We start from the raw sequence: 57,671 nt of genomic DNA on the forward strand, positions 1-57,671 counted from the left end.
TCCAGGCCGGCGAGCCGATCGACCCGCTGCCCCACTACGTCCCGCGCAGGGAGACCGCCGAAACCGACCCGCAAAGAGCGGCACGGTTCCCCCTCAGCATCCTGTCTCCGAAGAGCCACGCGTACCTCAACTCGATCTACGGCAACCGGCCCCGCCAGCAGAGGCTCTCCGGCGACCAGTTCGTGATGATCAACCCCGAAGACGCCGCCGCGCGCGACATCGGCGACGGCGAGGACGTGCGCGTGCACAACGACCGCGGCGAGTTCGACGCGCGGGCGCGCGTGACCGACGACGTCGCGCCCGGGGTCGTCGTCGCCCCGATGGGCTACTGGCGGACGTTCACCCGCACCGAAGCGACCGTCAACGCGGTCAACTCCGGCGAGTACGCCGACATGGGCCGGGCCCCTACCTTCTCGGACAACCTAGTCGAGGTTGCCCGCCGGCCCTGACGCGCGAGAGCTTCGAAGACGTCTGGAGGTCCGGTGAACGGCTAGCGTCGCCCGTGTCCCGGACCTCCAGGCGGCGGGATAGCACCCCCACGCTCGACGTATCACCCCGCCCATCCGGGCGTGGCCAGAAACCTCCAAGGCCTTCGAGCGTCGAATGATCTTACACACGGGCTCGGCCTTTCCGTCCAACATCGGCCCGAACCCGCCTACCTGAGCGGAAAACGCTCCCTCGTGTGTAAGATCAAGGTAACCCTCTTCTCTTCGCCTCGTGATGGCTCTCGCGGTGTCCCTCGGCGCACCGGAGTAGCGGTGCGCCGAGGGACACCGCAACAACCTCCACCGCCGCTACTTCAAGCCGCTCGCCGAGAAGGCCGGCCTGCCCGAGGAGGCGAGGCTCCACACGCTGGGGCGCAAACAGCACGGAATCGGTTCGGAAGAAGTTTGACACTCCACCTCTCGCGTTTGACAGATACAAACTATGTATATATTATGATGCACAGTTGTAGATATATGAGAACGTCGTGGTGGGGATGGCAGTGTATCGACAACGACTTCTGGAACAAGAAATAGTGTCTGCGCCAGACCGACAGCGGCGTGCTACTGGGTACGTGGTTTCGAATGGCTAGTTCGAGGCACGCAATTACGTGACTGCGCTTCGTACCCGACTGCGGTCCGAAACTGCAACGTGGGCATGCGAGTAAAACGCCCACGATCGTCAAGGAGACCTACATGTACAGGCAGACGCGGCTATTTATAGGTGGCGAATGGGTCAAGCCAGCCGGTACCGACGAGATCGTGGCGATCGATCCCGCAACCGAGGAGGAGTCGGGGCGCGCGCCGAGCGGTTCGCGCGCCGATATGGATCGCGCCGTCGCCGCCGCTCGTGCGGCGTTCGACGGCGGGCCCTGGCCCCGTATGTCTCCTGGGGAACGGGCAGATGTGCTTCGGGGCGCCGCCAAGAACCTACGCAAGCACGACGAGGAGATGGCCTACACCCTGACCTCGGAGATGGGCTCGCCCATCTCCCAGTCGCTCGGTGGGCAGATCCCGGTCGCCATCGACCTGTTCGAGTACTACGCGGGGCTCGCGGACGGCTTCGATTGGGAGGACCGCCGCCCGACGTACGACGCCATGAACGAGGGGCTGGAGATTCTCGTGCGGCGCGAGCCGGTGGGGGTGGTTGCCGCGATCATCCCCTGGAACGGTCCGCAGATCGTCGCGGCGATGAAGCTGGCGCCGGCGCTGCTCGCGGGCTGCACGGCGGTCTTGAAACCGCCCCCCGAGGCTTGTCTCAACTTTGTGCGCTTCGCCGAGGCCTTCGAGGAGGCGGGGCTGCCCGAGGGCGCGCTAAATATCGTTCCGGCGGGAGGGAGGTCGGGGAGTATCTGGTCACCCACGACGGGTGGACAAGGTCAGCTTCACCGGCAGCACCGACGCCGGACGCCGCATCGGCGGCTTGTGCGCCGAGCGGGTCCGGCCCTGCACGCTCGAGCTCGGCGGTAAGTCGGCGGCGGTTCTGCTCGAGGACGTGGATCTCGAAAAGGCGATGCCGGCGCTCGTTGCCCCGATGATGTTCATCTCCGGGCAGGCGTGCAACGCGCAGACCAGGATCCTCGCCCCCGCGGCCGCTACGACGAGGTGGTGGAGGCCGTGGTCGAGACCGTGGGGACGGTGCCCTTCGGGGACCCGCGCGACCCCGAGACCTTTGTCGGGCCGCTGGCGGCCGAGCGCCAGCGCGATCGGGTCGAGTCCTACCTCGAGGTGGGAAGAAGGAAGGCGCGCGGGTGGCGCTAGGCGGCGGCCGTCCGTCCGATTTCCCCAAGGGCTGGTACGTCGAAAAGACGGTCTTCAGCGACGTCGACAACTCGATGCGCATCGCGCAGGAGGAGATCTTCGGTCCGGTCTACGTCGTCATCCCGTACGACGGCGCGGACGACGCCGTGCGCATCGCCAACGATTCGAGGTATGGCCTGGCCGGCAGCGTCTGGACCGAGGACGTCGACGCGGGGCTCGGGGTGGCGGGACGGATCCGCACGGGAGGACTCGGCGTCAACTGCTACAACCTCGACTGCGCGGCCCCCTTCGGCGGCTACAAGGAGTCCGGCCTGGGGCGCGAGCGCGGGCCCGAGGGTCTGGTGCCGTACCTGGAGACCAAGTCTATCCTGGTCCCGGAAGCCGGTGGCGTCGCGGAAGAGGAACCGGATCTCGTCTGAGGCCTCCGGTGCGAGCGAAGGAGGGTGGAGGGGCTTCGATCGTGCTCGATGCAATGCATCTACGGCCATTCCCCATACCTGCGGATGGCCAGATGCAGTATCAACCACGCGAATGGGACCTGTCGTTGACGCTTCGATGCTTGTGCTCGTAGCGATCGAGGGGAAAAGGAGGAGAGGATGAAGAGTCGGGCGGCGGTGCTTTACGGGGAAGGTCAGGAGTTCAAGCTGGAAGAGGTAGAGGTGGACGCCCCCAAGGAGGGCGAGGTCCTGGTCCACCTCGCGGCCACGGGGCTTTGCCACTCGGACTACCATCTGGTTACCGGGGAGTTGGGGCCCCTATACTTCCCGATGGTCGGCGGGCACGAGGGAGCGGGCGTCGTCGAGAAGGTCGGGCCGGGAGTCACGAGGTTCAAGCCCGGGGACCACGTCCTCCTGACCTTCATCCCGTCCTGCGGCTACTGCCGCTGGTGTTCGATGGGCCTGGGGTTCCTCTGCGACCGCGGAGCGAACATCTTGCTCGGTCCCCAGCTCGACGGGACGTTCCGCATGCACACCGAGGGCGGCGAGGACGCCGGCCAGTTCTGCTGCATCTCGACGTTCAGCGAGTACACCGTCGTCCCCGAGGCCTCCATCATCCCCCTCGCCGGGGACATAGACCTGACGAAGGTCTGCATCGTCGGCTGCGGAGTACCGACCGGGTTCGGTTCGGCGATAAACAGTGCGGACGTGCAGCCCGGGGAGACGGTGGTCGTCTTCGGGATCGGCGGCGTCGGGATCAACGCGGTGCAGGGCGCGGCCGTCAAGGGGGCGGCCAAGGTCGTCGCCGTGGACCCGGTGGACTTCAAGCTGGAGACCGCGGAGGAGCTGGGCGCCACCCACACCGTCAACCCCAACGAGCGGGACCCGGTCGAAGCCGTGATCGAGCTGACCAACGGCGTCGGGGCGGACAAGGCCATCGTCACCATAGACAACGTCCTGCCCGCACACGTGGGGCAGGCCTTCAAGGCCATCCGCAAGGGCGGACGCGCCGTGGTCACGGGGGTCGCCAACGTCAAGCACCAGCACATAGACGTCTCGCCCTTCGAGCTGACCATGTTGCGCAAGCAGGTCGTGGGCGCGCTCTACGGCGACTCTCCCGTGCACGCCGACCTGCCACGCTACCTTGAGGAGTACAGGGCCGGCAAGCTCAAGGTGGACGAGCTCATCACCAGGACCTACTCTCACGACGAGATCAACCAGGCTTTCCAGGACATGCTCGACGGGAAGAACATCCGCGGCGTGATCGTCTACGACTGGGCGAAGTAGTTATCAACCTATCTTAGGCTCTGCGCCGACTCCACGAGCGGAGGCGGCGCAGGGCCGTCGGCGGGTGCGCTACCGTCAGCGGGCGTCCGAAAGTCTTGACACCGCAAACCTTTGCCTGGCGACGCAAAGCCGGCATGGGACGCGTCCCGGTTACGTAGCGTATGGTGAGAACGGGGGCACGAAGTGAAGGCCATCAGCATCGATCGGTTCGGCGGCCCGGAGGTGCTCGAGGAGCGCGAGGTCGGAGACCCGGAGCCTGGACCCGGGGAGCTCTTGTTGGATGTGAGCGCCTGCGGAGTCTGCTACCACGACGTGCTGAGCCGCCAGGGCGCGATGCGCGGGGGGGTGGCGCTGCCGCGCATACCCGGGCACGAGATAGCCGGGGTCGTGGCGGAGGTCGGGCCGTCGGTGGAAGGCTTCTCCGTGGGCGACCGGGTGGCGACGACGCAGCGACGGTACGTCTGCGGCATCTGCGAGCTCTGCCGCAGCGGGCGCGAGACCCTGTGCCCATCTCGACAGTTTCTCGGGCACGAGTGCGACGGTGGCTACGCGGAACGGGTGGTGGTCTCCGCCGGCACCTCGGCGCGAGTTCCCGAAGGAGTCCGCGACGCCGAGGCCGCGGTCGCCGCCTGCGCTATAGGTACCGCCCTCAACGCCCTGCGCGACACCGGGAAGGCCCAGATCGGCGAGACGGTGCTCGTCACGGGATCGGGCGGCGGGCTCGGCGTCCACGTCGTCCAGCTTGCCTCGCGGGCGGGCGTGAGGGTGATAGCTACCTCCACCTCGCCGGAGAAGGCCGACCGTATAAAGGAGCTCGGGGCTGACACGGTAGTCGTCGACCCGGACGGGGAGTTCGCCGAAGGGGTGATGGAGTACACCGGTGGCCGAGGGGTCGACCTCGTGATCGACAACGTCGGCGGCAAGGTATTTCATCAGACGCGCCGCAGCCTCGCCCCGGGCGGGCGCTGGGTAATGGTCGGGGAGTTGTCCAGCGACGTCGTGCAGCTCAACCTCGCCCAGCTCTTCCTGCGAGGCCTCTCCCTTCACAGCGCCGTGAGCACGAGCCGGGCCCAACTCGTCGATACCCTGGATCTCATCGCCTCGGGCAAGGTTCGCCCGATAGTCACCGAGGCCCCGATGTCGCGGGCGGCGGAGATCCACGCCGAGCTGGAAGGCGGCGCCGTCTTCGGGCGTATCGCCCTAACTACGGGTTAGGTGCATCAGGAGGACGCGTCCATGTGTGAGTAATACGTGCGCAGACGGGCCACGCGCAGAGCTCCTCTAACCCTGCACGTGGCCCCGCAGTTCTGGTCCGCAACGCGCGTCTTGTGACCCGGGATCAAGCTCGCGACCGGCTCGTCGGTTCCCTCTCCAGCTCCTCGCCTATGCTCCGGTAGCCTGTGTTGGACCGGACGTGGATCTCCTCGTATGGAACCTGCGTCCCGCGCTCGCGTTCCTCGCGAGCGCGGGTCCCGCTGAGGACGGTGCCCAGGTAGCACCCTAAGAAGCCGAGAGGCATGGAGACGAGCCCCGGACCCGCGAGGGGGAAGAGCGCGTTTTCGCCCATCGCAGTGGGGCCGACCAGCGTCAGGCCCACGGAGGCGACGAGGCCGGTGAGCATCCCGACGATGGCGCCGGTGGTGTTGAACCGCTTCCAGTACAGCGTCAGCAGGATGACCGGGACGTTCGCGCTCGCGGCGATGACCAGGGGCACGGCGACGAGGATGGCTATGTTGACGTTCTGCACGGCCAGGGAGAGGACGATGGAGAGGACGGAGACGACCACCGCCATGATGCGAGCGGCGTTCAACTGCTCCCCGTCGCTCGCCTCGCCGTTGCGGATCACGTTGTTGTAGAAGTCGTGGGCGAAGGCGCCGGAGGCCGCTATGACGAGACCGGCGACCACGGCGAGGATGGTTGCGAACGTGACGGCCGCGACGAACGCCAGCAAGAAGGGGCCGCCCAAGACCTCGGCGAGCAGCGGAACCGCGAGGTTCCCCCCCTCGCTCGCCTCGGCGGCGAGGGTCTGCTGGCCGACCAGGAGCGCTGCCCCGTAGCCGATGATCGGCATCGCAGCGAGGACCAGCGCGATGACCCAGATGGAGACAGCGATGGAGGCCCGGGCCGCCTTCGCATCGGGGACGGTGAAGAAGCGGATCAGGATGTGCGGAAGACCCGACGCACCGAACATGTAGGCCAGAGCGACGGAGACCCAGCTCAGGCCCTCAAGCCCGTGCGGCGGCGTGAACGCGCCGCCCCCCAACTGCGCGCCTGCCTCGTCGAGGACGGCGAGCGGGTTGAAGCTGAACCGGGCCAGCACGAGCACCAACAGTACGAAGATCGCTACTATAAGCAGCACCGCCTTGACGACCTGGATGTACGTGGTCGCCAGCATACCGCCCGCCGTGATGTAGACCGCCATCAGGATCCCGATGATGATGACGGCCACGGCGTAGTCGACGCCGGTCAAGAGCTCGATAACGGCGCCCGCGCCGACGAGCTGGGCGATCATGTAAGGGATGCATATTGCTATCGTGCTGATCGCCGCCGCGGAGCGCACCCCTTTGGCGTTGAAGCGGCTCGTGAGCGCATCTGCCAGGGTGTACTTGCCGAGGTTCCTCAACGGCTCGGCGACGAGCAGGAGCATGACGAGGAAGGCGGCCAGGCCGCCGGCCGCTATGTAGAAACCGGTAAAGGAACCTAGAGCCGTGAGGCCGCCGATACCCAATATCGTGGCGGCGGACATGAAGTCGCCGGCGAGGGCGAGGCCGTTCTGCCAGCCCTTGATCTCCCCTCCGGCCACGTAGTGGTGGTCGGTGTCCTTGCTCCTCCTCGACGCCCAGGCGGTAATGCCTAAAGTTATTGCGATGATCACCACGAACGTGGCGATGGTTATGGTATCGGCGCTCACGAGATCCTCCTCCTCTCAGGCGCCTCCCGGCGCGCTTCCTCCACGAGCCTGTCCCACTTCTTCGCCCGCGCCGTGTACAGGTGCAGGAGCACCAAAACCACCACGAACTGCGCGAAGCCGAAGACGGTAGCCCAGGTCACCGCCCCGAAGGCCCGCCCATCCAGCACCGTGGTGAGCCCGCCCAGAGCGGTCCATGCCGTAAAGAACACGAAGAAGAACAGCATCGCGGGGACGATAAACGCCTTCTTTGCCTTCACCAACTCCGCGAAGGCCGAGGTCCGCTCCACTTGCTCCCACCCGCCGCTTCTTGGCCGAGGGCCGGATTGCTCCGCCGACGGCTCGTTCACACCCAACTTGTCTTCTCTCTCCACAAGTTCTCCTTTGCTGGAACGTTCAGTGGGGTCGCAAGCGGCACCGTTCGTGGTGCCATGAAATGCACTTAAGCTGCAAACCCGACAACACCCTGCCGGCTTCGGCCACGCAAAGCCCGAGGGTACGGTCGGAGTGCCGAGGACCCGAAGACGGTCGAGGCCACTCATCCGCGCTCACGAACGCCTCCTGGCTCTCGGCAAGGCCACGATGGTCGCGACACCGACGGCCGCGAGGCCTGTGGCGGCAAGCTTCGCCATGAGACGCCGGTCTACCGTCGAACCCCGACGACCGTGGTAAACCGCGTTGGCGGCGTCGCGGAGGAAATAGCGCGCCGTGCGGCGCAGGCGGAGACGACTGCGGTGCGGGTGGAGCTCTTCCTCGACGTCCCGGGTGTAGACGGGGGGGTCTAGCTCCAGGCCGTAGCGGGGGCTGTCGGGATACCGCCGCTCGATCCGGCGCCTCTCCCGCTCGATGTCCGCTATCATCTCCGACCGGTCGGGCAGCCCCACGTCGCCCTTCGCGAGCGCCGCTACCAGATCCGCCTGCACGTCCATTATGCGGATGTTGGCGCCGCCGCTGACGTTGTGGAACCCGACAAAGTAGAGGCCCGGCCATCCTGGCGCGGCGACGCGCTTGTAGAGGTCCAATCTGCGTCCGGTGACCGGCACCATCTCCTCGGACAGGAACGGCAGATCTATCTCGTAACCCGTCGCCGCGATGACCGTGTCGAACCTCTCGACCGTCCCGTCCGAGAAGTGGACCTCGTTCCCGTCCGCGTCGTCCGCGCCCGCCGTCTTGACGGCGATCCGCCGCCACGCGATGTGCCCCATAATGGTCGGGTGGCTTGCGGGGTGGGTACGCTTCTTGGGCCTGACGAAGCCCCAATCCTCCACCCGTCCGTGCGCGACGTAGGTGAGGAGTTCGCGGAACCGGCGTTCGACCGCCCACGGCACGCCGGGCTTGCTGATCTTCGCTATCGTCCTCTGGATGGGGACGCCGAACAGCATACGCGGCATGATCAGAACCGGCGACCGCGCGGTCATGGTGGTGGAGGCGGTGACTGTGCAGATGTCGGCCGCGATGTCCAGGGCGCTGTTCCCCGTGCCGACCACGAGCACCCGCTTGTCGCGGAACGGCTCGGGCGTCCGGTAGTCGTGGGAATGGAGGTACTCGCCCCCGAACTTCTTCGCGAAGGGCGGGTGGCTGGGGACCCCCTGGTGCCCGGTGGCGATGACGACGCCGTCGAAGCTCTCCTCGGTCCCGTCCGCCAGCCGTATCCGCCACTCGTTCCCGGGAGCGGTCGTAGGCTGCTCGACGGACGCGACCTTCGCGTTGAACCGGATGTGGCGCCTGATGTCGAAGTGGTCGGCGTAGGCTTCCAGGTAGGCATGGACCTGAAAATGCGTGGGGTTGAAAGGGTAATCCTCCGGGAAGGGGAAGTCGTGAAACTGGGTGGCGCGGGGCTCCGAGTTGATGCGGAGCGATAGATAAGCCGGGCTCCGGGCGTTGTCGTTCTCGTACACCCACAGCCCGCCCACCTGCGAGCCCATCTCGAACACCGTCACGGCGAAGCCGCGCTCCAGGAGGTGCTTGGCCGCACACAGGCCCGCTGCCCCCGCCCCGATCACGGCCATCCGCTCGACATCAGTCACATCGCTCACCCCTTGAGTCTCTCCCGACGTCTCCTGCCTGAGCATGCCTCTCGCGCTCCTTCTCGTGGACGGCGCTTGGCGGGCGCCTCCACGGTGCGTCGCCCCCCGCCCCGGGCCGGTCCATGAAGCTGCCACCGATCTTCTTCGGAGGATCTCGTGGGACGCCTACAACATCACCAGGCCGCCGCTTATGAGGATGCACTCGCCGGTTATGTAATCCGCATCGTCGGAGGCGAGGAAGGCGACCGTACCGGCCACGTCCTCGGGGACCCCGGCCCTCCCTAGCGGGACTTGCTTGATGCGCTGCGCTTTGGGTTCCCCCTTCCGTAGCCCTTTCATCTGGGCCAGCACGGCATCCTGCTTGTCCCAGAGATCCGTATCGACGATCCCCGGACCGACGGAGTTGACCCGGATTCCGTATGGTGCGAGGGCCAGGGCGAAGGACTTGGTCAGGCTGATCACCGCTGCTTTCGTCGCGCAATAGGGCGCGTAGAGCGGGCTGGCCTCCCTCCCCGCGATCGATGCCATGTTGATGATCGTGCCGCGTCCCCGTTCCCTCATGGCGTTCGCCGCAGCCTGCATGCCGAAGAACACGCCGCGCGCGTTGATGTCTACGATCCGATCCCATTCCTCCGGCGTAACGTCGAAGACTTCCTTTAGAAGCTGAATACCGGCGTTGTTGACCATGATCTCGAGCGGGGCGTCGAACTCCTGCTCGGCCATCGCGGTGACTTCTTTGATCTGGGCCGGGTCTGCAACGTCGACCTGTGTCGCGCGGGCCTCCCGGCCGATCTTACGGACGGCCGACGCCGTTTCTTCGGCGAGCTCCGGGTCGATGTCCGTGGCCAGGACGTCGGCGCCCTCCTCGGCCAGCCTGAGCGCGATGGCGCGGCCGATCCCTCTACCCGCCCCGGTGACCAGGGCTACCCTATTCTCCAAACGCATTGTCTTCGCCCTTTCTCTGAGCTTGGCGTCCGCTCCGGGCGAACCGGGGCGGGCGGCAGAACGGCATGGGGGATCACTTCTTCAGCGCACCGTCCCTTGCGGTAGATCTTTGGGCAGTCAGGGCGAATCCTTCGTAGCCCTTGGCCGCCACCTCGTCGCATATCTGTATGTAGGTCGGCAAACCACCGGCATATGGCATGAAGACCCGGGGCTTGCCGGGGATGTTCCCCCCGAGAAACCAGGAGCTCTGGGCCATGGGAAGAAGCGTGCGCCCGGCCGCCTCGTTGACGCGCTCGACCCACGCATCCTCCGCATCGACGTTCGCCTCGATGCGCTCGAAACCGCCCTCTCTCATGTACTCGATGCAATCCGAGACCCACTCGACGTGATGCTCGATGGACGTGGGCACGTTGGTGAGGATGGAAGGACTGCCGGGGCCGACGATGGTAAACATGTTCGGGAAACCGGCGATCTGGAGCCCCAGGTACGTGCGCGGGCCGGCCTCCCACTTCTCTTTGAGAGATCTGCCGCCCTTGCCGCGAATGTCCATCCTGAGGTAAGCACCCGTCAGGGCGTCGTAGCCGGTGGCGAACACGAGGACGTCCAGCTCGTACTCCGCGTCCGTCGTGCGGATACCCTTGGGGGTGATCTCTTGGATCGGCGAGCTCTTGACGTCCACCAGGGAGACGTTGTCCCGGTTGTACGTCTCGAAGTAGTCGGTGTCGATCGGCGGCCGCTTCGTCGCGTAGGGATGGTCGTACGGGGTCAGGGTTTCGGCGACGGTCGGGTCCTCGACGATCTCGCGGATCTTGGAGCGGATAAACTCGGACGCCGTATCGTTTGCTTCCTTGTTGATGATCAGGTCGCTAAACGTGCTCCTGAACCGCAAGCTGCCCCGTTCCCAGGCGGCTTCGTACATGGCCTGACGCTCGTCCTGTGAAACCTCGAGGGCCGACTTCTTGCCAACGTCCCAGGGGTGGCCGGCGGGCGTCTTGCGCTGCTTCTGACGGATCTCGTCGTAGTTCGCCTTGACCTGCTCCTGAAACGCCGGGTCCATCGGAGCGTTCCGCGCGGGAACGCTGTAGTTCGGGGTCCGCTGAAAGACGGTGAGGTGGCCTGCTTCCTCCGCGATCTTCGGGATAATCTGGATCCCGGTCGAGCCCGTGCCCACCACTCCGACCCTCTTGCCGGCGAAGTCGACGCCCTCTTGCGGCCATTCCCCGGTGTGGCACCATTCGCCTTCGAAGGTATCGAGGCCCTTGATGTCCGGTACGTTCGCGGCGGAGAGACCACCCACCGCGGTTATGAGGAACTGCGCGAAGAAGCGTTCGCCGCCGTCCGTTCGGATCTCCCACCGGTTCCCGTCCTCGTCGAAGATCGCCGACGTCACGCGCGTCCCGAGCTGGATGTCCCGGCGCAGGTCGAACTTGTCCGCCGCGTAGTTGAGGTAGCGCAAGATCTCGGGCTGGGCCGCGTACTTCTCGGTCCACTCCCATTCCTGCTGCAGCTCCTCGGAGAACGAGTACGAGTAGTAGTAGCTCTCGGAGTCGCAACGCGCCCCCGGGTAGCGGTTCCAGTGCCACGTCCCGCCGACGCCGCTCGCCGCCTCGAGGACTCGCGCCGAGAGCCCGAGCCCGTCGCGCAGGCGGTGGAGCATGTACATCCCCGCGAACCCGGCTCCGATGATGATCACGTCGAACTCGCCCATCGAGCCGGCACCTGTTTTTGGGAGGTTCTGCTGCAAGCCGGTCATGCCTTCCTCCTCGTGTTTGCGGTCCAGATCATGCTCCCTCCGTGCCGACGTCTCGCCGGAACCGAGCGCTCAAGCGCCGGAACATCCTCGGGTGCGGCGAGTCCCGCGGCCCTTGTCGGGCGGCTCTCTACGGTTGCCGCGAACGGTCGGCGCGTCGCACCGAACGGCCCCACGAGGCCCTGCATAAAGGAAGAGCCCTGGCTACTCCTGATGGGAGACAAAATCTCGTATGCTCCTCGGCGGGCCCGAGCTACAGGGACGCCTTTGCGGCGAACGCCTGACGCATCCGTGCCGCCGCATCCTCGATGGCCTGCTTGCCTTTGTCCATCACCCCGCACAAAGTGACGAAGCCGTGGATCTGGCCCTCGTAGCGTTTGACCGCGACGTCGTTGCCGGCCTCCAGCAAGAGCTTCGCGTAAGCCTCCCCCTCGTCTCGCAGAGGGTCGAACTCCGCGGTGACCACGAACGCGGACGGCAGACCGCTCGCGTCCTCCATGAGCAGCGGGGAGGCGCGCACGTCGCGCCCGAGGTCTTCGCTCTCCAGGTAGTGCCCCCAGAACCACTTCATCGACTCGGTAGTGAGGTAGTAATCGGTCCCGTTCGACCGGTACGAAGCCGTCTCGAAGTCCATGTTCGTCACGGGGTAGAAGAGCACCTGAAAGCTTAAATTCGGCGCACCTTCGTCCCGGGCCATGGTCGTGACCACGGTCGCCAGGTTGGCGCCGGAACTGTCCCCGCCCACCGCGATCCGCCGGGGATCCACGCCGAGCTCGGCGGCGTTTTCGGAGACCCACCGCGTGGCGGCGTAGCAGTCGGTCACGGCCGCCGGGAACTTGTGCTCCGGCGCGAGCCGGTAATCGACGGAGACCACCACCGCCCCTGCGCGGTTGGTCAACATCGTGCACATCGCGTCGACCATCTCCAGGTCGCCGACCACCCAACCGCCCCCATGAAAGTACACCAGCGCGGGGAACGGACCCGCGCCTTCGGGGTGTAGACCCGGATCGGGATGTCGCCGAGAGGGCCCGCGATCGCGCGATCGGAGATGCCGCCGACCGGCTCCGGCTCCCCCTCAACTCGGTGAGCTTCGCCAGGGCATCCCGTGCCTCTGTCGGGCTCATCTCGCTCAGGGCCGGACCGTTCGCCTCCAGTAACTGCCGGAGGAAGGCACTCGCCTGCTCGTCGAGGGCATGTTCTCACTCCTCAAAATCGCTCGGAAAGGGCCAGCAAGTCACGAAGCGAACCTCGAAAACGCACACGCCGCCTGACTCCTTCCCCTTACAAAACCTGCCATGCTGATTCCCCTATCTGTGCCCATATTAGTACGATAATTTCTATATTGCAACAACTAGGGGCTGCCAGCTTGAAGATTCCTGCTTGACACCGATCCTGATTTTGTTTATGTTGTGAACCTATAATTCATATATAGGCACCGAGGGAAAGGGCTATGCGGGAGCAGGGTCGCAAGACGCCGGTGGTAAGGGGTGTGGACGTGGTACCGGACGTGAGTGCCGGAAGATGCCGGCTTGTCGCACGTGGCGGTTCTCGAAGCCGTCGGCGCTGTTGCCCGCTGGCGCAGTCTCCGGGGGGCGGGTGATCGGGAGGACGCGAAGGGCCGGTAAGTAGGACCCGAAGGTTCGTGCCGGAGTTGCTTTGCAAGCGCTGTCTACGGGGGGAAGGAGAGTCGATGGAGAGAGACGATAGGTCGATCGCGGACGAGCGGTCTTTGACGGAGCGCTCCGCGCCCGTCAGGGAAGGTGTGGGGAGTAGGAGTAGCGACTGGGAGCGGGTGGAGCGGACCTCGGCCTTCGAGGAGTTGGCGCGTAAGAAGAGGGCGTTCATCGTTCCCGTGGTGATCCTCTTTACGGTGTTCTTTCTGGGGTGGCCGGCGTTGGGCGGGTTCACCACGTTGCTCGACGGTCAGGCCATAGGGGCTATGACCTGGGCGTACGTCTACGGCTTTGCCCAGTTGGCGACCACGCTGGTACTCCTCCACCTGTACACGAGGCAGGCCGCCAGATGGGACGGGCTTGCCAGGAGGGCGCGAGAAGAGGCCGCCGAGGGGGGGACGGGCGCATGAGCACCGACGCCACGACGATCGTCGTATTCCTGCTGATAGTCGCGATCACCCTGGGCATCACCGTCTGGGCGTCGAGGCGGAACAAGGACGCGAGCCAGCATTACGTGGCCGGAGGCGAGATCAAGGGCTGGCAGAACGGCCTCGCCCTCACGGGCGACTACCTGTCCGCTGCCACGTTCCTCGGCTACACGGGCCTCATCGCGGTGGCCGGCTTCTCGGCCTTCTACCTGATGATCGGTGCCACGGTCGGGCTCCTTATAATGCTCCTGCTCATCGCGGAGCCGCTTAGAAACCTCGGCCGGTACACCATAGGGGACGCGCTCACGAGCCGCTTCAACGCCAAAGGGGTCCGCGCGGCGGCGGCTCTCACCACGGTAGCCATAAGCATCCCGTATTTGATCACCCAGCTTGTCGGCGCGGGCTCGCTCTTCGAGCTTCTCATGGGCGTCGACTACGCCGTGGCCGTCATCGTCATAGGCGTCCTCATAGCTATCTACATCACCGCGGGCGGCATGGTGGCCGCCACCTGGATCCAGATAGTCAAGGCGGTGCTGCTCATAAGCGCGTTCCTCGTCATAACGCTGCTCGTGCTCTCCAGGTTCGGCTTCAACCCGTTCGCCGTCTTCAACGAGGCTTCGGCCACGCTGGGAGGCGGGGCGCTCACGCCGCCGCACGGGACCCTGGAGGGGTTGGGATGGATGTCCTTCGCCCTGGCCCTGTTCCTTGGCGTGCCGGGGTTGCCGCACGTTCTGATCCGCTTCTTCACCGTCCCCGACGCGCAAGCGGCCCGCAGCTCGCTCGCCGTCATGATCTGGATCTCGGTCCTCGCGATAGCGACGATACCGATCATCGGCTACGGGGCCGCGCTCCTGGTCGGTCAGGACGCTATCGCCGAGGCGGGCGAGGGGGGGAACCTCGCGGTCCCGCTGCTCTCGGAGATTCTCGGTGGGCCCGTCCTCTTCGCCTACGTCTCGGCGATCACCTTCGCGACGATCCTGGCCGTGATGGCCGGGCTGGTGATCGCGGCCTCCGGCGCCTTCGCCCACGACCTGTACAACCAGGTTATACGCAACGGCGAGGCGAGCGAGCGAGAGCAGTTGAGGGCCGGACGTATAGCGGCGGCGCTCATCGTCATATTGTCGCTCCTCCTCTCCCTCGGGCTGCAAAACGTCAACATAGCGATCCTCGTTGCCGTGCCCCTGGTCATCGCCGCGAGCGCCAATACCCCGGTCATATTGCTGCTGCTCTACTGGAAGGGATTTACTACGACCGGAGCAGTCGTCGGCATGCTCACCGGCCTCGTCGCCTCCCTGGGCCTGGTGCTGCTCGGTCCCACCGTCATGGGCGAGAACGCGATCTTCCCCCTCCCGAACCCGGCCCTGGTCTCCGTGCCGCTGGGCTTCCTCGGCTGCTACCTGGGGACCGTGCTCAGCGGCTCCAGGGCGCGCGAGGAGCGCGAACGGGGAAGGCAGGTCTCTTACAACGAGATCCACGTCCGCTACAACACCGGCATCAGCAGCATAGAAGAGGAGCTCGAAGGAGCGAGGGTGAGGGAAGGATCGAGAACCTGATGCCGGACGGAGGAGGGAGCTCATCGGTGCTAAGGACCATATGCCCGCGGCGATAAGCCGGTGCACGGGCGGAGAGAAGTTGGCGAAGGACGTGATCGAGGAGGTGCGCGAGTGTCAGGGGCGGTAGGGATCGTCGGGGTACATCAGGAGCCCTACGGAGAGAACTATTCGGAGTCCACCCTGGAGGAGATGGTCTTCCGGGCGACGCGGCGGTTGCTGGAGGAGGCGGGGGTCGAGCGCGAGGAGTTGAGCAACATCGTGACCGCGTCCTCCGACGTAACGGACGGGCGCGCGATCTCCAACATGGTGATGGCCGGGTCGACGGCCTCGTACTTCAAGGACTCGATCAACCTCTCCAGCGCGAGCGAGCATTCCTTTCTGCTCGCGGCCATGCAGATCATGTCCGGGCTGCGGGACCTGACGCTGGCGATCTCCTGGAGTAAGGTCTCGGAGAGCCCCGTGGACGTCGTGCAGAGGGTTGCCTCCGAGCCATACTTCACGCGCCCGATCGGGATCAACGCGATGACGAGCTACGCCCTGCAGGCCTCCGCGTACGAGCAGGCCTACGGTCCCGACCGGAACCTCATCTCGCGGGTGGTGGTCAAGAACCGCCGGAACGCCCTGGACAACCCCCTCGCCCACCTGCGCGAGGCGCCCACGCTGGAGCAGGTCAACGAGTCTGCGCCCCTCAGTTGGCCGCTGACCGAGTACGACCTGCCCCCCTACTCGGACGGCGTGTGCGTGCTCCTCCTGGCGTCGGAGGAGCGGGCCAGGGTCTTCGACGGGCCGGTAGCGTGGGTCAGGGGGATGGGATGGGCCACCGGCGGCTACTGGATGGGCGAGAGGGACCTCACGAAGCTGCCCAGCCTCGAGGCCGCGGCGAAAAAGGCTTACGCGATGGCCGGCATCGAGGACCCGCTCGAGCAGTTCGATGCGGCGGAGCTCCACGAAGCATCCTCCTACAACGAGATCATGCAGTACGAGGCCTTGGGGTTCGCGGAGTACGGCGCGGGGGAGGAGCTCATCAGCGAGGGGGTGACCCTGCCGGAGGGGAAGCTGCCGGTCAACCGCTCGGGCGGGGCGCTCAGCTCCAACCCGGCCTTCGCTTCGGGGCTCGTGCAGGTCGCCGAGGCCGCGTTGCAGGTCACGGGAAGGGCCGGCGAGCGCCAGGTGGAAGGGGCGAGGAGGGCTCTGGCGACCGCCCAGCAGGGGTTCGCCACCCAGGGTGCGAGCGTCGTCTGCCTGGAAGGCGAGTGAGGAGAGATGCCGTTCCACGAAACCGGAGGGAGCTAGGGTAGTGAGAGAAGTAGCAATAGCCGGCATCGGACAAACAAAGTACTCGGGGCTCACGGACCAGAGCTACCCCGAGCTGGTCCGCGCGGCCACCAAGACCGTGCTCGAAGACGCAGAGACGACGATCGACTCCGTCGACGCGGTCGTCGTCTCCATGGCCCCGGACGCGATCATCGGCGTCTCGCACGGGGAACGCTGGATCGTGGACGCCTGCGGGGCCGCGGGCAAGCCGATGATGCGGGTCCACACGGGAGGGGCGACGGGGATCTCGGCCGTCCAGGTGGCCGCCTACCACGTGGCGTCCGGGATGTACGACACCGTCATGGTCGTCGGCGCAGACCGCGTCGGCGAGAGCGGCGACGCCCAGACCATTCTGAACCGGATCTGGGACCCCTTCTACGAGCGGGCGATGCCGCTAAACACCATAACGATGCTCGCCTTCCAGGCCGTGCGCTTCATGGAGAAGTACGGGATGACCGAGGAGCACATGGCCGCGGTCTCGGTCAAGGACCACAAGAACGGCTGCAAGAACCCCTACGCCCACGTCCAGAAAGAGTTCACCGTCGAGGACGTCTTGGGCTCCCGCATGATCTCCTGGCCCATAAAGCTGTACGATTCGTGCCCCTCCTCCAGCGGGGGTGCCGCGATGATCCTCACGGCCGGGGAGAACGTCGGCAGGTTCCCTCACAAGCCCGCCTACATCCGGGGCCTCGGACACGCCTCCGAGACCTACTGGATGGGCGACAGGATGGGCCCGAAAAAGGAGGTCGACCACGCGGACTCGCCGGCGCTGACGCAGGCGGCCTACGCCGCCTACAAGATGGCTGGCATTCAGGACCACCGGCGGGAGATCCAGGCGTGGGAGCTGTACGCGCCCTTCAGCAACATCGAGCTTCACGCCATCCAGGACGTCGGGTTGTGCGAGCCGGACGAGACGCTGAAACTGCTCGAGGATGGCGCCTTCGACATCGACGGGGATCGACCCGTCAACCCGTCCGGCGGGGTCCTGTGCGCGAACCCGATCTCCGTCACCGCGATGGTGCGCGTCGCGGAGGCGGCGTTGCAGGTGCAGGGCCGGGCGGGGGAGCACCAGATCGACGGGGTCAAAACGGCCCTCGCAACGGGCATCGGCGGCGACCACCAGCACTTCGGTGCCGTGGTCGTGGGAGACGGCCGCTAGCCCGCAAGGGGAGAGAACGGAACAGGAGGAGCTACATGAAGCAGGAGTCACTGACGACGCTCCAGGAGCACTGGGACATCACCTACAACCACGCGCTCGGCGAGACCGGGAGCCACTTCTACAACGCGCTTCGCGACGAGGGCAAGATCCTGGGCCGCAGGTGCCCGGCGTGCGAGAGGGTCCTCCTTCCGCCGCGCCCGTTCTGCGACCGCGACTTCGTGGACACGACGGACTGGGTCGAGGTCGGGACCGAGGGCCGCGTGGAGGCGTTCACCGTCGTGTTCCAGTCCTTCCGCGGGCTCCCGGAAGCCCCGTACTGCATCGCGTACGTCCTGCTCGACGGGGCGGACACCGCCGTCCTGAACTACGTGAGGGGCATCGACTGGACCCCGGGGAACGTCCCCCAGAACATCGGCGTCGGGACCCGGGTCAAGGTGGCCTTCGCGGAGGAGCGCGAGGGCAGGATGACCGATTTCTGGTTCGAAAAGGCCTGAATCCGGAGGGAATGATGGAACCGAAGAGCCGTACGCTCGGCGGCCTGCTCGACGAACTCGCGGAACGCTACGAAGGAAAGGACGCGCTGCTGTTCCGGGGAGAACGGCTGACCTTCGGGCAGTTCAGAAGGCGCGTCGACGATCTTGCGAAGGGCCTGCGCGAGCTCGGCGTCGGGCGAGGGGACAGGGTCGCCATCCTCATGGGCAACCGGCCGGAGTGGATCCTCTCGGCCTTCGCGGCCTTTCGCCTCGGGGCGATAGCGATGGGCGTGAACACCTGGTACAAGGCGAACGACCTGGGCTACGTTCTGGAGCAGGCCGGCGCGAAAACCCTCGTCATGGCGGACCGCTTCCTGAGCAACGATTTCGTGGAGATCGTGTCGGAGATCTGCCCGGAGCTCGGGACGGCGTCCGCCGACGAGCTCAGATCAGAAGCCCTGCCCGACCTCGAAAGCGTCGTCGTCCTGGGAGAGGACGTCCCGAAGGGGGCGTACGCCTTCTCACGGCTGGAGGAGCTCGGGGCCGAGGCCTCCGACTCGGGCCTGCGGGACGTGGGCGTGGAGCCCGACGACGTCGCGCTCCTGCTGTATACGTCGGGGACCACGGCGCGGCCGAAAGGCGTGACCCTCGTGCATCGCGGGCTGATCGAGAACAGCTACAACATAGGCGAGCGCGAGCACCTCGACGAGACGGACCGTTTGTGGCTGAGCGTGCCCCTCTTCTTCAGCCTGGCCTCGGCCAACGCGGTCCCTGCCATCCTCACGCACGGGGGGAGCGTGGCGATCCAGGAGCGCTTCGAGCCGGAAGAAGCGCTGGCCCTGATCCAGGAGACGCGCTCGACCGTCTACTACGGCATGCCGCCCGTGACCAAGGCGCTCTACGAGCACCCGGAGCGGGACAGGTACGACATCTCCTCGCTGCAAAAGGGCGCGACCATCGGGCCCAGGGAGTCGATCCGGCAGGCGATCGAGCTGGTGCCCCACGTCTCCAACATCTACGGCTCGACGGAGACCTACGGCAACTGCTGCGTCATCGACGGACAGGACAGCGTGGAGCGCCGCCTCACCTGCCAGGGTAAGCCCCTCCCCGGGGTGACGATCAAGATCGTGGACCCACAGACGCGCCAGGAGCTCGGAGTCGGGGAGGTCGGCGAGGCCCTGGTGAAGGGCTACATCACCCCGGGGTACTTCCGGGACCCCGAAAAGAACGCGGAGACCTTTGTCGACGGCTTCTACCTCACCGGCGACCTCGGTTACCTGGACGAAGGGGGGTACTTCCACTACGTCAGCCGCCTGAAGGACATGATCAAGACCAGCGGCATCAACGTCTCGCCGCTCGCGGTGGAGGAGCACCTCTACGGGCACCCGAAGGTCAACGAGGTCCACGTCGTGGGGGTACCGGACGAGGACCTGGGGAGCGTGTCGTGGCTATCGTCGAGCCGAAGAACGGCGCCGATTGCACAGAGGAGGAGCTGATCTCCTATTGCAAGAGCGACCTGCCCAGCTACAGCGTGCCGCGAAACATCCTGTTCATGAAGGTCGAGGAGCTGCCGACGACCGCGACCGGTAAGGTTGCCAAGCGGATGCTGCGCGACATGCTGGCCGAGCACGACCGCGGGGCCCGCGCGTGATAGTAGACGCCCACATCCACATATGGGCGCCGGAGTACATCCCGGCGTCGATGCGCTACAACTGGGCGCGGCTAGCCGCCCATCGCCGCTACCCCTTCCGGGACCCGGACGAGATCTTCCCGAAGGTCACCCGCGGCGTCGCCGACCCGGAGGGTACGTACACGATGGCGGAGATGGACCGCGCCGGGGTCGATGCCTCGGTCTCTATGCTGGTCGACTACGGCGTCCTCTGCGACGAGGAGGCGGAGGTGCCGCTCGTCGACGTCATGGAGCATTACGGAGAGCTGCAGGAGCGCTACGAAGGGCGCTTCTACGCCTTCGCGACCGTCGATCCCCGGCGTCCGAACGCCGTCGAGATGTTCGAGTGCGCGATCAAGGACTTTGGGCTCAGGGGGCTCAAGCTGTATCCGGCGGCCGGGTTCTACCCTTACGACGAGGCTTGCCTCCCGCTCTACCGGAGGTGCGTGGAGTGGGACATCCCCGTGACGTTCCACACCTCCACCGTGGAGTCGCCGTTCATACAGCGCTACACCCATCCCATGCAGCTAAGCGACGTCCAGGCCATGTTCCCCGACCTCAAGATCATCCTGGCCCACGCCGGCAAGGGGCCGTGGTGGCAGGAGGCGACCGCGGTGGCCGCCGCCCATCCTCACACGTATCTTGAGATGTCGATGTGGTCCGAGGTCGCTTTCAGGGACCCGGGCGAGTGCGTGACGAAGCTCGCCCACATGAGGGACGCGGTCGGGGCGCACAAAATCCTGTTCGCCAGCGACAACTGCGCGGGGCCCGCGACGGAGGGCGACAAGTCCTGGCTGCACAAGTGGGTCGACTTCTTCAGGGAGCTCCCGGAGCTCGCGCCCGAGCACGGATGTTCGTTTACCCGGGAGGAGGTAGGGTTGATCCTCGGCGAGAACGCGACGCGCGTGATGAAGCTGGACGAAGTCCGCGCCCGCCCGACCGGCACCCCGGCCTCCGAGAGGGGTTGATCCGATGCTCTCGAACGTCAGGGTGCTCGACCTGACCGGCACGCTCCCCGGTCCCTACTGCACGCTGCTCCTCGCCCACTTCGGCGCCGAGGTGATCAAGGTCGAGCGCCCGGGGGCGGGGGATTCCATGCGCGACATGGACCCCTGGATCTACGAGAACCTGAACCGCGGGAAGAAGAGCGTCGCCCTCGACATGAAGGCCGAAGGGGGCAGGAGACCCTGCGCCTCCTCGCCAGGGACGCCGACGTCGTGGTGGAGGGCTTCCGTCCGGGGTGGTCGAGCGGCTCGGCGCCGATTACGAAAGCCTCAGGGCCATAAACCCGACGCTCGTCTACTGCTCGATCTCCGGTTTCGGCCAGGACTCTCCCTACAAGGATCGCCCGGGCCACGACATAGACTACATGGCACTCTCCGGCGCCCTGGCGATGACGGGGAGGGTGGAGGAGGACCCCCCGGAAGGGCACGTGCAGAAGATACCCGTCAGCGACTTCGCGGCCGGTCTTTTCGCCGCGAACGCGATCCTCGCGGCCCTCGCGGCGGAGGAGCGGGAGAGCGTCTACATCGACGTCTCCATGACGGACCTCGTGCTGACCTGGGCGGCCCTGAAGTCCGGTCACTTCTTCGGGGGGACCGAGCCGAAGAAGCCGACGGTCGAGGCGCACTACGGCGTGTTCGGGACGAAGGACGGCGGCTACGTGGCGCTGGGGGTGATCGAGGACCACTTCTGGCAGCGGTTGTGCCGCTACTTCGGCTGGGACGACTTTCTCGAGGACCCCGAGCTCGCCACCTACGAGGACCGGAACCGGCACGCGGAGAGGATACTTCCCCGTCTCAGGGCGGCCGTGGCGAAGAAGGAGCGGGGCGAGATCGTCGAAGACCTGCTCGCCCTGAACGTACCCTGCTCGCCGGTACAAAACTGGGCAGAGGTTACCGAGGATCCGCACGTACGTAGCCGCGGCCTCCTCGGCAGGGAGACCGACGCCGAGAGCCAGGGCTACACGAGCGTAGAGATCCCCTACCGCTACAAGGGCTTCGAGCCGCCCGGGCTGAAGAGGGCGCCACGGCTGGGCGAGCACGACACCGAGGTTCTAGGGCCGCTGCGCGACGGACGGAGGAGCGGGGGGTGAAGGGGCCCGGAGAACCCGGGCCGAGACCGTCGTGCGCCTCCGGGAGGCACGGGTGAGAGCGGATGCCGTGAAGGGCGACCCGCTGCTCGTGCGGGAGGGGAGAGGATCCTGCTGGGCGGCATCTCCTGTGGGCATGCGGACACGTAAGCTTCCCGAACCGTCCGGTATGCCCGAACTGCCTCGGAACGGGGGTCAACGAGGTGGCGATCGGGCCCGGGCCACGCTCCTGATGCACACGGTGAGCCACGTCGCCCCGGACGGGTTCGAGGCGCCGCTGGTGCAGGCCTGGGCGCGGCTCGACGAGGGCCCCGAGGTGTTCTGTCTCCTGTTCTGCACGGCGGACGAGGCGGCGCGACTATCCGCCGGCCAGGGCTGGAGTTCGAGGTCCTCTTCGATGGGACGGAGGCGCAGAGGTGGGGGTACAGACCCGCCGGTTAGGGGCGAGCTGGATGGATCGATGCGTGGTCGCCGGGTGGGGTTTCATCCTTTCGGAAAGTTCCTCGACAAGTCCCTGAAGGACCTGGGGGCCGTCGCGGTGCTCGGGCGGTGCGTGACGCGGGCCTGACGCTCGCCGACGTCGAGGTCGCCTACGTCGGCAACTCCTACGCGGGCTGACGACCGGGCAGGAGTCCGTGCGGGGGCAGGTGATCCTGCGGCACGTAGGGTTGAGCGGCATACCCGTCGTCAACGTGGAGAACGCGTGCGCGAGCGGGGCGACGGCCCTTCATCAGGCGGCCATGGCCGTAGGCTCGGGTGCGGCGGAGACGGCGCTTGCCCTCGGCGTCGAGAAGCTCTTCGTGGGCGACACGAAGAGGTCTCTACGGGCGCTCGGCACGTCGACGGACGTGGAGACCATGGGCGACAGAGGGGGGCAGTTCACCGCCCTGTACGCGATGAAGGCCCGTCAGGTCATGGAGGATTACGGCATACCCATCGAGTCGGTCGCGCGCGTCGCCGTCAAGAACAGCAGGAACGGCAGCCTCAACCCTATCGCGCAGTTCCGTAAGCCGCGCACGATCGAGTCGGTGCTGTCCTCGCGCCCCATCTCCGAGCCCCTAACGCTCCTGATGTGCAGCTCGATCGCGGACGGGGCCGCCGCCGCGTTGCTCGTGAGCGAGCGCAAGGCCCGCGAGATGGGTATCCCGAAACCCGTCTACGTCGCGGGCTGCGGCCTGAGATCCGGGGAGTACGGGAGGCGGGAGGGTCTCGCCGAAGCCAACTCGGTCAGGGCGGCGGCGCACAGGGCCTACGACGCGGCCGGCATCGGACCCGAGGACCTGGACCTCCTCGAGGTCCACGACGCGGCCGCCTCGTCCGAGGTGGACCACCTCGCTTCGCTGGGCGTCGCCCCGGTCGACCGAGGCTACAGAGAGCTCGTGGCCGGCCGTTACGACCTGCACGGGGAGCTGCCCGTGAACACCAGCGGCGGCCTGCTCTCGAGGGGACACCCGACGGGCGCCACCGGGGTCGCTCAGGTGGGCGAGGTGGTTCTGCAGCTCAGGGGGAGCGCCGGCGAGAGGCAGGCCCGCGGCGGCCGTCCGATCCGGACGGGGTTGTGCCTGAACACCGGGGGACGGGTGGAGGACGATCGGGCGGCGATAGCGGTCACCGTCCTGTCGACGTGAGAGGGACGCACCCGGAGCCGGTCGAATGCCAGGGCTCGCCGTAGACGGCCGTAAAGGCCCAAGGATCGAGGAGGCGTAGTGAACGAGGTAGCAGGCCGTGTGGCGCTCGTCACCGGAGCCGGTGCGGGCATCGGCGAGGCCATCGCTCGCGCGCTCGCCCTGAGGGGGGCGACGGTCGTGGTCAACGATCTGGAAGAGGGCAGGGCGCGTGGAGCCTCCGAGCGCATCACCGCCGCCGGCGGTACGGCTTCATACTTCGTCGCCGACTGCAGCAACGGCGGGCAGGTAGAGAGCATGTTCGACTGGGTCGAGGATACCTACGAACGGCTGGACGTACTGGTGAACAACGCAGGCATCATACGGGACGCGCTCGTGACGAAGATGACCGAGGAGGACTGGGACGCGGTTCTGGACGTCAACCTCAAGTCGCAGTTTCTGTGCTGCCGGCAGGCGGCATCGATGATGGTCGAGCAAGGGTACGGCAGGATCGTGAACATCTCCTCCAGGGCCTGGCTGGGAGGGTTCGGGCAGGCGAACTACTCCGCCTCGAAGGGCGGGGTAGTAAGCCTCACGCGCGCCCTTGCTCTGGAGCTTGCCCGCCACAACGTGACGGTCAACGCCATAGCTCCCGGGCTGGTCGAGACCGATATGTTCCGCAACTTCCGCCGCGACGTTCGCGAGAAGTTGATCGCGATGCAGCCGACCGGACGGGTCGGGAAGCCGGAGGACATCGCAAACGGGGTGCTGTTCTTCGCGTCCGACGCGTCATCCTACGTAACGGGACAGACGATACACATCTGCGGAGGGAAGAGCCTCTCTTCCAGTTACCAGTAGGATCCTTCTTTAGCCGTGCACGATGTGTTGGTGGGCAGATTCGGGAGCGGGTATAAAATCCGTAGAACCTGCGCCCTGGGCAAACGGGTTCGGCAAGCTCGATCCTGCCGTCTACAGAGCGAGGGCGTGACAGAGTTACGAGAAGGAGCGGCTTGCAGGAGACCAACGGCGCAGATCATACCGCGAAACGCGGGCAGGGCCGCTCCGGCGGGGAGCGTCGATCGCCGGGCAGCGTCATTCGGAGCTTGCAGCTACTGGAGCGTCTCTCTCGTGCGGGGCGGGGGCTCACCTTGACCGAGCTGTCACACGACATCGACTCGCCCAAGAGCACGACCCTGAAACTGTTGCGCACCCTGCAAGGAGAGCGTTTCGTTACGTACAACCAGCGTTTGAAGATATACATGCTGGGTCCGACCGCGACGGTACTCGCGCAACGCATACTGGCCAGCCCCGGCATCCGGAGCATTTGCAGGCCCTACCTGGAACGCCTTGCCGAGGTAAGCACCGAAGACGCGTACCTCGGGGTGAAGGAGGACGGCTACATCGTCTACATAGACAAGGTCGAGGGCCGTCAGTCGGTGCGCCTGGACATCGCGCTCGGCACCAAACGTTACCTGCACTCAAGCGCCGTCGGCAAGCTCTTCCTGGCCGATATGGTCGAAGAGTCGGTGCGGTCCGCCGTGGAGGAGGGAGGATGGCGCGCAGTCACCGCAAACACCCTGACCGACCCGGAGGCCCTCCGCGAGGAGCTGGAACGTATTCGCCGTGAGGGCGTATCCATAAGCCGCGGCGAGAATATAGAGGGCATAACGGCGATCGCGGCTCCCATCAGGGAAGGCGTGGGTACCGTCGTAGCCGGAATCAGCGTCTCGGGGCCGACCTCGCGCCTGAACGATTCTCTGGAAAGCCTTATCGACCTGGTCAGGGGCACGGCGGAGACCATCAGCGCGGACCTCCTACAGGCAGATGCAGGCAAATTTAGTGACGGTGGATCGTAGTATGAGCGCGTTGCGCGCCCCGAAAGCATAACCTGCGTTACACGTCGGATTGACCGACCGCCGACTCCCTCTCTCGCAGGGCTGCTTTGAGGACCCGGCCCATCGAGTTGCGTGGCAGGCTATCGACCAGCCTAACGGTACGGGGCACCTTGTAGTTCGCCAGGTGCGTCCTGCAATGCTCGATCAGGTCGTCGGCAGACAACTCGACGTCCGGCTCGACGCACGCGCAAACTTCTTCTCCCGGCACCGGATGCTGCCTGGCTACCGCCGCCGCATCGGCGGCTTTGAGGGCGCGATCACGGGGGGCTGGTGGCTCCGTCGATCACTTCCTCGTGGAGCCAGATAAGGTGCGCGGTATCTTCTCCCACGTTCCTGATCGAGTGCGCCTCTCCCGCGCCGACGCGCAGGCAGTCCCTGGGTCCCAGGGCTACGGCTTCTCGCGCCGCGTCTCCCTCGACGGCGACGGTGACGTTGCCGCGGACCACAAAGTAGGTCGCCGCGCACGCCTGCGCCCGCATGGGCTGCTTGTTCGCGGGCAGGATGCCCATGAAGCCCAGAGCGACGTTGTCGCTGGAGACGGAGACCTCGGGGTTGAGGTCCAGGCCGTTCGTCGCGCCGACCCAGCTCGCAAGCCAGCGCAGGTGGCCCACCTCTTTCGCCCGATCACCATCCCAGTATGGGACGAGGTCCTCGAAGCGGACCATCTTCATCTCGGGACACGGGATGGGTCCCTCGGGGTACTTGGCCGACCCGAGGGGTTCCTGCCTGTCATGGAGCCAGAGGAACTCCACGTCCTCGTCACCGCGGGCGCGCGTTGCGTGGTAGCAGCCGGGGGGCATGTAAAGGCAGTCGAGCGGTCCGGCCACCTCCCGGTTGCCGTTCCCGTCGACGCTTATTACCCGTCCCTTGAGGACGACGTAGATCTCGGCGATGGTGTGGCAGTGCAGGCGCTGCGCCTGAGCCGCCGGGAGGCCCATCATACCCAGGACCACGTGGTCGCTGGGCGCCGCGTCGTCGGGGTTCGTGTTGATGGTGCCCTCGGCCCCTCCGACGCTGGTGGTCAACCACCTGATGTAGCCGGGCTCTTTCGCGCCGGGCGTGTCCCAGCTTGGCTCCAGATCCACCTGCCGCACCACGCTCGCCATCAACGCCTCCCCCACGAGTACCCGAGCATCATCCACACGCTCGCGAGGGGTCCCGCGTGCAGGTCTCCCGCGCCCGGTGGGCAGCCAGACCTCACCTCACGCCCCCGGCTCCAGACGCCTACGGCGCCCCGTCCGACGGCTGGCCGCCTGCGAGCTCGAACTCGGCGAGCACCTCGTCGTCCGTGCGCGACACCGTGACGGAGAGCAGGGTCGCACAGTTCGGGCAGTAGGAGCGGTACAGGCGCACGCGCTCGTCGTCGACGTACAGTTTGGGATCCACGAAGAACGGGCCCGCCTCGGTGACGGAGGTCTCCTCGACGGCAAGGTAATGTTTGAAGTTTTCGTCCATCGGGCCGAAACCCTGGCTGCACCCCGCGCAACTCGCCTCGCCGTTCCTGACGCTCACGTAGCCGCCGATCTGGGCTCCGTCTTCTCGCCCGTCCGTGGCACGGGTCCCGTTCTTCTCCGGGACCTTCGCGCTTGCCAGGCGCTCTTCCCGTATCCGTCGGCGCTTCGCCTCGGTCGCGTCCCCGTCCACGGACGTCGCCCCGTCCAGAACCACCCCGTACATCTTCTCGGCCATGCCTTCGCTCACCGCTCCCGACCGGACGTCGTCAGCGACCAGGCTCGGGTCCCGGTCCAGCGGGTCGCCGAAGCCGCCGGTGGAGCACCACCACCACTCGACCACGTCGTCCGCGCCCACGGGCGCCGGCGGGTCTTTGTCTATCTGGGGCTCTATCTTCCCGCCCAGCTCGTCGATGCCCTCTGGCGCCTTCCCGTCGGCGAACTGCTTGCGGACGTTGGTCTCGCGCACTATCTTCGTCTCTGTCCGGGTGCCGGGGTACCCGCCGAGGATCCCGTGCGTCTTGGGGATCCCGTAGACCGTGCACGTGGCGAGCGAGACGTCGCCCTTGTGCGGCGTGTAGGCGATGACGCCGCCGCTGCCGCCCCGGAACTTGCCCGGGCCCGCCGAGTCGGTCTGCTCCTTGCGGTAGAGGTACAGGATCGGCCAGCTCTGCTCGTAGAACTCCACGTTGGGGCCCTGAGCGGTGGGGCACCCGACCCAGCCGTCGCCGCCCTGGCCGTCCCGAAACGGCGTAGCACCCGTGGAGCCGATAACCCCGTCGAGCATCGGGCCGATAAAGAACTCGTCCCGCTGGGTGGTCCCGGCGATGACGTTGAACATCCAGTGGGCGTGGGTCGGGGTGACCACGCTCTCCCAGAGCTCCCGGTCTTCGGAGGAGAGGATCATCTTGTCCATCACCGACTGGGCCATGCTGATCGCCATCTCGTTGCCGTAGGTGCCGGCCGGGCTCACGGCCGCGCCATACGTTGGACAGGTAATGGTGCCGGGCGTCGGCTCGAATTGGCACCTGCGCAGGACCCCGCCCACCGCACCCATCAGCTCGGGGAGCAGCAGGACGGCGATCGGGGTCACCGCGCACCCGCGCCACGCCGCGAACGGCACGTTGATGCAGCCGCTCTGCTCCTCGGTCCCCCGGTTCCTGAAGATGAGGTTCGTCCCCTTCTTCTCGAGCTCGAGTTCGACCCTGTACGTGCCGGAGTCGCCGGTGAACGCGCGCTCCATGAACACGCGCTCGCGCCACGTCCCGTCGGGGATCTTCTCCAGCTTGTCGACGAACGCCTGCTCCCCCGTGTCGATGATCTTGCGCATCGACGACTTGACGGTGCTCGCCCCGTACTTCTCGATGAGCCCGAGGATGATCTTCTTCGTGTGGTTGTTCCCCGCAATAGCCGAGCGGAGATCCAGGGAGAGGTGGACGGGCATGCGCGAATGACGCCGGTACAGCTCCTCCATCTGCGGGTCCACCTTGCCGGCCTTCACTATCTTGAAGGGCGGCAGCGGCGTCGGGTCGTGGAAGATGTCGGTCGCCGTCTGGCAGAAGCTGCCGGGCACGACGCCACCCAGATCGTTCTGGTGCGCCGAGGTAACCACCCAGCAGAATAGCTCTCCCTCCCAGAAGATGGGCGTGAGGAAGTTGACATCGGGCTGGTGGCCCGTGCCGATCCAAGGGTCGTTGCTGAGGAACGTGTCGCCGTCGTGGATCCCGGGGTCGGCGCTCCGGTTCTCGAGTACGTAACGGACGTTCAGGTCTGTCCACCCCGAGAAGTATTGGAGGAACGGTCCGTAGAAGATCGGCTCCCCGAGCTCCGTGAGGATCGTAACCTGAAAGTCCCGCGTCTCCAGCGTGATGGGTGACACGGCGAGCTTCTCGATGGTCTTGCCGTGTTCGATCGTCGCGTTCCACAGGCTGTAGCGGACGACCTCGTGCGTGATCGCGTCGACCGGATCGTTCCCCCCGGTGTGGAGATCCAGGCCGTCGTCTATGTCGAGCGTCTCACCCGTGATGTACGGGAGGAACTTGCTGTCCCACCCCGACGTGTCGAAGCCCTCCGGCACCATCTGGGCACACCGTACTTAGCCATTGCCCTGCGCCTCCTTATCGAAGAAGAGCTCGTAGTCGCCGTAAGAGTTCTTGTGCACCCGCTGACCCTCCCGAGCCACCACGGTCGTGTCCGGCAGGTCTATGAGCACCGGTCCCGCAACGGTCGTATCCGGGCCATCCTCATCCCGTCGTAGACCGGCGTCGAGATGGGCTGACCGCTCCGGTCCCAGTAGACCTCGCGCGGGGGTCTCTCGGCGCCGCCCTCCGGCCCCGCTCCGTTCTCCCCTACGCGCGGGTACTTCGAGACCTCCCCGAACCCGTGGCAAGCGGCCGAGACGAGCTCGACGCGGGCCTCCGGAAGCTGCGTAGCCATGCCGTAGCGCTGCTCGTAAAGCTCCGTGAACTGCTCGACCACGGACTCCACGCCCCTGCCGTCGAGGTTCTCCTGCGGGAACTCCACTCGGAGGTCGTGGCCCTGTCCCTCGTAGCGCATCCTCAAGCTGAGCTCGAACCGGCGCTTGCCCTCGTCGAACCCCTCCTCGGCGAGGGCCCCGCGCGCCCTGTCCATCAGCTCGCCGAAGACCTCGGCCAGAACCTTTGCGTCGAACGGCGGGAGCATCTTGAGGTTCTGCTCGAAGCTGTGGCGGACGTCCGAGGCCGAGATGCCGTAGGCCGACCACAGCGGCGCCAGGCGACCGGGGACGTACACCGAGCGGATCCCGAGCTCGGCGGCGTAGGAGTAGCCGTGGAGCGGCCCCGCCCCGCCGTAGGCGATAGCCACGAAGTCTCGGGGGTCGAACCCCCGCCCGATGACCTCGTTGCTGATGAGGGCCGCCATCTTGTTCTCGATAACGTCCACGATCCCCCGGGCCACCTCCAGCGGCGGGAGACCCACCCGCTCGGCCAGCCCGCTGACCGCTGCGTAGGCCGCCTCGCGACTCAGCCGGAACCCGCTCTTCTCGCCGCTGCCGAACCTCGTCTCCGGGTCGATGTAGCCGATCAGCAGGTTGGCGTCGGTGACCGTGGGCTCGGTGCCGCCGAACCCGTAGCAGGCCGGGCCGGGGTCCGCCCCGGCGCTCCTCGGGCCTACCTGCAACGTCTCGTTGATCTCGTCCACCCAGGCGATGCTCCCGCCGCCAGCGGCGATCGACGTGACGTCGAGCTTGGGGATGCGGTAGACGTACTTGTCGACGACGGTCTCTTCCTGCACGAGCGGTGCCCCGTCCACGATCAGGCCGACCTCGAAGCTCGTGCCGCCCATGTCGGTGCCGATGATGTTGTCGCTGCCGACCTGCTCCGCGGCCCGTGCGCACGCCGCGAGCCCGCCGACCGGCCCGGAGCCGATCATCATGACCGGGTAGTTCCGCACCTTCTCCGGCGTGGTCGTGCCGCCGTTGGCCTGCATGATCTGGAACGGGCCGGCGTAGCGGCGCTGGCGGAGCTCCCCCTCTACGTCGGAGAGGTAAGCCGACGTGCTCGGACCCACCATCGAGTTGATGGCGGTACCGGTGAACCGCTCGTACTCCCCGAGGGAGGGGGACACCTCGTGCGACAACGACGTGTAGACGTTCAGGTCCGACTCGTCGATAAGCTCCCTCACCCGTAGCTCGTGGGCCGGGTTCGCGAAGCTCCACAAGAAACCGCAGGCGACCGCCTCCACGCCGGCGTCCCGAAACCGCGCTATGGCGTCCCGGACCTCGTCTTCGTCGAGCGGGATGATCACGTCGCCGTCGACGTCGACGCGCTCCGTGACGCCCACGATCAACTCGGCCGGCACCAGCGGCACGGGCCTCCGGGCCTTGGCGATGTGCAGCAGGTTCTCGGCGGGCTCCCCGTGAATGCGCCCCATCCCCTTGGCGAGGCGCAGAGTGCCCTCGTGGCCCTTCGTCGTGATCATCCCGACCCGGGCACCGCCTCGCTGCACCATGATGTTCGTCGCCACGGTCGACCCGTGGGCGATACGGATAGCGTTCTCCATGAGCCGCGAGGCATCCATCCCAAGCTGCGCCGCGGCGGCCTCGATGCTCGAAAAGAACCCCGTCTTGAAGTTGTCCGACGGCGAGCTGCGGGCCTTGGCCGTGGTCACCCGGCCGGAATCCTCGATGACCACACAATCCGTGAACGTACCGCCCACGTCGATCGAGATGACGTACTTGTGCACGAACCTACTCCCCTTCCCCTCGTCCTCCCCGCGAGAATGCTAATGAGGCAACTCGTTAGGCGCAAGTCACCATCGTTCCGTTTGAGGGAGTTCCGACGCATGAGTCGTCGGGCCAGCACCCCGCCGCTTGTCTACCCGCCGAAACTCCGTATGCGCGAGGCTACGACATTTGATTTTGTAGTCGAATGCACGGAGACTTCAGTGGTCGGTCTTGCGGATGTAGGTTGCGTTCTTTGCACCCGCAGTTGCCCCCGTGTTGGGGAGAAGATGTATTACTTGTATTGCGTGTAGCAAGGAATATGAAACTCCTTGCGTTGACGTCTCCACGGGGTGAGGTGTGACGATGAGCACGACCATCTTGTAGGATCGCGAGTCCGTAATCGCCGAAGACGCCAGGGAAGAAGGGGAGCGGCTCTGGGTCTCTGCCGAAGACCTTGCCTCGGCGACCGGTTAGGTGCTGAAGCCCGAGGGGCTTTGCAAGGGCGAGTTCTGCTCGCCGCTGCCCGCCGACGGCTCGTGGCGCGACGCTGAAGGAAGGGTGGATCTCACCGCCTTCGCCCGGCGCTTCGACCGGCCGGTCGTTCGCGATGAGGAGCACTCCGTCTGGGCCTTCGGTGAGAGCGCGAGCGCCCGCAAGGACGACCTCCTCTCCCTCCAGGCACCCGACTTCGCGCTCCCGGACCTCGACGGGAACATGCACTCCCTCTCGGACTACCGGGGGAAGAAGGTATTCCTCTACGCCTTGGCCTCTTGGTGAGGGTGCAGCTTCGACCTGCCCGTGTGGCAGGTGATCTACGACGAGCTGAGGGACCGTAACTTCGAGATAATCGCCGTCGCGCTCGACACGGGCGGGAGGGCAGCCGTCGAGCACCACATCCGCCCCACCGACCTCGACGAGCGCCCGGAGGCGGCGAGGAGGATAACGGGCTGGGACGAGTCGGAGTGGGGCCGCAAGGCTCCGCCGCAGTACCCCTGCCTGATAGACGAAGAGCACGTAGTCGCCGGCCTCTACGGGATGATCAACGTCCCCAGCGCCGTGTGGATAAACGAGGAGGGGCGGATCGTGCGCCCCGTCGAAGTCCCCGGTTTCGGCGACGACTGGCGCTACATGCACCGGGAGACCTTCGAACTGCCGGACGACAAGGCCGCCCGGCAGCAGACGTACCGCCACGTCTACGTCGACGCCCTCAGGGACTGGGCGCACAAAGGCGAGTACAGCGAGTACGCCCTCCCGGCCGACGAGGTCCGCCGGAGGCTTCAACCACCCGGAGAGGACGACGTCCTCGCCGCGGCCCACGCTCGCCTCGGCCGCCACCTCTACCGCGAGGGGCACCTCGAGGCCGCCAAGCGCCACCTACAGGAGGCCGCCCGGCTCTCCCCGGAAAAGTGGAACTACCTCCGCCAGAGCCTGTCGCTCGACCCGGAACTGGTCGGTCAGATAAACGTCACGCCGGAGTTCTGGGAGGTGTTCGACGCCATCGGCGACGCAACCTTCTACGAATCCGCCGACCTACCAGGGATGCCGCGCTAGACTACCGCGGGAGGAGTCGCCAACTGTAGAGCAGCGACCCCCTCAGGTACGCGAGGTAGAGCACGTTCGCGCCTAACAGAGCTACGTTTAAGGTGCCTAGCGCCGCCGACAGGGACCTCGAGACTACGGGACTCGGGACCAAATCATCTGCGTCTTTTGGCCGTTCCGAAAAGGATAAGTGGTCAAATCGGCGGCACACGCCGAACGGCCCCTTGCTTTGCCGACGTAAAAAGATGGTGTTTGCAGACATTTCGCAGCGCGCTTGGCAGGATTCCAACCTGCGGCCTTCTGATTCGTAGTCCCCTACCCCCGATTCCGGCCCGTTCCGCTGCGTCCTAAATTGTCATATTTTGCAGGTGTTTTGCAAGCATGACTTCTTTGCTTGTTCCGCCCTGTACCGGCCTGATCTGGCCCGGTTGCAGTACGGGTTGCAGTACTTTCTATCGGCTATACTAATGTAACTAAGATATCGATAAGGGGGGAGGTACAGTGCCGGATCCACGTGTCACCTCGCATGGCGGCGATGGTCCCGAAGTGAGTTACAGGCAATTGCGTCCGCGTGATCCCGAACAGGCAGATTACCTACGCCTTTTCCCAGAGCTACGGCCGCTGGTAGTACCGCGCTCCGTGCTGCATCGTATAGGCGGTTCTTCCGGGCCAATGGTCGAACCTGACCAGAGCCAGCCTGGGGGGTGGGGCGGACAATCCCAACCGCAGCCAAACGATAACTCGCTAATTCCTGCCGGCTACACCTACCTTGGTCAGTTCATAGACCACGATTTGACGCTGGACTTCACCTCAGATCCTTCTCGGCGCAACTTAATCGGTGAGCTGCCCAATGCCCGTACTCCCACCTTCGATTTGGACAGCGTGTACGGTCTTGGTCCCGAGGTCCATCCGTACCTGTACGACAAGAGCGACCGCCTCCTAGTAGAAGGCCGGGAAGACGGGCGCGGAGATCTACAGCGGCGTGCGGGTACCGGTCAGGGACCAGGCGAGGCCGTAGCCATCATCGGCGATCCGCGTAACGACGAAAATAAGCTCGTAGCACAGGTGCATCTGGTCTTCGCCAACCTGCACAACAGGTTTATGGAGCGTTTCGGAGGCGATTTTGAGACGGCACGGCGTTTCACGCGCTGGCACTATCAGTGGGTGGTGCTGCACGATTTCTTGCCTCGCATTGTTGGCGAGGACCTCGTTGACGACGTGCTGTTAGCTGGACCAATCTTCTTTACCGAGGGGAAGCGAAATGCTATTCCGGTAGAGTTCAGCGTCGCTGCTTACCGATTCGGCCACAGCCAAGTACGCCCCGACTACGTCGTTAATAATAGTTCCGGACCTTTGCCGCTGTTCGCACTAGACGGTGATGCTACGGGCAACGACCTGCGTGGGTCTACAAGGATCACCGCGAGCAACAGAATCGAGTGGCGCCTGTTCTTCGACTTCAACGGCAGCAACCCACAACCTACTCGGCTTATCGATACCAAGCTCTCCTCGGCCTTGTTTCGCATGTTCCCTGGACCTCCCGGAGGTTCCTCCGATGTTCAACCTGACGAGCGGTTACTAGCATTTCGCAACCTGCGCCGCGGCGTCGCCATGGGCCTGCCCTCTGGTGAGGCCGTGGCGAACCATATGCTTGCTGTGCTTAACCAAACTGGTAGGCCGACTCATGGCCTACAGATTCTCACTGACGAACAGCTTGGCGGCCAACCGTACCGGGATGCGCGGGGACAGGGGGAAACTCCATTATGGTACTGGATTCTAGCTGAGGCTGGAGCGCTCGCTAGCGGCCAGCGGCTTGGTCCGGTCGGTGGGCGGATCGTTGCCGAGGTTCTAGTAGGGCTACTGGAAAATGACGAGCGTTCCTTCATTAGTGAGGACCCTGGTTGGGAGCCCTTCGAAGACCTCAAACGGAATGGAAAATTCGATATGGCTGCCTTACTTATTGCTTCGGGGGATGTAACCGCTGCATAACCAGTTACCTGCTTAAACTGCAGCGGTGAAAGAACCAGTGGGACGGGTGGCAGAAGATCAGCCTATGGCGCTTGGCGGAGGCCGCCGATGCCCTGGGGCTGGACCTGAGTATCTATCTGTGCCCGGCTCCCCGCCTCAAGCCCCTCGAGGCCGGCAGGAGGCGTCGGTTGAACCCGAAGCGCCCAACGCGCGCCTCTCCTCCTTTCGAGCCCCGGCGCACCCGGAATCCGAACCCTCTTCGTTTTCCGGTACGCGAGCCCCAGGACGCGCCGTAGCATCGACGCAACGGCAAGCGGACGCGGGAGGGCGAGATGGACGCCGAGCACGAGTACCTGAAGGTCCCGGAGGTGGCGAAGGTGCTGCGCATAGCCCGCAGCCGCGCCTACGAGCTGGTCGCCGAGGGCGAGATCCCGGCCGTCAAGATCGGTCGCAGCGTGCGGGTGAGCCGCAAGGACCTCGACCGCTGGCTTGAAGGCCAGAGCTACACAAACGTTGTCCAGGGCTAGGACCCTTTTTGGGGGTAGTTCCGAGGGTTACTCCCAGATGCATCGGGGAGGACCGCAGCGGAGCCGGAGACGCTGCTTGACCCCGGCGTCTCTGCGGGAGGCGTAGAAGCCCATCTCCCGCGCGAGGCGCCGGTTGAAAAGGTCCGCGGCTTCGTCGCACGGCAGGTGACCTTTTCGGACCGCGTGCGCCAGCAGACCACAGGTCCTCAGCACAGGAACGCCCGGGTACAGGCAACGCACCAGCTGTACCGCAGCTCTGTCGTCCACGAGGAAGGCAAAACCGCGGCTCGCGGCGACTGCGGCGGCCTCGGCCTCGCCGGCGTCGAGCTCTATCCTGCCTCGGACGTCCGGGCACCGTCGGCGGACCTCGTTGCGAATCTTCTTGCTCCTGAAGGTCGAGGCCAGGGCCAACTCACTTGTGGTAGGAGCTGCGGTCTGCCACGTGGTGCCCTTACCCAGTGCAAATGCCCTGATATATGACGCCCAAGGCTTGTAGGGCTCGTTGCCCGGAAACTGCGAAAGGTACAGAGGCCGCAGGAACTCGGATGAGGGCTCTGCATCGAGCGGGTCAAGCGGGGGGATAGCTTCCTGATCGTCCAGCACGGAGGGCGAAAGAAAGACCGGCCCACCGAGGAGCCGGTCGAGAAGATGGGCGTAGCCCGTGTTGACGAAGTTGGAGAGCAGGCTGGTGTCGGCGATGCAGCCTCCGCTCAGGGCCTGCTCTACCCAGGGCTCTTCGACATCCACGCTCCTACGCCACCCGGGGAGGCAGCTGGTCGAACTCCTGCTCTTCCTCCCTGGTGGCTTCGGGAGGATTCTCCAACAATCCGATCTGATGTCTGAAGGTGACCACGTCCACCTTCAGGAGATCTGCGGCCTGCGCATGACTCAACTCCTCCTCTTCGACGGCCGACTTCACCCATTCGAGGACGGAGATGGGGTAGCGCTCGAGGTACAGGGGACGACGCTCCGGTATGCGGAAGAGCCCGGTTTCCAGGCCCAACTGCCTGGCCATAGCGCTCGGGCTGTAGCCCTTCAGGTTCTCGTAATTCCACTCCGGAATGAGCCCCTCTTGCCGGAGCCGGTACAGCAAAGTGGCGTAGCTCACCTGGAAGTGTGCCGCCAAGCTCACCGCACGGTAGGGCTCGACTCCGTTCTCCTTCCAGCTCGGCTCGGCGAGCTCGCGGAGCGCACTGCTGGGAACCAGAAAGTGGGCGGCGAAGATGTCCGCGAACCTCTCCTTGGGGTCCCGATCCCCCTTGCGCGAGATCACCCCCACGGTCTGGTAGTGGAAGAGCGCGTGCGCGAACTCGTGCGCCATGGTGAAGGCCTGACGACCAGGAGCGGTATCCGCGTTGACGAGGATGCTGTAGCCTAGCTTCGGGTGGTTGTAGAAGGCCCCGGATACCCCCTCGCTGCCCCGGCCTATATCGCCCAGCGGGGCACGGTACACCAGCGCCACTTCCGCCTCCTCGAAGAAGGCGTAGAGGTCCACCGGCGCGGTGGTCAGGTCCAACCAGTAGTACTCCCGCACCGCTGCCGCCAGCTTGGGGGCCCTGCGTGCGTCGACGACCATCTGGCCCTCGTCCAGGTCGCGCGGGGGCCTCGAAGGCCCTGGAAGCTCCTGGCCCACGTCCTCCAGAAACTCTGCCCAGTCGTCGAGGAAGTCGAGCCAACGCTCGACTTCCAACTTCGCCTCCGCGTCCCAATCCAGCTCGCCGTAGAGGGCTTCTCGCTCTCTCCTCTCGTCGAGCTCCTCCTCGCCGAGCAGGTAGCCTACGTTAGCCCGGTACAGTCGGGCCAACTCCTCAAGCTGCCTCAAACTCGGAACGCGGGCTTCGGTCTCCCACATGCTGACCAGCTCCCGCTTCGCGCCTATGGCGCGAGCCGCAGCTGCCTGGGTCAACCTAGCCCTGTCTCTTCGCTCCCTTAGTCGACTACCTAGCCCCACCGTCCGACCTCCTCCGCCTTCTTCCCGACTTGTATCTTACCGTCAAGGGCGAAGTAGTTACACGACTCCCCAATGTACTTGTTGCCCATAAGACCGTGCTTCTAGCCTCTGAACGAGGTTCAGTTACACCCGCATTGACAGTATAGCGCAGCTCAGTTACACTGCATAAAGAAGTAGTTGTTACACTCCCCCGGAAAGGAGGTGATGGCTGAGATGGCGGCAGATAGAAGGGCGGGCAAAGGCATCCCCCACGTTGGGAAGCAGCCCAGGGACCGCAACAAGGACGGCTCGTGGCGCAAAAAGCGCTCCGACGCCGGCAAGCCTCGTAAGAAGTAACGGGAAGGGCATAGCTCTGGCGAGCATCACTATGAGGCTCTCGGAGCTATGCCCTTCCCTCCGCAAGTACAGAACGGCTGGGAACGTGTCGGCTCTACCGAGAGAGAAGGAGAAGACGGATGGCGCATGCCGAGGGCGTACTGCCCGACGAAGTAATCAGGGACCACCGGGCGGAAGCCCTACTCGTGTTCGCCTCATTGAGGGCGGATCTCGACCGTGCCGGTGTCGAGACTTGGCTCCGTAAGGCGAGCGAGCTGGTCGCGCAACTCACCGCCCCGGTAAGGGGCGAGCGCGTGGCTAGCGTCGCCGTCGGGCTCGGGCCCACCTTCTTCGTGACCGGTACCTCGCCGCGCTTCGGTCTGGAGCAGAAAATGCCTGTCGGTCTAACCTCGCCGCCACTCGTTCAGGGCGTTGTCGACCCTGCCGCGGCTGCGCAGGACGTCCTCTTCTACATTATGACCACCTCGGAGGCCGCGGCGGCTCGGTTCATCGAAGGGCTGTCGGGCACGCGTAGCCTCGGCCTGGTAAAGACGAGCGTGGAGCGCGGTTTCCAGCGCGAGGACGGCAGGGAGCTCTCGGGTTTCAAGGACGGTGTTCGAAACGTCCCGGGCAACCTCGGCGCCGAGTGGCTTTCGTGAACCGCGACTTGGCGCCCGACGAGCCCCATTGGGCCGAGGACGGCACTTACATGGCGTATCTCAAGGTGAGGCAGGACCTCGACCGCTTCAACGCGCTCCCGGTGGCGGATCAGGAGCAGATCATCGGTCGCAGGAAGACCGACGGCTCGCGCCTGGATCTGCAGGCGGGAACAGATCCTCGTACGGAAGGCGAGTTCGTGGCGCCCACGCCGAGCCCGAACTCGCACGTTCGCAAGACGGGGCCTCGCGGGGCGTTGCACGACCGGACCTTGATCTTCCGCCGCGGAGTTCCGTACCTGAACATCAGGGAAGACGGCGGCCTCGACGGCGGTCTGCAGTTCGTGAGCTTCCAGTCCTCGCTCGACGCCTTCGAGGTGATGCTGAACAAGTGGGAGTTCAACCCCAACTTCCCCGCGGCTGGGAGCGGGATGGACAGGCTGTTCATCGAGGGCTACGCGACCATCGAGAAGGCCGGCTTCTTCTTCGTGCCCCCGCGCGACAACCGCTTCATCGGCGCCAGCATTTTCGATCCGCCCCCGACAGCAGGTAGGTCCAGGGGGCCGGGACGCATTGTTATACGCAAGCGCGTAATCGACGCCTCCGGCAACCGAGTTCTGGCAGAGGTCGGCGGCATCGGGTTCCAGGTCTTCCAGGCCGACACCAACCAGCCAATAGGCGGGGTCTTCATGACAGACTCCGCCGGACACGCCGTGTCTGACGACGTGCCACTCAACACGCCGCTCGTGCTGCGCGAGGTCAGTACTCCTGCGCACCTCGAGCCGATGCCGGAGCATACGTTCACGGTCACTCAGCGGCGTCAGCTCGTGAAGCTCGACAACCGCGTCCGACCAGGGCCCGCCCCAGGTTACGGCGGCTAGGGGATGCGCCGGCGACGAGGTGGCAAAACCGAGTAGCCGGTCATCGCTTTTTCGAACGCGCGACCCGCGCTCGTAGCAGATCCGCGTGCCTACTGGAATATGCTCGGTGTTTGCCCTCTCCATACAGCTTGAGCTTCCTCGCGGCATCTACCACGGAGAGCTCTACCGCCAACTCCCTCGACGACACGGGCGGGAACATGAAGGAGCGCACGCGCGATCGGCCAACGATCACGCGGTCGGGTGCAACGGGCAGGACGGCTAGCGCTACCTCGTAGCCTCGCGGCTCGGTGACCGCGACCTCGTCGGGGACGGGACGCTGGCAGGCGCCCTTCTTGTACGAGCGCACGATGAAGGCACGATACGGTAGGAAAGGGTCGTACGGTCTATGCACTATCATCTGGCCCTGGTGCTCCATCAGCAACCTAACCTGCTCCTCGGGCTCCAGGTTGTCGATCGCGACTAAACGGCCCCCGTCCATGTATCCGAAGCCGAGGATGTTCGAGTAGAAGAAAGGCTCGTCCAAGGGAACCGATCCGTCCTCCTGAGCAGCATAAAACGCCTCCTGCATGAACCACACCTCGGCGAACCACCCCAGCAGACTAAACCTACCGACTCCGCGCCTCAGGTAATCGGCGTCGACCCTGAGCAGGGGCAAGCCCAGCTTGTCGCACAGCGAGCGCTTGAGCTCGTCGCGGGAGATCGTCTTCGAATCGTTCTCGTGATGTGACCCGTCGAACTCGACGGCGAAGAGGGGCAGCGAACGTTTGTCCGCGACCACAAAATCGAAGTGGGCCCGTAGCGCGTAGCCGTATTCTTCATCGGATAGGCCACTAGATTGCACATTGAGGGCATCGGCAACCCGCACCTTCGGAAAGACCCTAGCACCATGCTCGGTGGCCGCTTTCCAGAGTTCCTTCTCCGTGGCTGCTTCGTTAGAGTTGACGAGGATCTTCTTGCGGCGATCCATCTCCGACCCTCCTGTTCTAAGTGTATCTAACGATCCTACGTCCGCGAGAACTGCACCTCTCAAGCATCATCGCATAGGGGTTCATCGTGGTGGAGCAGTGCCTGCTTGGCCTTTTTTGGACTAGCGTAAGAAGGAACACAAGAGCTAACATGCCGTCTATACCGATGAATCTTGGCACAGATGATTACGCGCACCTCTTCGCCCGGCTACGGACCAACAGGAACCGCAAGGTGTGGTCCGAGCTCACGGCTCATCAGGCCCCGCACAAGCCCATCCTGCTTCTGTGCGTCCTCGACCTCTTCGACTCCGGCGGTTTCTCCTCGAACCTCGTCGAAATTTCGGAAGATATCGCGGAGTTGTTCGGCCGGTACTGGGAGCGCATCCTGCCCTTCGGCCGCACGGGCAACCTCGCGTTGCCCTTCTTCCACCTGAGGAGCGAAGAATTCTGGCACCTGCTCCCGAGGAACGAGGCCGCCGGAATCGGCCCGCAGATAACGTCCCTGGCCCGGCTCCGGGAAGAGGTCATCGGGGCCCGCTTGGACGGGGAGCTCTACGATGCGATCCGCTCGAAGGAGAACCGCGACCGGCTTCGGAGCGTCCTGATCGAGACGTACTTCTCGCCGGAAGCGAGGCGACCCCTCGTCGAGCAGAGCGCCATCAACCGCGGCGCCTTCGTCTACAGCGAGGAGCTGCTGAAGCGCCCCAGGGACCCTAAAGTGCAGGAGACGCTGTCCATCGAAGAAGCGTACCGTCCCGCCGTCCGCGACGGCGGGTTCCGGCGGGCCATCGTCAACGCGTACTCCCACCGCTGCGCCCTGTGCGGCATCCGAGTTCGCACGCTCGACGGGCGCACCGCGGTCGCAGCGGCGCACATCGTACCGTGGAGCGAGACGCAGGACGACCGCCCGGCCAACGGCCTGGCGCTGTGCAGGACGTGCCACTGGACCTTCGACGAGGGCCTGCTCGGGGTTTCGCAAAGCTACGAGGTCCTGGCCTCCCGGCAACTCGGCGTCCCCGACAACCTCCCCGGCTACCTGACGAGCCTGGAAGGGCGCGCCATCTTCCACCCCTCGGCGGAGGCGCATCGGCCCGATCTCCGTTCCCTGGAGTGGCACAGAGAAAACGTGCTGAGGTAGGGGAATGCCAGGCTACGGTTCTCGACAGCAACGGCCGAGAACATACAGGATATTTCGGCGATCGGGCTGGAAGCAAACGGGCCGCAAATGGAAATACGGCGCGCCAGAAGGTCCGGCGGCGCGAGGACCTCCAGGCTACGCCTCACCCGGTAGACCGGCCTGGGCGGCCCTACCGCGGGGAGCGGGGCATCAGCCACCGGCGACGAAGGCACGCGGTTGGACACCAACCTCTTCGTGTACGCCCACGACGCTTCGGCCGGGCCGAAGAGGGAGGTGGCCAGGGACCTGATCGCCGGCCTGTGGCGGGAACGCTCCGGCTGCCTGAGCGTGCAGGTCCTCCAGGAGCTGTTCGTCAACCTGACACGCAAGGTCCCCAGGCCGCTGCCCTCGCGCGACGCCGCCGCCTTGGTGGAGGACTCTCCGCCTGGAGGGGTCCACTCGCCGGGCCCCCGCGACATCCTCTCCGCCGTGGAGCTGCACGAGCAGATGAGCGTCTCCTTCTGGGACGCCATGATCCTAACCAGCGCCCGCTCCTTTGGGTGCTGCGTCTTCTACTCCGAGGACCTGGGCGCAGGACATAGCTACGATGGGGTGCGGGTCGTGAACCCTTTCGCATCTGAAACCGGAGGATAAAGGGCGTCTTCGGCGACGCCCCGCGGCGCCACCGGCGGGGCTCCTCTCGACGAGCAGCGCCATCGGCCTTCGTCCCCCTCCCTCGGCTGCGACCACCTCCCTGCCGGTACGCAAAACCGTAATGCCGCAAGACCTGCCTCGCGCCAAAGCCGCCCTCGATAACAACTTGCGCGTTCGCAGGCGACCGTTGCACTACCCTCCGCTTCCGGTCTTCCGTCGGCGCCACAGACGACACACCTCCCGGAATCTCGAGCCGCCCGTAGTTTCGCGCAGGGCCATCGCCAGAGAGCAGAGGCTGCCTCCGAAGCGCAAAGACCCAAGACGATGAGCCAATTACACCCCCTACTTTCGTCGCCCAAAACCCCCCCAAAGTAGGGACAACTTCCGGTGTCGGTTCGAGAAGATTCATCCATAAGGGAGGACAGGGCTCACCTGGTGAGGGGAGGCATGCGATGGAAGAGGACAACCGGAGAGAAAGCGTGGGAGGAGTCGGAGGCTTCCGCGGAAAGGAGGTCGGCGTGGTCGGCACGATGGCGCCCCAAGACGCACGCATGAGGGAAGAGCTCGAGAAGCAGCGTCGGAGGTTGTCGGAGGAGTTAAAGGAGCTCTTCGGACCCGCCTTCGGCCCGGGGGTGGAGGCGTACGGCCGCTCGTTCGCCGAGCGCCTCTCCGAGGACGAGGCCCTGCTCGCCGAGGTACGCGAGCGTTTCGAAGAGGGCAGGGCGGAGGGCCGCTTCCCGGCCCTGCGGGAACTTTTGTCCGAAATGAACGACGAGGCCCGCGACGAGTTCTTCGAGGACGGATGGGTCGGGGTCTTGCTGCCCGCGCCGCCGAGGAACCCCTGGGATCACGCGCCCTGGAACGGCAACCTTGAGGCCTACCGCGAGGACCTCTACGCCGGCATGACCTTCGGCATACCCGACCTGCGTCCCTTCGCCCAGGAGTGGATGGAGGAGCTGGTGAGGGTCGGCTACCACGGCATGGAGGAGTCGATGAGCCTGCCCCTCAAGCAGCAGGCGGGCGACCTCTCCGCGGTCCCGAAGCCCCTGCCGCTCTACGAGGAGGCCTACCCCGTGCGCATCGGCGAGGCAGGGAAGGTCTACTGGCTGCAGCTCGACGCGGGCCGCTCCGAGCGCGGCTACGGGGAGATAGCCGTCTCCGACGAGCCCCTGCGCTCCGACAGGGCCATCTTCGCCGCGATGACCTCCCTCGAAGGGCGAACCTTCGACACGGAGAAGTTGCGCCGGGTCTTGCCCGGAATCATGCCCTCCTACGGCGAGTCCTTCTGGGACCGCTGGATGGCGGTCCTCGGCGCCAGGGGCGCCCCCACGGGCCTCGCAGAAGACCTGGAGTCCCTCCGCTACCACGCAGCCCTCGACTACGTCCTCGCCGTCCTCCGTTACCACCGCCCCGGCTTCGACGATCTGCCCCTCCAAGAGAGGACGGCCCTCGTCGTCGAAACCTGCTCCTACGTTAACGCCTACCTCGAAGGGTTGCGCAAGCTCATGTCCTTCGTCGAGTACGGCACGCCGGGTCGGCGCATACCGCCCGCAGCCACCAGGCTCATAAACCGCGACATAAAGGCCGCCGTCCTCAAGGACGTCGAGGGCCTGACCTACCGCGAGATCGGCCGCGAGCTCGGCGTTCCTCCTCCCGACGACATCGCCCACAAGGGCGACCACCCCACCGTTCGCAAGATGGTCCGGCGTGCGAGGTCGGTCCTCAAGGGGGCTCTGGGCGCGGAAGGCTGGGAGGCGCAGGCCCAGATCATGAAGGTCAGGGCGGCGCGCCGTCTCTCCGACACCGATGCCGAGCGTCCCGAGGAGGAGCGTCCCCGTGACGAGAAAGGCGAGCCCGGCATAGCCTGAACCCGCGCTTTACCCCGGAATTCGGCGACCCTTCGGATTCCGGTACTCCGGCCGCACCCCCTCCCGTACCTTCGTCGCATGGACGAAAAGGACGCAAAACAGCGCACCACCTACAGAACCTCGGAGGTCGCTCGCGAGCTCGGCATTTCCGTCGAGTGGCTCAGGAAGGGCGAGGAGCGAGGCTTCTTTCCTCCCGCCCGTCGCGACCCCACGAACGGCCACCGCTACTACACCCGGAAGGACATCGAGCACCTGCGCAACCGGCGCACCGCGAGGAACGGCGATGGACGGTAAGCCGTCCGGAGCCGGTCCCCTCGCCGTGCGCATCGAGAGACTGGAGCTAGAAGAGCGGGACGCGGTCCGCAGGCGCGACTGGTCCACCGCCAGGGGCATCGCCCAGGAGCGGGCCGCGCTCAAGGAGGCCCACCACCACGCCCTTGCGAAGCGGGAGGCGGAGCCCGGCCGCAACTCGCGCGTGGGGAGGAGGGCATGACCACGATCCCCAACACCTCCTCGGCGGAAGGGAGGCCGTACGAACTCGTCGTCTTCGACGTCCGAGTCCCCGGCGCCACCGAGCGTCTTGTCTCCGAGCGCGCGGCCTGGCGAGAGGACGCGACCGTAGAGCCGCTCGGCCCCGACCATGCGGCGCTCATCGTTCGCGCCGGCGGAGCGGCCCGGATGCACAACCGGAGGGCGGCGTGAAGCCTATCGAGCGCGTGTTGGAAGCACTCGATGTCGCCAGAGGCCCCGTCGGGAATGGCGAGTACCTCGCCCTCTGCCCCGCCCACGACGACCGCAACACACCGAACCTGCGCGTGCGCGAGGCGGAGGACGGTCGCGTGCTTGTCCGTTGTTTCGCAGGCTGTAAGCAGGACGAGGTCCTCTTCTCCCTCGCGGAGAAGGGCGTCGGCAAGACGGACCTCTTCGCCGGCAACGACGGGGGAGGGGATGATGCTACCCCCCGGGATCGCGTGCACGCCTGCACGCTCATGACCTACGCCCTGGCTAAGGACTTGCCCGTCGAGCTCCTCCAAGAGTTCGGGCTCTCCGACACACACTACTTGGGCAAACGAGCCGTGAGGATCCCTTATCTCGACGAGGACGGCTCTGAGGTAGCCGTGCGCTTCCGGTTAGCCCTCGAGAAGGGCCCCAAGGGGGACGATCGCTTCCGCTGGCGCAAGGGGTCTAAGCCCGCGCTATACGGTTTGTGGCGGCTCGGGTATGCCCAGGAGGAAGGCTATGCCTTTCTCGTCGAGGGCGAGAGCGACTGCCACACCCTCTGGCACCACGGCCTCCCGGCGCTCGGGATGCCGGGCGCGAGCAGCTGGCGCAACGAGTGGGCGGAGCACCTCGAAGCCGTTGGGAAGGTCTACGTCATGGTCGAGCCCGACACGGGCGGCGAGGCCTTCTGGGAGAGGCTGGCCGCTTCCCCAATCCGCGAGAAGCTCCACCGCGTCCAGCTCGACGGGGCGAAGGACGTCTCCGATCTCCACCTGCAATCCCCCGAGCGGTTCGCGCAGCGCCTCGAAGCGGCGCGTTCGGTGACCGTGGCCTGGCTCGACCTGGCCGAGAGCGAGGCCCAGGAGGCGGCGCGCGAGGCGTGGGCTTCCTGCGAGCCCCTGGCGCTCGCCCCCGACGTCCTGACGGTCTTCGCCGACGAGCTCGGGCGCCGCGTCGCCGGCGAGTCGCGCACTGCCAAACTTCTTTACCTCGCCCTCACGAGCAGGCTGCTGGAGAAGCCCGTGAGCGTGGCGGTCAAGGGCCCCTCCTCCGGCGGCAAGACCTACCTCACAGAGCAGGTCCTCTCGTTCTTCCCCGACGCCGCCTACCACGCCCTCACCGCCATGAGCGAGAAGGCGCTCGCCTACTCCGAGGAGCCCATCAAGCACCGCTTCCTGGTCTTCTTTGAGGCCGAGGGGATGGCGAGCGACTTCGCGACCTACCTCATCCGCTCTCTCCTCTCCGAGGGCCGCCTGCGCTACGAGTTCGTGGAGAAGACGTCGGAGGGCTTGCGCGTGCGCCTCATAGAGCGCGAGGGCCCGACCGGCCTGATCGTCACGACCACCGCCGTGAAGCTCCACCCCGAGAACGAGACCCGCCTGATCTCCCTCACCGTCGCCGACACCCAGGAGCAGACCCGCGACGTCCTCGCGGCCCTCGCCAAGGAAGAGAGGGAGGAGGTGGACCTCACCCCCTGGCACGCCCTCCAGGAGTGGCTCTCGAGTTCCGCCGCCTCCCGCCGTGTCACTGTCCCCTACGCTCAGGCCCTCGCCCGCATGGTCCCTCCCATAGCCGTCAGGCTCCGGCGGGACTTCGGGGCGGTCCTTAACCTCATCCGTACCCATGCCGTCCTGCACCAGGCGAGCCGCGAGAAGGACGACCGGGGCCGTGTCGTAGCTACGCTGGACGACTACGCAGGGGTGCGCGCCCTGGTCGCCGATCTCGTCTCCGAGGGCGTCGAGACGACCGTGCCCCAGGGCGTGCGAGACGCGGTGCACGCGGTCGCACGCCTGCACGCCGAGAAGGCCGAGCCTGTTGCCGTTACGCAGGTGGCGCAAAAGCTCGGTCTGGACCGCTCCGCCGCTTCCCGCAGGGTCAGGGCGGCCAAAGAGCGCGGCCACCTCCGAGACCTCGAAGACAACCCCCGCAAGCCTTCCCGCCTCGTCCCCGCCGATCCTTTGCCCGAGGACCTGGAGATCCTGCCGCGCCCGCAAGCGCTCGCCGACGCGCTCGAAGCGTGCAAGCGTGCAGGCGAAAACGGGGGGATACACAACCCCCCTCCCCCCTCTTCGGAAACTCACGCAGCGGTGGAGGGGGGAGGGGTAGCCATCCCCTCCGAAAACGGCGCACGCCTGCACGCCCGTGATAGCGGCCCCGAGGAGCACGCGCCCGACGATGAACGCGAGAGGTTCACGCTGTGACGGCTGCCCGCGCCCTCCTCGAGGACTTGAGGGAGCGCGGCGTGCGCCTCGAGGCGGACGGCCTCTCCCTGCGCGTGGATGCGCCGAAAGGTGCCCTGACCGGAGCGTTCAGGCAGAGCCTCGCCGAGAACAAAGCCCAGCTTCTCAAGCTCCTGCATTGGGAGAGTAAGAGGCTGGAGGAGGCCGACAGGCGGGGGCTCGTGATCCGGTGGAGCAAGGAGCCCGGCTGGATCGCCCTGCACGACCCCACCACCGGCGAGTGGCACGAGGTCAAGGCCTCCGAGTGCCTTCCGAGCGTCGTGGAGTCGGCCAAGGCCTACCGGCGGCGGGGGAGGGACGAGCGGTGAGCGAGTACGTAGGCGCTGCCCGATCCTTGTACCTGGAGCTCCGCGCCCTTGGCCTCAAGGTGTGGGTCGAGGACGACCCCGACGGGGTAGTGCTGGACTACGGCCTGATCGTCGACGGCCTGCGCTCGCTCCCGGAGACGAGCGCCCGGAGCGCGAGGCGGCGCATCCGTCGGCACAAGGAGGGCCTGGTCCTGCTCCTCCTCGATCGGCGCGACCCCGATCTCGACGCCGTGCGCAGGGAGGGGCAACGTGCATGAAGCAAAAGGGGGCGGAGTGGTGTGTGAGAAACCCCTTATAAGAGAGAAGCTGACACACACCGGCGAGAGGGAGGCGAAACGAGCTGGACTTCGACACCGCATCGAACAACCGGAGGCGGCGCAGACAAGACCCCTCGTTGGGTAGGACCGGCCGCGACGTTCCAAGGAGCGGGGTACGAGGCGGGGGAAGCGCCGGCGAGGCCTTCAGGATCCCGGCCGGCGCGAAGAAGGCGGCGATGGTCCACCTGGCAATAGTCGCCTGGCGCGAGGGCCTGCTCGACCCTAAGGACCTCGGCGAGGTGCGGGGAAGGACCGTGGACGAGGCCGGGCTGCAGCGCGCCCTCTACCGCTCCTCCATCGGCGAGATCGAGCACGTCGTCGGCCCCGCCCTCAAGGGCAAGCGCGTCGTGGTGGAAGGACGCCTCGCCGGCACGGCCCGCACCGCCTTAGAGCGACTCGGCGCCGAGGTTGAGGAACTGCGCCAGGAGGACGAGAAGCGCTACGTGGACATGACCCCCGCCATCTTCGTCCTCGCCGCCGTCGCGATGGCCGTGCGCTACGTGAGCCTCGGACTCGACGACCAGAGCCTCTACATCCTCGCGGGCCTGGGCTTCGCCCTCATGTACGGCCTGCGCCCGTTCTTCTTCAAGATGCAGCGCCCCAAGGACTAGGGGAAGGGGAGCAGAAGCTGAAGGTAGCCACCCACGTCGTCTTCGCCGAGTGCTGCTGGTTCGCGGCCTCCGCCGTCTTCGACGTCCACTACGAGACCCCCTCGGTTCTTGCCGCGGCCGTCTGCTCCATCCTCCCAGACGCCGACTACCCGAAGAGTTGGCTCGGCCACCAGCTCGGCGCCCCCTCCCAGTGGCTGCACGAGCGCTTCGGCCACAGGAGCTTCCTCCACTCCTTCGTCGCCCTCCTGTTGGTCACCGCCCTGCTGGGGCCCCTGCTCTGGTTCCTCGTGGGCCACCCCGCACCGATGGTCGCCGTCCTCGTCGGCTACGGCTCCCACCTCTTCGCCGACATGATGACCTTGGGGGGCGTGCAGCTCTTCTGGCCGAGCAGAGTCATCGCCGTCTTCCCCGGTCGCGACGAGTACCGGGTGGTGTCGGGCGGCAACTCCGAGAGGGTCTTCGTCGCCGTCGCGCTCGTCCTCGCGCTCCTCTTCTACCCGGTCAGCCGCGCGGGCTTCGACGGCCTGCTGCACCGCATGGCGGGATCGGACGCCCTCTACGGCGAGGTCGTCTCCGTAACCGACGGCGACACGGTAGAGGTCAGGGCGCAGAACCTCACCACGCAGGTTAGGCTGATAGGCGTGGACACCCCCGAGACGGTCGACCCCGAGGGGCCCATCGGCTGCTTCGGCCCCGAGGCCTCCGAGCACACCAAGCGCGTCCTCCGCGAGCCCCAGACCGACGCCGAGGGCGACGTCCTGCGGCCGGGCCGGCTGGTGAGGCTGGAGATCCCCCGCATAGGGGACTCCGAGGACGCCTACGGGAGGACCCTCGCGTACGTGTGGCTCGACGCGGACGGGGAGGGCGGGGAGTACGAGCACCTCTTCAACGAGGACCTCCTGGAACTGGGGCTCGCCCGCACGACGACCTTCTCCCACGAGTACCGCCGCGAGTTCGAGCGGGCGATGGAAGAGGCGAAGGGAGAGGGCGCGGGCCTGTGGGGCGCGTGTCCTACGGTAGAGAATTATTGAGCGCAGGAGTCGCAGGCCGAGAGCCGGCGCCTGGATGCCGTCGTCGAAGACAACCCAAAGGCGCCGGGCTTATACTATTAACGAATATGCACTGTTTAGTTAATAGCCGCAAGGCTTATTCACACCGGTGAGGATAGCGATGAAGCGTGGAGCTACCGGGGAGTACGAGATCACCGCCATGGGTGGCGAGGCCGTGCGTGCCTTCGTGCCCGCGCCGCTGCCGCCCGACCCGCCGCTCGAACTCCTTGGCGAGCGCCAGCGCTTGCTCGAGCGGGCCTTGCTCGCCTGCGGGCGGCTGGACGGCGTCACCGCCCTGCTGCCCGACCCCGACCTGTTCCTCTACGCCTACGTCCGGCGCGAGGCGGTACTCTCCAGCCAGATCGAGGGGACGCAATCCTCCCTGTCCGACCTGCTGCTCTTCGAACTCGACGAGGCGCCGGGCGTACCCCTCGACGACGTGGTGGAGGTCTCGAACTACGTCGCCGCGCTCGAACACGGCATGGCCCGTCTGCGCGAGGACTTCCCCCTCTCCAACCGCCTGCTGCGCGAGGTGCACGAGAAGCTGCTCGTGCGCGGACGCGGCGCTGACAAGCAGCCCGGCGAGTTCCGCCGCAGCCAGAACTGGATCGGCGGCACCCGTCCCGGCAACGCCCAGTTCGTGCCGCCCCCGCCGCAGCTCGTCGAAGATTGCATGGCGTCGCTCGAGCGCGCCATCCACGCCGCAGACGACGGCCTGCCGGCGCTCGTCAAAGCCGCGCTCGCCCACGCGCAGTTCGAGACCATCCACCCCTTCCTGGACGGCAACGGCCGCGTCGGAAGGCTCCTGATCTCGCTCATGCTCTTCGACGCCGGGGTGCTCGGCCAGCCGCTCCTGTACCTCAGCTACTACTTCAAGCAGCATCGCGCCGAGTATTACCGACTGCTCGACACCGTGCGCGCCGAGGGCGACTGGGAGTCGTGGCTCGACTTCTTCCTGGAAGGAGTAGCGAGCACCGCAGGGGCGGCCGTGGACACCGCGCATCGGTTGCTCGCGCTCTTTCGCGACGACGCCGCCCGCGTGCAGACGCTCGGCCGCGCCGCGGCCAACGCCTTGCGGGTCTTCGACGCGCTTCGCGACCGGCCCCTCGCCACCCTGAACGACCTCACCGAACGCACCGGGGCCAGCTACCCCACCGTCTCCCGCGCGGTCGACGCGCTGGAGAACCTCGGCATCGTGCGCGAAATCACCGGCCGCAAGCGCGAGCGGGTGTTCGCCTACGCGCGTTACCTCGCCATCCTCAACGAAGGGACGGAGCCGCTGTAAAGAAGGTTTACGTGATGGTGTGCTATCGCAGACGTGTCGGGAAGTTCGATCGCTGCCGCAAACCTCGTCGTTGCGCAAAGGTTCGGGGTGCCGCGAATCACACGGCACCCCGGCGTAGAAGCTAACGGTTAGCGGCAGGCCCCGGAGAAACAGCAGATCCGCGCCGAGGGATCGGAAACGGCCTCCTCCGAGAACACGCCTCCGGAAAGGGCTTGCCCGATGGCGGAGGCGACGTTGGCAGCACGGGTCACCTCGATTACAGAGCCCTCCACCGCGGCGACGAGGACGACGGCGACGAAGAGCAGGGCCAAGAGCACGGTCAGGAGGGCCAGGGCAACCGCGGTGGCGTTGAGGACGGGCCGGGCGACTCGGCGATCGAACGCGGCGCGCTCCTCTGGGGCGCACACCCCTACCGCCTCCAACACACGATCCAGCAGCCGCGCGCCTGCACCGGCTCGGGGCTCGCGTCCTCCGCCCTCGGCGGCGGGGAACCGTCAGCGTCGGCTGAGCCGCTGGCGGTGGAGGTGGGCTGGACGGTGGTCGACGTCGTGGCGGTGACGGTCGCGGTCAGGGCCAGGGCGAGCAGCATGACGGCGACCGTCACGAGCGCCATGAGCATCCGGGGGACGTGAATCAACGCGGGGTCTCCTTTCGGGGTCTCCTTCCCGAGGTGGGTACTGCCGCAACCGTACGGGTTGCCGTGCCCGCTCCACACGTCCTATAGGGCGGGCCGAAAAAGAAACGTAGGGGCCGGTACCTAAGCGGTCGGGGTGGATGTCCCCTCTGCGGCTTACTCGTGGCGGCACCGAGCCCTTAGAGGCGGGCTACAGACGTCTACGCCACGGCCCCCCGTCTGATAGACGAGCTTCTTGCAGCTCACCGGCTGTGAGTCGTTGACCAGCTTGCGGGAGTCGCGCACAATAGACCATAGAGGTGGGGGCGCACAGCAGGGGGGCGCACAGCAGGGGGGCGCGTGTACGTATGGGGCGACTTTGCCTGCCGACTTTCAACTTGGGGGAGCATGCCCATGCCGAGGTCGAGCTCAGGCGACGACAAAAGAATTGAGGCAGAGGAAGCGCACGGAGAAGGCGGTCTCCAATGCCTAAAATCGAAGCACACGACGATCTCGAAGCAGGCACGTTGACCGAGGACTCCCGTCTACACCTAAGAGGTTCGGAACGCCGGCTGCTGGATGCGGGCCTTCTACCCGTGGAGGACCTGGCCGTGCTCGCGTCCCGTGAGGGCCGCCGTCCTCGACCGATCTACGGAGCACACCGCTGGTTCGCCCGACGTTTCGGCTCCGCTTTTCGCGCTCTACTGACGGCTGCTGCGCTGCCCGATGGAGGGGACTTTTGGAAGTCCTACTACGAGGGCACGGACCACTGGCACGGCAAAACCGTCCTAGATCCGTTCGTCGGCGGCGGTACCTCGGTGGTGGAGGCCTCGCGCCTGGGCGCGGACGTAGTCGGGGTCGACGTGGACGCGGTAGCCTGCGCGATCACGCGCTTCGAGACGCACGCGGCCGAAGCCCCCGACCTGAGTCCGGCACTAACCCAACTAACGGAAGCGGTCGGCGAAGGGCTCGCCCCCTACTACCGAACCGAAACCGCCGAAGGCGAAGATCGGATAGTGCTCCACTACTTCTGGGTCCAAACCGTCACCTGCGGAAACTGCGCAGAAACCGTGGAGGCCCATCCTCACCACCAACTCGCCTACGAAGCTGAAGGTACAAGGCAGTGGGCCTTCTGCCCGCAATGCCACGGCGTCCAGGAGCTACCCCGCGGGGAGACGGAGCTGCGCTGCGACGGCTGCGTAGTCACGGTGCCCATACAGACCGGCCCGGTACGGTACGGGAGGTTGACCTGCCCGTGTTGCGGGAGCCGAGAGCGCCTTATCGACGTGGCCGCCCGCACCGGTCGACCCCCCGAATGGCGTCTCTTCGCATTGGAGACGCTGGAGACAGCTCCCACCGGCAAGAGGAGCGTCCCCCTCTCCCAACGACGTTTCCGACCCGCCACGGATGCAGACCTGCGCGTGTTCGAGTCGGCGGAGCGCGCGCTGCGGGAGCGGGCAGAACCCGACGGCTCCTTGCCCTGGATCCCCGAACGGCGCATCCCCCGCGAAGGCCGGGCGGACGACCGCCTCCTGAACTACGGCTACGACAAGTACTCGGAACTCTTCAACGCGCGCCAGCTTCTGCACCTCTCGCTCCTGGCCGAGGCCGTAGCGGGGCTTGGGGAACCCGAGCGCGAAGCCGTGACGCTAGCGTTTAGCGATCACCTCACCACCAACTGCATGATGTCCCACTACGCCTTCGGGTGGCGCCGCCTCGCCCCGCTCTTCTCCGTGCGCGCGTACCGGCACGTCACGCGCCCGGTCGAGATCAACCCGTGGCTCGACGGCACTGGCCGCGGCACGTTCCCCAACGCCGTGCACGGGGTGCAGCGCGCCATCGAGTTCGCCCGCCAGCCCAAAGAGCCCTTGGTGAAAGGCGGATTCCGCCCGGTCTCCGACAGCGCCGCCGGCGCGTCCGCCGAGATCCTCCACTCGAACTCCCGCGACCTACGGGGCCGCCTGAAGGACGAGAGTGTGGATCTCGTCCTCACCGACCCGCCCTACCTCGACAACGTGGCCTACTCCGAGCTCTCGGACTTCTTCCTCCCCTGGCTACAGCTTCTCGGGCTCGCCGCCGCCGACGGCGAAGAGGTCGCGGGCTTCGAGGAGAATCTGGCGGCTAGAGGCCGGGACGAGGCCGCTATCGAAGAGTACGCCTCATCCCTCGCGCGGAGCTTTCGTGAGGTCGCCCGGGTCCTGAAGGCGGACGGGCGGCTCGTGTTCACCTATCAACACGGGGTAGCAGGAGCGTGGCACGCGCTCGCCTCGGCCATGAACGAGGCCGGCCTGCGCCCCATACAGGTGTTCCCCCTGCTCGGGGACGGCAACGCGGGCTCTCACAACCACGAAGGCACCAGCAAATGGGATGCCGTCTTCGTAGCCGTTGAGGACGGTAGCGCTACTACTACGGGACCCCTGAAGTTGTCCGAAGCCCAATCGGAACACGTCCGAGCTCACTACGGCCGCTGGGCGAAGAGGCTCTCGAAGATGACCGAGGGGAGGTTCCGCGAGGCGGACCGTCGCAACTTCTTCCGGGCCTGCTTGGTGGCGGGTGCGCTCGGCATGTTCTCGTGCTCGGAGGTGGAAGGGAGAACGCCGCTCGCCGCCGCCTTGAAACAGACACCCCCGGGCCCCACCGAACAGAAAGAAGCGCCCGATGCCTCAATTGTCTAAAAAGGTCCTCTCCCAGTACTTCCGAACGGAGTGCAAGCGACAGCTCCGGTTGAATCTGTCGCCGGACACGGCGCGGTTCCGTCCCGAGAGGGAGGAGCAGGGCATGCCGCCTCCCCAGAAACCCCGACCCGGGCTCGAGCAGATCGCCCAACTCGGCGACGAGTGGCAGGCGGCCAAGCTTCAGGACCTCTCCGAGACGTTCGGCGAGGAGCTCGTGGTCGGCGAGGCGTACACGGACGGTACGGGACAATTGCGGTATCGGAACATGCCGCTGCAAAACGCCCTCGCCGCGGTGAGCCCTGGCCGGTTCCTGGTCGAGGCCGAGTACGAGGTCGGCCCCGCCTTCGAGGGCGCTTTAGGCATCGTGGGCCTGCGCGAAGAGCACGGCCTCGAATACGCCGGGGTGCGCCCCGACATCATCGAGGTCCTCCCGCCCGGCCGCTTCCCGAGGAGCGTGGACCCCTCCGGCGAGACGCGCCCCCTCGGCGCTGACGACCGCCGCCTGCAGCTCCGCGTCATAGACATCAAGCTCACGGCGGAGCCCTCGCCCGGCTACTTCGCCGAGGTGACCTACTACACCATGGTGCTCGCCGGATGGCTCGTGGATAAGGGCCTCGACCACCGCTTCGTCGTCGTGCCCGACGGCGCCGTGTGGCCCGGCTCGCACGAGGCCGCCGAGCTCACCATAACCCACAGACGGTTGACGAACGCCGTAGGCGAGGAGCCGACCGACGAGGCGTTGCGCGAGGCGCTTGCACGGGACCTGGAACAGGTCCCCTTCGAGGTCTTCGCCTACCGGCTGAGGCGCTTCTTCGGCGAAGAGCTGCCCGAGGTGCTCTCCGTACCGTGGGGCGAATTGCCTTGGCACGTGGACAACCGTTGCAAGGGCTGCGACAACCTCGGATACCCCTGGGTGAGCAAAGGCGAGCGGACGGACCACCCCGACCACTGCATGCCCGAGGCCGAGAGGGAGAGGCACCTCAGCAGGGTCGCCTTCATTTCCAGGGGAGCGAGTGCCGCGCTGCGGGAACGGGGGGTGGGGGACGTGGAGGTTCTCGCCAAACGCCCGCCGGAGGACCCGGCCTTCGGCTCCCACCACGTCCTCAAGGCGACGCGTACGGTCGTCTCCGGCAGAGCCGAAGCGCTCGGGACAGGCTTGGCGACCATCCCGAAGGACAGCGGCACGTCCGCGGTAATGCCGAAGTGGACCGACCTCAGGATCTTCCTCTCCGCCGACTTCGACATCGGCAGCGCCATCACCTTCTCCTTCGGCATCAAAGCGTTCTGGCTGGAGCCGCGCCCTTACGGCTCGACGAACCCCGCCCCCCGGCAGAAGCGGAGTTGGCAGGCGGAGTCGTTCGTCGTGGACCTTAAGGACCTCGAGTCGGAGCGCCGGGAGCTCCTGGCTTTCCTCGGCAGGATCGGCGCTATCCTCGACGAGGCCTACGGGCTCGATAGCCAGACCACGGTCCAGTTCTACCTCTGGGACTCCTTGCAGTTCGAGCACCTCTCCCGGGTGGTGGGGCGGCACCTGGAGGCGGTCCTCGACAGAAGGGACATATGGGAGCTGGCCTGGCTCTTCCCGCCGGAGGACCTGCTGCAGAACCCGAGGCTCTCCACCCGCCAGTCCCCGGTTACCACGGTTCGGGACGTCGTGAGGGCCGTCCTCGCCGCCCCCGTGCCCCACTACTACAGCCTGCTCGAAACGGCCCGCTGCTACTACCCCGACAACCTCCCCGAGAACATGAGGGCGTTCGACGTCCACCCGCTCTTCGAGGACGTGTTGAGCGACCAGATCCCCTCCGAGCGGGCCCACGAGGTGTGGTCGAGGATCACCGGAAGCAGGCACTGGTCCGCCCAGATGGAAATCCTCAGGCGCACGGTCGCACGAAGGCTCGTGGCCCTCGACGCCGTCGTCCGTCGCCTGGAAACCGACCTGCGCCCGCTCCTCCCCAATCAGGCTGCCCCGCGCATACAAGCCATAAGGCCGCCGCAGCGCGAGTCCCGACTCAGTTTCGACGGCCAACTCTGGTACGCCTTCGCCAGACTTAACGCGGGCCTGCAGGGGCTGGAAGTGCAGGAGCTGAGGGCCCTGCCGCCGCACGGCCGGGAGGCCAAGTTCGAGAGCGCCCGGCTTCCCGAACGCCTCCTCGGGGACGCGCAAGCGAATGCGCTTAGAAGCCTCGGCCTGAAACCCCGCTCCGGCCGCAGGGTCTACCGCCTCGCGCCGAACAGCCGGGAGGTGAAGTTCAAGGAAGGCGACTTCGAGCTCGCGCTCGCGCCCGAAGACTGGCCGGACTTCTTGGACCGCAGCTTGAAGAGCATGACGGAGGGAACTTCTCTCGAACAGACCTATGCTTCGGAGTACCAGCGCCGCATGGGAGACGTCACCAGGGTCACGGTCGCGGGCATCGACCGGGACCGGGGCTTGATCGCTCTGGACCCCCAAACCCGACCCGATGCCCCGAGCCTCGAGGACCTCGAGGACGAAGGCATAGCGGACTTCGATACGGACGTAGTCCTGGACAGGGTTTTCCGCGACTACTTCACCAAGAAGCTGCTCGCGACCCTGCAGGCGATCGGCAACCCGCCGGCGGCGCGTGACAACCCCCTGGTACGCCGGGCCATCGGGCAGATCACCGCCCGAGGGTCCCGCGTCACCACCCACACTCCCCCCGCGGACTTCTTGTGGGGCGCCAAGACCATGCACGAGACCCGGGTCGGTCGAGACCTGGAGCCCGTGCGCGACCTCCTGAAAGGCCACGGCCTCGGCCTCAACCCCACCCAGTGGAGGGCATGGGAGGAGGCCCTCACCCGACGCCTCTCCCTTATCTGGGGGCCGCCAGGGACCGGCAAGAGCCGCACGGCGCGAGCCGTGATCCTGGGCGCGGTTCTCGAAGCGCATGGGCAGGGCAAAGGGAGCAGGATCCTCGTATGCGCGCAGAACTACAACGCCATGGACGTCGTGCTGCTCGACGCCTACGAGAAGCTCAAGACCCTGCTCCCCGAAGACGCCTTCCAGGTCCGCCGCGTACGGAGCTACACGAGGCCCAAAGATCCCAACATCCCCGACGAAATAGATACGGAGCTCAACCGATTCCAACTTTCCAACCGGGCGATGGACTTGTGTAGCAGGCTCGAAGGCCGGGAGGGCATCACCGTGGTCGGCACAACACCTTCCCAGGTCCACAACCTGCTCCTGGCGCAGGGCGCAGGCGCCCAGGGGGAGTTCTTCGACCTCATCCTCATCGATGAAGCCTCGCAGATGGACGTAGGCCTCTCGATACTCGCCGTGGCTTCGTTGGAGCGAGGAGGCAGCATCGTCCTCGCCGGCGACCCCAAGCAATTGCCCCCCATCCAGCAAGCCGAGCCGCCTTTAAGCCTCGAGGACATGGTCGGCTCCGTCTACGCCTTCTGCGAAAACTTCCACGGGGTCGAGCCCGTGATGCTGGACATCAACTACCGGTCCAATTCCACGCTGGTGGAGTTCTCGTTGGAAGCGGGATACAGGCGAACCCTGAGCAGCTATTCCCCCGATCTCAGGCTAAACCTCCTCAAACCCCTGCCAAACGACAAGCCCGAGGATTGGCCGGCCCCGCTCTACTGGACGCCCGAGTGGTCGGCGTTGCTCGACCCCGACCAACCCGCCTCCTGCTTCGTCTACCCCGAGGGACGTAGCAGCCAGTGGAACCAGTTCGAGGCCGACGCCGTGTCCTCCTTAGTTACGCTGCTTTATGGTCGCGCAGTGGACAAGCTGCTCGGCGAGTGCAACCCTGCGACCCACGAGCTCATCGTTCCGACCAGGAGCACGGCCTACTCGCCCGAGGAGTTTTGGAAGGAAGCGGTCGGCATTGTGACCCCTCACCGCGCGCAGCAAGGTCTCATCGTGAGCCGCCTGCAGCAGGTCTTCGCGGAGACAAACGTCGACCCGGGTCTCATCCGTAGCGCCGTAGACACCGTCGAACGCTTCCAGGGCCAGGAGCGGGACGTGATCGTCGCCTCCTACGCCCTGGGCGACCCCGACGCGATAGCGGACGAGGACGAGTTCCTCATGAGCCTCAACCGCTTCAACGTCATGGCCTCCCGCCCGCGAGCGAAGCTGATCGTGCTGGTCTCCCGTGAGATCGTGGACCACCTTTCGGGAGACCTCGACACTTTACGCGGCTCCCGTCTGCTGAAGATCTTCGCGGACTCCTTCTGCGGCAACGGGCGCCCCATGACCCTCGGATTCCTCGAAGACGGAACGAGCAGAGAAGTGCCGGGCGTATTCAAGCATCGGAGGTAGGAGGGCGCTCTTGCGTAG

The 57,671-nt window shown here is 66.1% G+C and carries 50 protein-coding genes and 3 pseudogenes (1 of these 53 only partly in view); 40 read left to right on the top strand and 13 right to left on the bottom strand.

The genetic code is table 11. The features are described 5' to 3' along the window. The 4 genes and pseudogenes from GBA65_RS02045 to GBA65_RS02060 form a co-directional block, all read left to right on the top strand. A protein-coding gene (locus GBA65_RS02045; protein ID WP_207956075.1) for a molybdopterin-containing oxidoreductase family protein crosses the window boundary here: on the top strand, positions 1-449 show its 3' portion. The gene continues 1,630 nt to the left of window position 1, outside the view; the window shows 449 of its 2,079 coding nt (coding positions 1,631-2,079); its start codon lies beyond the left edge, outside the window; it ends in the stop codon at positions 447-449. Positions 450-1,178: 729 nt separating this feature from the next. After that, positions 1,179-2,662 (top strand): annotated as a pseudogene (locus GBA65_RS25990) (aldehyde dehydrogenase). Positions 2,663-2,839: 177 nt separating this feature from the next. After that, positions 2,840-3,967, top strand: a complete 1,128-nt coding sequence (locus GBA65_RS02055; protein WP_166395155.1) for an NDMA-dependent alcohol dehydrogenase — start codon at positions 2,840-2,842, stop codon at positions 3,965-3,967. A 183-nt stretch (positions 3,968-4,150) separates the two neighbouring features. After that, the gene (locus GBA65_RS02060; RefSeq protein WP_166395156.1) at positions 4,151-5,182 is read left to right on the top strand and encodes a quinone oxidoreductase family protein; all 1,032 of its coding nucleotides are present in this window, start codon (positions 4,151-4,153) and stop codon (positions 5,180-5,182) included. A 124-nt stretch (positions 5,183-5,306) separates the two neighbouring features. Here GBA65_RS02060 and GBA65_RS02065 read toward each other — a convergent pair whose 3' ends face one another. The 6 genes from GBA65_RS02065 to GBA65_RS02090 all read right to left on the bottom strand — a co-directional run bounded on the left by GBA65_RS02065 (position 5,307) and on the right by GBA65_RS02090 (position 12,537). After that, positions 5,307-6,878 (bottom strand): solute symporter family protein, encoded by a 1,572-nt coding sequence (locus GBA65_RS02065; protein ID WP_207956079.1) that lies wholly within the window; start codon positions 6,876-6,878, stop codon positions 5,307-5,309. Continuing rightward, positions 6,875-7,249 carry a DUF485 domain-containing protein gene (locus GBA65_RS02070; protein WP_166395157.1) on the bottom strand — a complete coding sequence of 125 codons (375 nt, stop codon included), beginning with the start codon at positions 7,247-7,249 and terminating at the stop codon, positions 6,875-6,877. Before GBA65_RS02070 ends, GBA65_RS02065 begins: the two co-directional genes overlap by 4 nt. A gap of 174 nt (positions 7,250-7,423) precedes the next feature. After that, the gene (locus tag GBA65_RS02075) at positions 7,424-8,911 is read right to left on the bottom strand and encodes a flavin-containing monooxygenase (protein WP_166395158.1); all 1,488 of its coding nucleotides are present in this window, start codon (positions 8,909-8,911) and stop codon (positions 7,424-7,426) included. Between the two features lie 156 nt (positions 8,912-9,067). Then, the gene (locus tag GBA65_RS02080; RefSeq protein WP_166395159.1) at positions 9,068-9,841 is read right to left on the bottom strand and encodes an SDR family NAD(P)-dependent oxidoreductase; all 774 of its coding nucleotides are present in this window, start codon (positions 9,839-9,841) and stop codon (positions 9,068-9,070) included. A gap of 79 nt (positions 9,842-9,920) precedes the next feature. After that, on the bottom strand, positions 9,921-11,600 hold the full coding sequence (locus GBA65_RS02085) for a flavin-containing monooxygenase (RefSeq protein ID WP_228281618.1): 1,680 nt from the start codon (positions 11,598-11,600) through the stop codon (positions 9,921-9,923). Between the two features lie 250 nt (positions 11,601-11,850). After that, on the bottom strand, positions 11,851-12,537 hold the full coding sequence (locus GBA65_RS02090) for an alpha/beta hydrolase (RefSeq protein WP_207956080.1): 687 nt from the start codon (positions 12,535-12,537) through the stop codon (positions 11,851-11,853). Positions 12,538-13,287: 750 nt separating this feature from the next. Here GBA65_RS02090 and GBA65_RS02095 point away from each other — a divergent pair. From GBA65_RS02095 to GBA65_RS02165, 15 genes and pseudogenes are all read left to right on the top strand, one after another. Further along, on the top strand, positions 13,288-13,680 hold the full coding sequence (locus tag GBA65_RS02095; protein ID WP_166395160.1) for a DUF485 domain-containing protein: 393 nt from the start codon (positions 13,288-13,290) through the stop codon (positions 13,678-13,680). Beyond that, positions 13,677-15,251 carry a solute symporter family protein gene (locus GBA65_RS02100; RefSeq protein WP_166395161.1) on the top strand — a complete coding sequence of 525 codons (1,575 nt, stop codon included), beginning with the start codon at positions 13,677-13,679 and terminating at the stop codon, positions 15,249-15,251. The genes GBA65_RS02095 and GBA65_RS02100 overlap by 4 nt, the downstream gene beginning before the upstream one ends. Positions 15,252-15,362: 111 nt before the next feature. Then, the gene (locus GBA65_RS02105; protein WP_166395162.1) at positions 15,363-16,508 is read left to right on the top strand and encodes a thiolase family protein; all 1,146 of its coding nucleotides are present in this window, start codon (positions 15,363-15,365) and stop codon (positions 16,506-16,508) included. 40 nt (positions 16,509-16,548) lie between these two features. Continuing rightward, positions 16,549-17,724: a thiolase family protein gene (locus GBA65_RS02110; protein WP_166395163.1), complete on the top strand. Its 1,176-nt coding sequence runs from the start codon at positions 16,549-16,551 to the stop codon at positions 17,722-17,724. Between the two features lie 35 nt (positions 17,725-17,759). Next, positions 17,760-18,218 (top strand): Zn-ribbon domain-containing OB-fold protein, encoded by a 459-nt coding sequence (locus GBA65_RS02115; protein ID WP_166395164.1) that lies wholly within the window; start codon positions 17,760-17,762, stop codon positions 18,216-18,218. Between the two features lie 11 nt (positions 18,219-18,229). Further along, positions 18,230-19,693 carry an AMP-binding protein gene (locus GBA65_RS02120; protein ID WP_166395165.1) on the top strand — a complete coding sequence of 488 codons (1,464 nt, stop codon included), beginning with the start codon at positions 18,230-18,232 and terminating at the stop codon, positions 19,691-19,693. Then, positions 19,642-19,848, top strand: coding sequence for a long-chain fatty acid--CoA ligase (locus GBA65_RS02125; RefSeq protein ID WP_166395166.1), 207 nt, complete (start codon positions 19,642-19,644; stop codon positions 19,846-19,848). The genes GBA65_RS02120 and GBA65_RS02125 overlap by 52 nt, the downstream gene beginning before the upstream one ends. After that, positions 19,845-20,834 carry an amidohydrolase family protein gene (locus GBA65_RS02130; protein ID WP_166395167.1) on the top strand — a complete coding sequence of 330 codons (990 nt, stop codon included), beginning with the start codon at positions 19,845-19,847 and terminating at the stop codon, positions 20,832-20,834. Before GBA65_RS02125 ends, GBA65_RS02130 begins: the two co-directional genes overlap by 4 nt. Positions 20,835-20,838: 4 nt before the next feature. Beyond that, positions 20,839-20,991: pseudogene (locus tag GBA65_RS25995) on the top strand (CoA transferase); the annotation flags it as partial. Between the two features lie 115 nt (positions 20,992-21,106). Beyond that, complete coding sequence (locus GBA65_RS02140; RefSeq protein WP_166395168.1) at positions 21,107-21,961, top strand: CoA transferase; 855 nt, start codon at positions 21,107-21,109, stop codon at positions 21,959-21,961. A 125-nt stretch (positions 21,962-22,086) separates the two neighbouring features. Further along, positions 22,087-22,191, top strand: coding sequence for a zinc ribbon domain-containing protein (locus GBA65_RS26000; RefSeq protein WP_166398294.1), 105 nt, complete (start codon positions 22,087-22,089; stop codon positions 22,189-22,191). After that, positions 22,191-22,526 (top strand): hypothetical protein, encoded by a 336-nt coding sequence (locus GBA65_RS02150; protein ID WP_166395169.1) that lies wholly within the window; start codon positions 22,191-22,193, stop codon positions 22,524-22,526. The genes GBA65_RS26000 and GBA65_RS02150 overlap by 1 nt, the downstream gene beginning before the upstream one ends. A 79-nt stretch (positions 22,527-22,605) precedes the next feature. After that, on the top strand, positions 22,606-23,586 hold the full coding sequence (locus GBA65_RS02155) for a thiolase family protein (protein ID WP_166395170.1): 981 nt from the start codon (positions 22,606-22,608) through the stop codon (positions 23,584-23,586). A 78-nt stretch (positions 23,587-23,664) separates the two neighbouring features. Then, positions 23,665-24,420 (top strand): SDR family NAD(P)-dependent oxidoreductase, encoded by a 756-nt coding sequence (locus GBA65_RS02160; protein WP_166395171.1) that lies wholly within the window; start codon positions 23,665-23,667, stop codon positions 24,418-24,420. Positions 24,421-24,572: 152 nt separating this feature from the next. Next, positions 24,573-25,418 (top strand): IclR family transcriptional regulator, encoded by an 846-nt coding sequence (locus GBA65_RS02165; RefSeq protein ID WP_166395172.1) that lies wholly within the window; start codon positions 24,573-24,575, stop codon positions 25,416-25,418. A gap of 37 nt (positions 25,419-25,455) precedes the next feature. Here the strand turns inward: GBA65_RS02165 and GBA65_RS26005 are convergent, their stop codons facing one another. From GBA65_RS26005 to GBA65_RS02185, 4 genes are all read right to left on the bottom strand, one after another. Beyond that, a complete protein-coding gene (locus GBA65_RS26005; protein WP_166395173.1) occupies positions 25,456-25,665 on the bottom strand; it encodes an AMP-binding enzyme in 210 nt (69 codons plus the stop codon). Positions 25,666-25,714: 49 nt separating this feature from the next. Further along, on the bottom strand, positions 25,715-26,563 hold the full coding sequence (locus GBA65_RS02175) for a cupin domain-containing protein (protein ID WP_166395174.1): 849 nt from the start codon (positions 26,561-26,563) through the stop codon (positions 25,715-25,717). A 118-nt stretch (positions 26,564-26,681) separates the two neighbouring features. Then, entirely contained in the window at positions 26,682-28,988 is a 2,307-nt protein-coding gene (locus GBA65_RS02180; RefSeq protein ID WP_166395175.1) for a hydantoinase B/oxoprolinase family protein, read from the bottom strand. A 122-nt stretch (positions 28,989-29,110) separates the two neighbouring features. After that, the gene (locus tag GBA65_RS02185) at positions 29,111-31,132 is read right to left on the bottom strand and encodes a hydantoinase/oxoprolinase family protein (RefSeq protein WP_166395176.1); all 2,022 of its coding nucleotides are present in this window, start codon (positions 31,130-31,132) and stop codon (positions 29,111-29,113) included. Positions 31,133-31,511: 379 nt separating this feature from the next. Here GBA65_RS02185 and GBA65_RS02195 point away from each other — a divergent pair. The 3 genes and pseudogenes from GBA65_RS02195 (at position 31,512) to GBA65_RS02205 (ending at position 35,143) form a co-directional block, all read left to right on the top strand. Next, positions 31,512-32,663, top strand: a pseudogene (locus GBA65_RS02195) (redoxin domain-containing protein). A gap of 780 nt (positions 32,664-33,443) precedes the next feature. Further along, positions 33,444-34,637 carry a peroxidase family protein gene (locus tag GBA65_RS02200; protein ID WP_166395178.1) on the top strand — a complete coding sequence of 398 codons (1,194 nt, stop codon included), beginning with the start codon at positions 33,444-33,446 and terminating at the stop codon, positions 34,635-34,637. Between the two features lie 311 nt (positions 34,638-34,948). Then, positions 34,949-35,143 (top strand): helix-turn-helix domain-containing protein, encoded by a 195-nt coding sequence (locus GBA65_RS02205; RefSeq protein ID WP_166395179.1) that lies wholly within the window; start codon positions 34,949-34,951, stop codon positions 35,141-35,143. Between the two features lie 27 nt (positions 35,144-35,170). Here the strand turns inward: GBA65_RS02205 and GBA65_RS02210 are convergent, their stop codons facing one another. Continuing rightward, a complete protein-coding gene (locus GBA65_RS02210) occupies positions 35,171-35,890 on the bottom strand; it encodes a hypothetical protein (protein WP_166395180.1) in 720 nt (239 codons plus the stop codon). A 4-nt stretch (positions 35,891-35,894) separates the two neighbouring features. Beyond that, positions 35,895-37,049 carry an ImmA/IrrE family metallo-endopeptidase gene (locus GBA65_RS02215; protein WP_166395181.1) on the bottom strand — a complete coding sequence of 385 codons (1,155 nt, stop codon included), beginning with the start codon at positions 37,047-37,049 and terminating at the stop codon, positions 35,895-35,897. 258 nt (positions 37,050-37,307) lie between these two features. On the opposite strand from GBA65_RS02215, the gene GBA65_RS24905 reads away from it, so the two are divergent. The 3 genes from GBA65_RS24905 to GBA65_RS24915 all read left to right on the top strand — a co-directional run bounded on the left by GBA65_RS24905 (position 37,308) and on the right by GBA65_RS24915 (position 38,946). Then, positions 37,308-37,430, top strand: a complete 123-nt coding sequence (locus tag GBA65_RS24905; RefSeq protein ID WP_266096535.1) for a hypothetical protein — start codon at positions 37,308-37,310, stop codon at positions 37,428-37,430. A gap of 119 nt (positions 37,431-37,549) precedes the next feature. Further along, on the top strand, positions 37,550-38,068 hold the full coding sequence (locus tag GBA65_RS24910) for a Dyp-type peroxidase domain-containing protein (RefSeq protein WP_166395182.1): 519 nt from the start codon (positions 37,550-37,552) through the stop codon (positions 38,066-38,068). After that, positions 38,065-38,946 carry a Dyp-type peroxidase gene (locus GBA65_RS24915; protein ID WP_166395183.1) on the top strand — a complete coding sequence of 294 codons (882 nt, stop codon included), beginning with the start codon at positions 38,065-38,067 and terminating at the stop codon, positions 38,944-38,946. The genes GBA65_RS24910 and GBA65_RS24915 overlap by 4 nt, the downstream gene beginning before the upstream one ends. Before the next feature lie 40 nt (positions 38,947-38,986). Here GBA65_RS24915 and GBA65_RS02230 read toward each other — a convergent pair whose 3' ends face one another. Further along, complete coding sequence (locus tag GBA65_RS02230) at positions 38,987-39,913, bottom strand: DUF2726 domain-containing protein (RefSeq protein ID WP_166395184.1); 927 nt, start codon at positions 39,911-39,913, stop codon at positions 38,987-38,989. Between the two features lie 149 nt (positions 39,914-40,062). Here GBA65_RS02230 and GBA65_RS02235 point away from each other — a divergent pair, with 149 nt between their 5' ends. The 15 genes from GBA65_RS02235 to GBA65_RS02305 all read left to right on the top strand — a co-directional run bounded on the left by GBA65_RS02235 (position 40,063) and on the right by GBA65_RS02305 (position 57,653). Next, the gene (locus GBA65_RS02235) at positions 40,063-41,049 is read left to right on the top strand and encodes an HNH endonuclease (protein ID WP_166395185.1); all 987 of its coding nucleotides are present in this window, start codon (positions 40,063-40,065) and stop codon (positions 41,047-41,049) included. 216 nt (positions 41,050-41,265) lie between these two features. Then, on the top strand, positions 41,266-41,682 hold the full coding sequence (locus GBA65_RS02240) for a PIN domain-containing protein (RefSeq protein ID WP_166395186.1): 417 nt from the start codon (positions 41,266-41,268) through the stop codon (positions 41,680-41,682). Between the two features lie 518 nt (positions 41,683-42,200). After that, the gene (locus GBA65_RS02245) at positions 42,201-43,550 is read left to right on the top strand and encodes an RNA polymerase sigma factor (protein WP_166395187.1); all 1,350 of its coding nucleotides are present in this window, start codon (positions 42,201-42,203) and stop codon (positions 43,548-43,550) included. Between the two features lie 78 nt (positions 43,551-43,628). Further along, the gene (locus GBA65_RS02250) at positions 43,629-43,844 is read left to right on the top strand and encodes a MerR family transcriptional regulator (RefSeq protein ID WP_166395188.1); all 216 of its coding nucleotides are present in this window, start codon (positions 43,629-43,631) and stop codon (positions 43,842-43,844) included. A 25-nt stretch (positions 43,845-43,869) separates the two neighbouring features. Further along, complete coding sequence (locus tag GBA65_RS02255; RefSeq protein ID WP_166395189.1) at positions 43,870-44,043, top strand: hypothetical protein; 174 nt, start codon at positions 43,870-43,872, stop codon at positions 44,041-44,043. Further along, entirely contained in the window at positions 44,040-44,252 is a 213-nt protein-coding gene (locus GBA65_RS02260; RefSeq protein WP_166395190.1) for a hypothetical protein, read from the top strand. Before GBA65_RS02255 ends, GBA65_RS02260 begins: the two co-directional genes overlap by 4 nt. Further along, positions 44,249-46,471 carry a hypothetical protein gene (locus GBA65_RS02265; RefSeq protein WP_166395191.1) on the top strand — a complete coding sequence of 741 codons (2,223 nt, stop codon included), beginning with the start codon at positions 44,249-44,251 and terminating at the stop codon, positions 46,469-46,471. The genes GBA65_RS02260 and GBA65_RS02265 overlap by 4 nt, the downstream gene beginning before the upstream one ends. Continuing rightward, entirely contained in the window at positions 46,468-46,818 is a 351-nt protein-coding gene (locus tag GBA65_RS02270) for a TubC N-terminal docking domain-related protein (RefSeq protein WP_166395192.1), read from the top strand. Before GBA65_RS02265 ends, GBA65_RS02270 begins: the two co-directional genes overlap by 4 nt. Then, positions 46,815-47,075 (top strand): hypothetical protein, encoded by a 261-nt coding sequence (locus tag GBA65_RS02275; protein WP_166395193.1) that lies wholly within the window; start codon positions 46,815-46,817, stop codon positions 47,073-47,075. Before GBA65_RS02270 ends, GBA65_RS02275 begins: the two co-directional genes overlap by 4 nt. Positions 47,076-47,311: 236 nt before the next feature. Then, the gene (locus tag GBA65_RS02280; protein WP_166395194.1) at positions 47,312-47,746 is read left to right on the top strand and encodes a hypothetical protein; all 435 of its coding nucleotides are present in this window, start codon (positions 47,312-47,314) and stop codon (positions 47,744-47,746) included. A 17-nt stretch (positions 47,747-47,763) separates the two neighbouring features. After that, positions 47,764-48,777 (top strand): metal-dependent hydrolase, encoded by a 1,014-nt coding sequence (locus GBA65_RS02285; RefSeq protein WP_166398296.1) that lies wholly within the window; start codon positions 47,764-47,766, stop codon positions 48,775-48,777. A gap of 139 nt (positions 48,778-48,916) precedes the next feature. Next, positions 48,917-50,080, top strand: coding sequence for a Fic family protein (locus tag GBA65_RS02290; protein WP_166395195.1), 1,164 nt, complete (start codon positions 48,917-48,919; stop codon positions 50,078-50,080). A gap of 212 nt (positions 50,081-50,292) precedes the next feature. Then, complete coding sequence (locus GBA65_RS02295; protein ID WP_166395196.1) at positions 50,293-50,712, top strand: hypothetical protein; 420 nt, start codon at positions 50,293-50,295, stop codon at positions 50,710-50,712. A gap of 577 nt (positions 50,713-51,289) precedes the next feature. Beyond that, positions 51,290-53,368 carry a DNA methyltransferase gene (locus GBA65_RS02300; RefSeq protein WP_166395197.1) on the top strand — a complete coding sequence of 693 codons (2,079 nt, stop codon included), beginning with the start codon at positions 51,290-51,292 and terminating at the stop codon, positions 53,366-53,368. Then, complete coding sequence (locus tag GBA65_RS02305) at positions 53,352-57,653, top strand: bifunctional RecB family nuclease/DEAD/DEAH box helicase (protein ID WP_207956083.1); 4,302 nt, start codon at positions 53,352-53,354, stop codon at positions 57,651-57,653. The genes GBA65_RS02300 and GBA65_RS02305 overlap by 17 nt, the downstream gene beginning before the upstream one ends. Positions 57,654-57,671: the final 18 nt, after the last annotated feature.

Origin of the sequence: Rubrobacter marinus (genome assembly GCF_011492965.1) — a bacterium.
In the GTDB taxonomy this organism is placed as follows: domain Bacteria; phylum Actinomycetota; class Rubrobacteria; order Rubrobacterales; family Rubrobacteraceae; genus Rubrobacter_F; species Rubrobacter_F marinus.

What these genes read in the sequence shown, in the direction of transcription:
- GBA65_RS02055 (WP_166395155.1), top strand. Translation starts at nt 2,840, where the DNA reads ATGAAGAGTCGGGCGGCGGTGCTTTACGGGGAAGGTCAGGAGTTCAAG.
- GBA65_RS02085 (WP_228281618.1), bottom strand. Translation starts at nt 11,600, where the DNA reads ATGACCGGCTTGCAGCAGAACCTCCCAAAAACAGGTGCCGGCTCGATG.
- GBA65_RS02095 (WP_166395160.1), top strand. Translation starts at nt 13,288, where the DNA reads ATGGAGAGAGACGATAGGTCGATCGCGGACGAGCGGTCTTTGACGGAG.
- GBA65_RS02100 (WP_166395161.1), top strand. Translation starts at nt 13,677, where the DNA reads ATGAGCACCGACGCCACGACGATCGTCGTATTCCTGCTGATAGTCGCG.
- GBA65_RS02115 (WP_166395164.1), top strand. Translation starts at nt 17,760, where the DNA reads ATGAAGCAGGAGTCACTGACGACGCTCCAGGAGCACTGGGACATCACC.
- GBA65_RS02120 (WP_166395165.1), top strand. Translation starts at nt 18,230, where the DNA reads ATGATGGAACCGAAGAGCCGTACGCTCGGCGGCCTGCTCGACGAACTC.
- GBA65_RS02150 (WP_166395169.1), top strand. Translation starts at nt 22,191, where the DNA reads ATGCACACGGTGAGCCACGTCGCCCCGGACGGGTTCGAGGCGCCGCTG.
- GBA65_RS02175 (WP_166395174.1), bottom strand. Translation starts at nt 26,563, where the DNA reads ATGGCGAGCGTGGTGCGGCAGGTGGATCTGGAGCCAAGCTGGGACACG.
- GBA65_RS02180 (WP_166395175.1), bottom strand. Translation starts at nt 28,988, where the DNA reads ATGGTGCCGGAGGGCTTCGACACGTCGGGGTGGGACAGCAAGTTCCTC.
- GBA65_RS02205 (WP_166395179.1), top strand. Translation starts at nt 34,949, where the DNA reads ATGGACGCCGAGCACGAGTACCTGAAGGTCCCGGAGGTGGCGAAGGTG.
- GBA65_RS24905 (WP_266096535.1), top strand. Translation starts at nt 37,308, where the DNA reads ATGGCGGCAGATAGAAGGGCGGGCAAAGGCATCCCCCACGTTGGGAAG.
- GBA65_RS24910 (WP_166395182.1), top strand. Translation starts at nt 37,550, where the DNA reads ATGGCGCATGCCGAGGGCGTACTGCCCGACGAAGTAATCAGGGACCAC.
- GBA65_RS02230 (WP_166395184.1), bottom strand. Translation starts at nt 39,913, where the DNA reads ATGGATCGCCGCAAGAAGATCCTCGTCAACTCTAACGAAGCAGCCACG.
- GBA65_RS02235 (WP_166395185.1), top strand. Translation starts at nt 40,063, where the DNA reads ATGCCGTCTATACCGATGAATCTTGGCACAGATGATTACGCGCACCTC.
- GBA65_RS02250 (WP_166395188.1), top strand. Translation starts at nt 43,629, where the DNA reads ATGGACGAAAAGGACGCAAAACAGCGCACCACCTACAGAACCTCGGAG.
- GBA65_RS02260 (WP_166395190.1), top strand. Translation starts at nt 44,040, where the DNA reads ATGACCACGATCCCCAACACCTCCTCGGCGGAAGGGAGGCCGTACGAA.
- GBA65_RS02280 (WP_166395194.1), top strand. Translation starts at nt 47,312, where the DNA reads ATGGTCCACCTGGCAATAGTCGCCTGGCGCGAGGGCCTGCTCGACCCT.
- GBA65_RS02290 (WP_166395195.1), top strand. Translation starts at nt 48,917, where the DNA reads ATGAAGCGTGGAGCTACCGGGGAGTACGAGATCACCGCCATGGGTGGC.
- GBA65_RS02305 (WP_207956083.1), top strand. Translation starts at nt 53,352, where the DNA reads ATGCCTCAATTGTCTAAAAAGGTCCTCTCCCAGTACTTCCGAACGGAG.